The sequence below is a fragment of the Vibrio clamense genome (assembly GCF_050337905.1).
Classification (GTDB): domain Bacteria; phylum Pseudomonadota; class Gammaproteobacteria; order Enterobacterales; family Vibrionaceae; genus Vibrio; species Vibrio cortegadensis.
On the sequence record NZ_JAKJTJ010000020.1, the window covers coordinates 403,699 to 461,369 of the forward strand.

The window sequence follows — 57,671 nt, forward strand, 5'->3', positions numbered from 1 at the left end:
AAATGACGATCTACAACTGGCAAATAAACTCAAAGATGAATTCTTAGCAACCACTTCACATGAATTACGAACACCATTGCACGGAATGGTGGGCATTGCCGAAGCTCTCATTTCAGGTGCGAATGGTCCGATCCCTGCCCATCAGAAATATCAGCTCGACATTATCATTAACAGTGGTCAGCGACTTGCGACATTAGTCGACGACCTACTGGACTACCATAAAATGCGCTACGGCAGCTTGGACATTCAAAAGTCAGCCGTCGATATTTCTAGTGCGACCCGTTTGGTGTTGGAACTGTCCAATCACTTACTCGGCAATAAACCCATTCGCATCATTAACCAAATCACCACCAACGTTGCTTTCGTTTCTGCGGACCCTCAGCGATTGGAACAAATCCTATATAACTTAATTGGTAATGCCATTAAATATACCTCTGAAGGCAAGATTGTTATCTCTGCCAACATTGTCGATGACTCAGTTCGAGTGCAAGTGGTCGATACAGGCCAAGGCATTCCTGCAGAACATTTAGAGCATATTTTTGAACCCTTAATTCAAGCAGGTCAAGATGCTGGACGCTATCGTCAAGGAGCCGGTTTAGGGCTATCCATCACTCGTCAACTCATTGAGTTAATGGGTGGGGCTCTGTATGTGAGTAGCCAACCTATGGTAGGGACCACATTTAGTTTCACTCTGCCCATCGCGAATGAAGAAGAGATTGCCTCATCTTATAACATGACATCGCTCAACCACTTTAAGGCTCCCGATGCCTTTGATGTCATAGAGGGTGAAAGTACCGCACTGCCTGAAAATAGCGATGGACCTCTGCTTATTGTCGCCGACGATGAGCCTGTTAACTTACATGTCCTCGATAGTTTCTTACGCCTTGAAGGCTATCGTGTTCGCACCGCTAATGATGGGCCAGAAACTATTGAACTGATTAAACAGGAGAAGCCTGAGTTATTACTATTAGATGTCATGATGCCAGGAATGAGTGGCTACCAGGTGTGCGAAAAATTAAGAGAAGAGTACGATCATGCCGAGCTTCCTATTTTAATGTTAACCGCCCTAAACCAAACGGAGGACCGCATTCGAGGCTTCCAAGCTGGTGCTAATGATTATTTGTCTAAACCTTTCAACAAACAGGAGCTTGCTGCTCGAATTATTGCCCATTTAACGGCCAGCAAAGCCGAGCTCCGCCGAATTGAAAATGATCAATTACAGTTAGAGTTAAAACACCGCGCAATGGTCGAAGCGAACTTACTAGAAACTCAAGGCCGCTTGCTTGAACAACTAGAATCAGCTCCAGAAGCTATTATCTGCATTCGAGATGACATGCGTATTCGCTTTGCCAATGACGCGGCATCGAAGCTATTTAGACGCTCTCAAGAACAACTTAAACGCTCAATGGCCGATGAAATCATTGCTCCAAAATACCTTAATGTGACGCAAGAGCATTATTGTGGAGACGTCGATATCTACGTTGAAGACATTCGACAGCATATCTCTACTGATATTCTTAAATTAGCAAAAGGCTCCGGTTTGCATGCCATGTATATATTTAACATTGGGGGCGGTGTTAATGCGGCACGTATCAATAACCTAGAGACAGCAGTAGAAGCACTATCAAGTTACGCTTTTGAAGGCGATAAAAATAAACTTCAGCAACTTAAAGAGCTTGGCGGTGAATTTACTCGCCTTGCGGATAAAGCTGTGGGTGAAGGAATGAACAAGCAAGATTTAATGCGTGAAATCTTAGTGGATGCAATGACCAACGCACTCGACTACTGGGAGAGAGTCACCGATCAGTCTAAATTTGCATTCGCCGAACAGAGTGGTCTATGGCGCGTCTATTTAGACAGAAGCACTCTACAAACCCGCACCTTGGACAAATACCTACGAGTCGAAACCCTGCCGAAAACGCCTCGCTGGCGAACGGTATTAAGCTCAATTGAGTTTATATTAGAACATTGCAAAGAGCAGAGCCCAGAACGAGCTCATATTGAAGTGCTACGCGATAAACTACAAAAGCTGTTAACGAGTTAACTCGCTCTATTTAGGAATAAAGCCTGCATTAAACATGCAGGTTTTTTTTATCTTTAACACTCGACAATGACCTACCCTCCCATTTTTACTCTTATGAAAGTTGGTTGTTTCTCTTCATAAAAAAAGAACCATAAGCCACAATAATTCCGACCAAATTGATACAAAAATCACCGATAGTTTCCATAGAACATCATCAGTTATCTCACTTTGCGAACTTAATCACAACAGAACGGCAGATTTAAATTCACGCGATAAATTAACGTAGAACCACTGCGTGACCGAGATCTACGTTAATTAACCCAAAGGTTAAAACATTACATTTAAAACCCTAAAAGGTAAGTAACCACTAACTTTATAAGTGTTCAAAAATGGATTTGCGAGTCAGATCAACCGCGAAAAATCGCTTCATTATTAAACAAACAATGAATTTTTAACGTTTATGACGGAGTTGATTGCTGATTTGACGTTTTTAACGGGAATGGTATTTGATTATTCACTCGATAAAGTGTCTTCTAGTTACGTCTTAGACCTACAGGCCAATCTTTTTCAAACATGCTCCTTTATAACAGGAGGTAAAAAAGAGGTAGGTCTTGGAGAGTGTTAATCAATTGATGACATTCCAATCCATTAGTGAAATGAAAGCAAATAGTAAGGAACAGCTATGCTTGCCAATATTAAAAAAACAGCACTTGCAACAGCCATTATTGCGACAGCTACTACAGGTTTCGCCTCAGTAGCGACAGCCGCTGAACGCAGTGAACTGACTATCCACCCGAAGGAATTTACGACTTTCGTACGTAACTTTAACCCGTACCTAGGTGCAACTAACCTTCATACAACAACAGACTTCTTATATGAGCCTCTTGTTGTGTTTAACGAAATGCACGGTAATACTCCGGTATTCCGTTTGGCAGAAAACTTCAAAATGTCTGACGACCTAATGAGCGTCGTTTTTGATATCCGTAAAGGCGTAAAATGGTCTGACGGTGAAGCATTTACTGCAAACGATGTTATCTTCTCTTTCAACTTAGTAAAAGAGAAACCAGAGCTAGACCAAAGCGGCATCAACTCTTGGGTTTCTAGTGTAGAAAAACTCAATGACTACCAAGTTCGTTTCCGCCTAAAAGAAGCGAACTCAAACGTTCCTTACGAAATTGCTAAAGTACCAGTAGTTCCTAAACACGTATGGAAAGACATCAAAGATCCAGCAAGTTTCACCAATGAAAACCCTGTTGGTTCAGGTCCATTTACAGAAATTGACACTTTCACAGCTCAACTATACATCCAGTGTGCTAACCCGAACTACTGGGATGCAGACAACCTAGATGTTGATTGTCTACGTGTTCCACAAATTGCCAATAACGACCAATTCTTAGGAAAAGTAGTCAACTCTGAAATGGACTGGACTTCATCGTTCGTTCCAGACATTGACCGTACTTACGCAGCAGCAAGTCCTAAGCACCACTACTGGTACCCGCCTTCAGGCACTCAAGCATTTGTGGTTAACTTCAAAAACCCAGATGCAGCGAAAAATGAAGCACTGAACAACGTTGATTTCCGTCGTGCATTCTCTATGGCACTTGATCGTCAAACTATCATCGACATCGCATTCTACGGTGGCGGTACCGTAAATGACTTCGCATCTGGCCTAGGCTACGCATTCGAAGCATGGTCTGATGAAAAGACTCACAACAAATACAAAGGCTTTAACACATACAACGCTGAAGGCGCTAAGCAACTTCTTGCTAAAGCTGGCTTCAAAGATGTAAACAAAGATGGTTTTGTTGATACTCCAACAGGTAAATCTTTCGAGCTGATGATTCAGTCGCCAAATGGCTGGACTGATTTTAACAACACAGTTCAACTAGCAGTAGAGCAACTGAATGAAATCGGCATCAAAGCGAAAGCTCGTACGCCTGATTTCTCAGTATACAACCAAGCGATGCTTGAAGGTACGTACGACGTAGCATACACAAACTACTTCCACGGTGCGGATCCTTACACTTACTGGAACAGTGCATACAACTCAGCACTTCAGTCTGGTGATGGTATGCCTCGTTTCGCGATGCACTACTACACAAACAGCAAGCTAGATGGCCTGTTAAACAGCTTCTACAAAACAGCGGATAAAAATGAGCAGCTAGATATTGCTCATGGCATTCAGAAAATCATCGCTTCTGACCAAGTAACGATTCCTGTGATGTCTGGTGCTTACATGTACCAATACAACACAACTCGCTTTACCGGTTGGTGGAATGAAGAAAATCCTAAGGGCCGTCCAAACATTTGGGCTGGTATCCCAGAGCGTCTACTTCACGTACTGGACCTAAAACCAGTGAAATAAGTAATCGTTCAATCCTTGCGGTGTGCTTCCGTACACCGCTTATAAATCCCCACACTCTCAATTGAAAGTATGACGCTCGTCGTCAGGGGATTTTTCGTTCCAAATTTCGCTAGGGACGACCTGAAACCAAGAGCAGGGATAAAATACTTGGGTGAGTAAGGTGTAAGTTATGGGTTATTTTTTAAGACGTTTGTCATTTTATTTTATCGCGCTGTTAGTCGCAGCTACTTTGAATTTTATTATTCCACGAGCAATGCCTGGTGACCCAGTTACCATGATGTTTGCGAACGCTTCTGTTCAAGTAACACCTGAACGTATTGAAGCAATGAAACAACTATTAGGCTTCGTTGATGGTCCTATTTGGATGCAATACTTTGCCTATATGAAAAACATTCTCAGCTGGGAGCTTGGTACTTCAATCCAATTCTATCCGCTGTCAGTAAATACCTTATTAGGTGGTGCATTTGGCTGGTCTCTATTCCTAGCGGGTACAGCTGTAATCTTATCGTTCTCTTTAGGTTCTGTACTGGGTATTTTTGCTGCATGGCGTCGTGGTAGCCGGTACGACACATTTATCACACCAGGTACGCTCATTGTTCAAGCCGTTCCACAAGTAGTTATAGCCATGCTAGCCATGTTCACTTTTGCCATCGGTTTAAAGTGGTTCCCTACAGGCTACGCCTACACAGCAGGAACCATTCCTGATTGGACAAGCTGGGCATTCATTAAAGACGTTGCTTACCATGCATTTCTACCTCTAGTTTGTGCCTCTATCGTTCAAGTGGGTGGCTTTCTCGTCAACATGCGTAACAACATGATTAACCTACTTGCTGAAGACTATATCACCATGGCAAAAGGTAAAGGTCTTAGTGAGAACCGCGTGGTATTTAACTACGCAGCTCGTAACGCAATGCTTCCAAGTGTTACCGCTCTCTCTATGTCTCTAGGTATGGCCATCGGTGGGCAGTTAATCATTGAAATTATCTTTAACTACCCAGGGTTAGGCAGCGTACTTTTCAATGCCATCACCGCTCGTGATTACCAAGTACTACAAGGTCAATTACTTATTATGACGTTGTTTATGCTGTTCTTTAACCTACTAGCAGACATGCTTTACGTTGTCTTAGACCCTCGTCTACGTAAGGGAGGTAAATAATCATGAAAGGCATTATTAAATTAATTGGGGGCAACCCTATGGCCCTGATTGGAGTATCCATTTTAAGTGTATTCCTATTCATCGCACTGGCAGCACCGTTGATCACTAAACACGCACCAGACAAGCGAACAGGTAACCCTCATGAGTACCCAAGCTTTGTCGTAAAGTCTGCTCAATCTAACCCTGATGGATGGGTTGCTGAAAACTTAGCCGACGATCGCCGCACACTGATCATGTCTAAGAAAGCGGATCATGTCATGGGAACCTCTCGAATGGGTCGTGATATTTGGTCTCAAGTGGTATACGGAGCACGCGTCTCTCTTGCTGTTGGTTTTGGTGCTGGTTTAACCGTGTGTTTCCTAGCAACCATTATCGGTGTATCAGCGGGTTACTTCGGAGGCAAAGTCGATGATGTATTAACCGCGGCAATGAACATCATGCTGGTTATCCCTCAATATCCACTTCTCTTTGTGGTTGCAGCATTCATTGGGGAGGCAGGGCCATTAACCATAGCATTGATTATCGGTTGTACCTCCTGGGCATGGGGCGCACGTGTGGTTCGCTCGCAAACTTTAGCTTTACGTGAAAAAGAGTTTGTTAAAGCGGCCGAAGTATTAGGTGAATCCTCTTTCCGCATCATCTTTGTTGAAATTTTACCAAACCTAATTTCAATTGTTGGTGCGAGCTTCATCGGCTCCGTGATGTACGCCATCATGATGGAAGCGACCATCTCATTCCTTGGTTTGGGTGATCCAAACACGATTAGCTGGGGCATCATGCTTTACAACGTACAAACTTCATCATCAATGCTTATCGGCGCTTGGTGGGAACTCATTGCTCCATGTGTTGCGATTACTTTACTGGTCACAGGCTTAGCTCTACTTAACTTTGCTGTTGATGAAATCGCAAACCCACAACTGCGTTCACACAAAGGTATGAAGCGTTGGAAAAAGCTTGCTAAGCAAGACAAATCTGAACGAGCACCTGTTTTACCACCACAAAATGCACTTTGGAGCGGAGATAAATAATCATGTCTGAACCACTAATTTCAATCCGCAATTTATGCGTCGATTACATCACAGACGCGGGCGATGTCCGCGCATGTAACAACGTGAGTTTTGACCTAGCTCCTGGTGAAGTATTTGGTCTTGCTGGTGAGTCTGGCTGTGGTAAATCCACTGTCGCGTTTTCGCTAATGCGCTTACATAAGCCGCCTGCATTCATTACTGGTGGGGAAGTGATATTCAATGGCGAAAACATCCTAGAGTACAGTGACGAACGCATGCAATCATTCCGTTGGAGTGAGATGTCAATGGTGTTCCAAAGCGCAATGAATGCTTTGAACCCTGTACTACCAATGGAAGAGCAATTTTGCGATGTGATCATGCGTCATACCAATATGACTCGTGAACAAGCGGTTAAACGCGCTCAAGGACTACTTGAAATTGTTGATATTCACCCTAGCCGTCTCACGGATTATCCTCACCAATTCTCAGGTGGCATGCGTCAGCGATTGGTGATAGCTATCGCTCTCGCACTTAACCCAAAAATGATCATCATGGATGAGCCAACAACCGCTCTTGATGTGGTTGTTCAACGTGAAATTCTACAAAAAATTTATGCGCTAAAAGAAGAATTCGGATTCTCAATTCTATTTATTACTCATGACCTCTCTTTGATGGTCGAGTTCTCAGATCGAATTGGCATTATGTACTCTGGAGAACTCATTGAAGTTGCCCCTTCAAAAGAGATTCTAGAAAGCCCTTACCACCCTTACACCAAAGGGCTGGGGAGTTCTTTCCCTCCACTTACTGGACCTAAAACTAAACTAGCCGGCATTCCTGGTAATCCACTGAACTTACTAGAAATCCCACAGGGTTGTCGTTTTCAATCTCGCTGTAATCGCGTTCATGAAGCGTGCACAAAAGTGCCGACAACATTACGTCAAATTGAGCATGGCCGTTTATCCAACTGCCACCTTTACGGTGACTCAATTGCTCAGACAAAAGTTTAAATTCAATCCTCTTGCAGTAGCAAAATAGCGATTGGCAGTAATAAAAGAATTTCTGGAGACAATTATGAGTAACGATTTTGGTCAACTGCTCGTGGAAGGCAAAAACGTCATTAAAGACTTCCCTATTAGTAGTAATGCCCTTCAACAACCAATGATGCGAGCGATCAACGATGTATCGTTCAAGATGTATAAAAGCCGTGGTTTGGCCGTTGTGGGAGAATCTGGTTCAGGTAAATCGACCACTGCAAAGATGATTGCGAAAATGTACGCACCATCTGGCGGCAACATCGAATATAAAGGCCGTGACATTCAAGAGATCACTAGCCGAAAAGATTTAATGCACTACCGCGAAGGGGTTCAAATGGTATGGCAAGACCCATTTGGCTCATTGAACCCTACGCACAATATTTTTCACCACATTGCGCGACCACTGTTGATCCATAAAAAGATCACCCCAGGTAACAAAAAAGAGCTAGAAGAGCGTGTATATGATCTTCTAGAGCAAGTTGGCTTGATCCCACCGAAAGAGACGGCGGAAAAATACCCGCACCAACTTTCAGGAGGCCAACGTCAGCGTGTCAATTTAGCCCGAAATATTGCCGTCGGGGCGGAAGTGGTACTCGCTGATGAACCAACCTCAATGCTTGATGTTTCGATTCGTGCGGGTGTGTTGAACTTAATGGAAGAGATGAAGTTCGAGAAACAGATGTCTCTACTTTATATCACTCACGATATCGCCACGGCTCGTTATATCGCGGAAGACCTTTCGGTCATGTATGTCGGCCATATGGTTGAATGGGGTGATACTGATGAAGTCATTGCTAATCCTCAACATCCCTATACCCAACTGCTTGTTTCTGCGGTACCAGATCCTAAAAAATCTATCCATACCAAGTTAAAAGGGAATAAAGGCGAGATCCCACTATGGACACCAAACTCCATCGGTTGTCCTTTTGCTGGACGCTGTGCTCATGCAATGGATAAGTGCAGAGAGCAGTTACCGAGTGTTACTCAATTAGGTCCGAATCACTTTACTCGCTGTTACTTACACGAAAGTTAATCGCAAACATTGATTCACAGATGATCAATCAGGAGCGGCTCTTGAACTGCCTCAGGAGTTGCTCCAACCAAAAATAAAATGAATGTCATACACAAACAATAACAAAAATAATAATGTACGGAGTTTTTCATGCTGCTACTGACTAACCATATTGGCTATGAAGCAAATGGTCCTAAACAGGCTATTTTGCTTACTAAAAAGGGGCGCTTATCTAATGATATCGCTTTATTGGTTTGTGCTGATAATCATACAACGGTAGCGAGTTACCATTTAATTCAACATGGCCAAGTCGCAGAATGGCACCAAGGTCAGTTCTATCACTTAGATTTCTCAATTCATACTCGCCCTGGTCGTTACTATTTAAAATTTGATCACATCCGTTCTGAAGTATTTGAAATTGGGACTAGCGTTCTTATGCAGCGTACTTTTTCTGATTTATTACACTACTTTAAGTCTCAACACTGTGGTGGCACCTTTGATCAACAAGATCATAATGCCCCACTTTATAACTCGAATGAAACCGTTGATGTGCACGGTGGTTGGTACGACGCTTCCGGCGATGTGAGTAAATATTTAAGCCATCTGTCATACGCGAACTACTTAAACCCGCAGCAAATTCCAATGGTGGTTTGGAACATGCTAAAGGGAAATACACTTTTATCGAAACACTCAGAGTTTGCTGCATTTTCGCGCACCCGCCTTAAGGAAGAGGCTCTGTTTGGTGCTGATTTTCTTGTTCGTATGCAGCACTCTGATGGTTTCTTTTTCACTACTGTTTTTGATAAGTGGAGCAAAGACATTTCCCAACGAGAAATCTGTTCATACACCACTCAAGCCGGTCATAAAAACAGTGCCTACCAAGCAGGTTTTAGACAAGGTGGCGGAGTCTCCATTGCCGCTCTCGCCGCTGCGTCTTCTTTAGATATTCATGGTGAATATACTCAACAAACTTACCAAGAAACCGCCGAAAAAGGCTACTGGCACCTAAAAGAGTTCAACACTCGCTACATAGACGATGGCGTCGAAAACATTATTGATGAGTACTGTGCCCTACTCGCTAGTGTCGAGCTTTTCCGAGCAACTAATGATAGTAAATACCTTGTCGAATCCAGAGATTGGGCTCAGCGGTTAAGCCAACGTCAACAGTCAGATGAAAATAATCAACACTTCTGGTCTGCCAACAATGATGGTTCTCGACCTTATTTTCATGCCGCAGAGGCTGGTTTACCGGTTATCGCCCTATGCGAATACTTAACAATCGAAACTCAAGTGATGTTCAGCCAACCAATCAAAAAAGTGATTCAAAACGCTTGTCATTTTGAAATAAACATCACGAGCAAAGTGACCAATCCTTTTGGTTACCCTCGCCAATATGTTAAATCAGTAAACAGTGCCAAACGAGATGCTTTTTTTGTGGCTCACGACAATGAATCTGGTTACTGGTGGCAAGGTGAGAATGCTCGCTTAGGTTCACTTGCATCTATGGCTTACCTCGCTCAAGAGCATTTGGATTGCCATGATCTAAAAACACAATTAACGCAATTTGCTCAAAACGCATTGAATTGGATTGTCGGCCTTAACCCTTACGATATGTCGATGCTGGATGGTCATGGAAAAAATAACCCTGACTACCTCCCTCAATTGGGCTTCTTTAATGCTAAGGGTGGTATTTGTAACGGCATAACTGCTGGTTTTGATAACGAAGAAGACATTGCTTTTAATCCTCTCGGTCAAAAAGACGACATGCTACAGAACTGGCGCTGGGGCGAACAATGGATCCCTCATGGCGCTTGGTACCTACTGGCAATTATGACGCAATTTAATCACACCTCATCTTCACAATCAGAGGAACTCTCATAATGAGCTTTTACTATGTTGGTATTGATGGCGGTGGTACTTCATGTCGCGCGCGAATCCGTAACTCTGTGGGAAGTTTAATTGGCGAAGCTAAAAGTGGCAGTGCCAATATTTTACTCGGCGTTGATGTGGCCATGGCTTCGATTCTTCAAGCAATCAAAGAAGCAGCCCTGCAAGGTGGGTTATCCGAATCCAACTTTTCACAAATGCATGTTGGGCTTGCCCTTGCGGGTGCCGAACAAAAATCAGCATGGAAAGCGTTCATGGAACAGCACCACCCTTTTGCCAGCGTCACACTCAATACTGACGCTTATGGTGCTTGTATTGGTGCGCATAACGGTGACAACGGCGCCATCATGATTGCAGGGACTGGTTCATGTGGCATCTATCTACAAGATGGACAGCAGCATGTTGTTGGCGGGCGCGAATTCCCAATTTCAGATCAAGGAGGTGGCGCGGTCATGGGCCTCCACCTTATCCAACAGGTGTTACTCGCTGAAGATGGCATTCGTGAAAAGACACCACTATCCGAACATGTGATGGCGCACTTCAATAATAGTATTGATTACATTGTAGCTTGGTCAAAACAAGCGATTCCTCGAGATTATGGACAGTTTTCTCCTGCGATTTTTGAATTTGCCCTTCAAGCAGATCCACTCGCACTAGAGATGTTGCAACAAACGGCAACAGACATAGAGATGTTTTTAATGGCATTAAATAGACGCGGTGCTACGCGTATCTGTTTAATGGGAAGTATTGCTGAACGGATTGTGAAATGGCTTTCTCCTCCGGTTCAGCAATGGATCGTTGAGCCTCAATTCGATGCGATTGAAGGTGCAATTATGTTCGCGGGAAAACCCGAACATAACTTGTATTGATAAGCGATGAGATCTTAGGAGTAAGTATGGATTATCGTATTGATTTAGCGGTTCTTTCAGAACAGAAACAGAACTGCCGATTTGGATTAACACTACACAATTTAAGCGATCAAGATCTAACAGATTGGTCTCTGCATTTTGCTTTTGACCGATTTATTCAAGTTGATAGTTTGTCGCAAGGTGTACTAGAGCAAATCGGTTGTTACTGTTCAGTCACGCCCGATGTCGCGACTCTCAAAGCTAACCACCATTTCTATTGTGAATTTAGTGTACAAACCGCCCCATTCCGCTTTCTGACTGATGGGTTCAATGACGCTTTTATTCAAATCAATCGTTCAAATAGCCACAACACTGAGAATAAAGAGCTGCTTCCTGTAGTGATCACCCCTATCGTTCTCGCTTCACCTTATCGGGAACGGGAAGATATTCCTCAAGTAGAAGCCAACAAAGTCGCGCTGATCCCACAGCCCAATAAATCCAACTTTTTTGATGGATATTACCGACTCTCAAGTGATAGCCAGATAACCCTAAAAGCATCGCATGCCGATCATGCTGCAACTTGGTTACAGGAAGAGCTAGAGCACTTGTTCGAGTATCACTTCAAAGCGATTGGTAAAGGCGATGTTTTATTTAGAAGTAATCCAACTTTAGACGAAGGTCAGTACGTACTGAATGTTGATCGTCAAGGCATTCGATTAGAGTCAGGCACTCCGCTTGGATTCACACATGCTTGCGCAACACTATTACAACTCATAACTCGTGATAGCGACGGCCAAGGGCTCTCTGTACCTTACTGCAAAATATCTGACTCACCACGCTTTCGTTACCGTGGCATGATGCTCGACTGCGCGCGACATTTTCATCCAGTTGATCAAGTAAAACGCTTAATCAACCACCTTGCTCATTACAAATTCAACACCTTCCATTGGCACCTAACGGATGACGAAGGATGGCGAATCGAAATTAAAGCATTCCCACAATTAACTGAGATTGGAGCATGGCGCGGAGTAAATGAAAGAATCGAACCGCAATATACAAACCTAGCAACTCGGTATGGTGGGTTCTACACGCAACAAGAGATCAAAGATGTCATCGCCTATGCTGAGATGCGCGGAATCACTGTCATTCCAGAAATAGATATTCCCGGTCACTGTCGCGCGGCGATTAAATCATTACCTGAATTATTAGTCGATACAGACGACACCACCGCTTATCGCAGCATTCAGCACTATTCAGACAATGTGCTTAACCCTGCACTTGAAGGCACATATCAATTTTTAGATGCCGTTATTGAAGAAGTAGCGCAATTATTCCCAGCGACTTTCATTCATATGGGAGCCGATGAAGTACCTAATGGCGTTTGGACTCAGAGTCAAAAATGCCAAGACTTAATGCAAGAGCATGGCTATCAAGATACCAAAGAGTTACAAGGGCATCTCTTCCGCTATGCCGAGAAAAAACTCAAAGCTTTAGGCAAACGCATGGTCGGATGGGAAGAAGCTCAGCATGGCAACAAAGTCAGTAAAGACACGGTTATCTACTCATGGTTGAGTGAAGAAGCGGCAGTAAATTGCGCGAGACAAGGCTTTGATGTCGTATTGCAACCCGCGCAATACACCTATCTCGACATGACACAAGACTATGCACCAGAAGAACCAGGTGTGGATTGGGCCTGCGTGATCCCGCTCCTTCAAGCTTACCACTATGAGCCTCTCGCTGAGATTCCAGAGTCGGACCCGATAAGGAAACGGATTTTAGGTATTCAATGCGCTTTATGGTCTGAAATCATCAATAACCAGTCTCGCATGGACTACATGGTTTTCCCCCGTTTAACGGCAATGGCAGAAGCGTGCTGGACAGAAAAACCAAACCGAGATTGGCACTGTTATCTCTCTCGATTAAAAGGACATTTGCCTTTGCTCTCAAAGCAAGGTGTGAACTTCCGCTCCCCTTGGAAAAACTAACGACGTCTAGAAAAAGATTCTAGAACGATACTAATTGTGAATTTTTAGCTGCCCATTACCCATTGCAGCTTGTTAAAAAGGAAAAGATCATGAAATACGGCTATTTCGATAATGAAAATCGTGAATACGTCATTACACGACCTGACGTACCTGCACCTTGGACAAATTATTTAGGGACCGAGAAATTTTGTACCGTTATTTCACACAATGCTGGGGGGTATTCGTTCTATAACTCCCCTGAACACAATCGCGTCACTAAGTTTCGTCCAAACGCATCATTTGATCGTCCAGGACACTATGTTTACCTCCGCGATGATGAAACTGGCGATTACTGGTCAATTTCATGGCAACCCGTTGCAAAAAGCTTAGATGAAGCAAGTTATGAAGTTCGTCATGGTTTGTCATATTCAAAGTTCAAATGTGATTACAACGGTATTCAAGCAACTAAAACACTATTTGTACCAAAAGGTGAAGATGCGGAAGTTTGGGATGTGGTCTTAAAAAATACCAGCGATAAGCCGCGTACCATCAGTGCATTTTCATTTGTGGAGTTCTCATTTAGCCACATTCAATCAGACAATCAAAATCACCAGATGTCACTCTACTCTGCTGGCACTGAATATAAAGATGGAGTGATTGAATACGATCTTTACTACAACACCAATGATTTTGAAGGCTTCTACTATTTAGCCTCTACATTCTCTCCAGATAGCTACGATGGCCAGCGTGATAACTTCTTAGGCGCTTACCGTGATGAAGCGAACCCCATTGCAGTTGAACAAGGTAAGTGCTCAAACAGCGCACAAACTTGTTACAACCACTGTGGTTCACTGCATAAACAGTTCGTAATTCAACCCGGAGAAGAGATTCGCTTTGCTTACATTCTAGGTTTAGGCAAAGGGAATGGCGCAAAACTTCGTAAAAAGTATCAAGATCCAGCCAATATCGATGCGGCATTTGCTGGCATTAAAGATCACTGGGAGCAACGTTGTAATAAATTCCAAGTGAAATCACCAAATGAAGGCTTGGATACCATGATCAACACATGGACGCTTTATCAAGCGGAAACCTGTGTTGTTTGGTCGCGCTTTGCCTCTTTTATCGAGGTTGGAGGACGTACTGGCCTTGGTTATCGTGACACGGCTCAAGACGCAATCTCTGTTCCCCACTCAAACCCAAGCATGACACGTAAGCGTTTAGTTGATCTATTAAGAGGCCAAGTAAAAGCGGGTTACGGTTTACACCTATTTGATCCTGATTGGTTTGATCCTGAGAAAGCTGACGTGGAGCCATCGAAATCACCAACGGTTGTCCCGACGCCAAGCGATGAAGATAAGATCCATGGTATTGACGATACCTGTTCTGATGATCACCTATGGATCGTTCCAACCATCTGTAAATACGTGATGGAAACAGGCGAAGAGAGTTTCTTTGATGAAGAGATCCCATACGCTGATGGTGGCATCGCAACAGTCTATGATCATATGAAAGCGGCGCTAGACTTCTCGGCACAATACGTCGGTAATACAGGTATCTGTAAAGGTTTGCGTGCCGACTGGAATGACTGTCTGAACCTAGGTGGCGGTGAGTCATCGATGGTCTCTTTCCTTCACTACTGGGCACTACAAGAATTTATCGACCTAGCAAAATATCTTGGCCGTAATGGCGATGTAGATGCATACACCACAATGGCAGAGGGCGTACGCCAAGCTTGTGAAACCCACTTATGGGATGATGAAGGGGGTTGGTATATACGCGGTCTAACCAAAGATGGCGACAAAATTGGCACCGCACAGCAGACCGAAGGCCGTATCCATCTAGAGTCGAACACTCTGGCAGTACTGTCTGGTGCCGTATCTCAAGAGCGCGGTGAAATCGCAATGAACTCTGTCGATGAACACCTCTACTCAGAATATGGCCTGCACCTTAACTCACCTTCATTCTCCACCCCCAACGATGATATTGGTTTTGTTACCCGTGTTTATCAAGGTGTAAAAGAGAACGGCGCGATTTTCTCCCACCCTAATCCGTGGGCATGGGTTGCTGAAGCCAAGCTTGGTCGCGGAGATCAAGCGATGAAGTTCTATGACGCTCTAAACCCATATAATCAAAACGACATGATTGAAACTCGCTACGCTGAACCATACTCATACGTACAGTTCATCATGGGACGTGATCATCAAGATCACGGGCGAGCAAACCACCCATGGCTAACCGGAACTTCAGGTTGGGCTTACTTCGCCGTGACCAACTTTATGCTTGGTGTTCGCCTTGGTTTTGATGGCCTTGTGATTGACCCGTGTGTGCCAAATGCATGGCCTGGTTTTGAAGTTCGCCGTGAATGGCGCGATGCGGTTTATAACATCGAAGTACAAAATCCAGACTCAGTGAGCAAAGGCGTAAAAACCATCACGCTAAATGGCGAGGTGGTCGAAGGTGCAATTCCAGCACAGCCACAAGGGAGCGTTAACCACGTTGTCGTAATACTAGGCTAATTTTTAGGGGGAGAATCATCCCCCTACTTTTAATTTTTGCTCGTTAGAGCGTGAGAGAGATAGGATGTCTACTATGATCAAGTTTGGTACAGGTGGCTGGCGCGCCTTTATTGGTGAAGAGTTTACGAAAGACAATGTTCGTCTTGTTGCTCAATCTGTTGCCAATATCATGTTAAATGAACAAGTGGCAGATAAAGGGTTTATTATCGGCTATGACCGCCGATTTTTATCGGATAAAGCCGCAAGTTGGTTTGCTGAGGTACTCGCCGCAAATGGCATTAAAGTCAGCTTCATTAATCGATTTGTCCCAACGCCAATCGTAATGTTTAAAGCGAAAGAGATGGGCTGTGCCTACTCAGCTTGTATTACGGCTTCACATAATCCTGCCGATTACAACGGTATAAAAATCTTCATTGAAGGTGGGCGCGATGCTGACGAAATTATTACTCAAAAAATTGAAGACCAGATAGCTAATTTAGAATTGAGTGATGTGGAATCCGTCGATTTTGAACAAGCTATCAACGATAAGGCCATTGAAATCATCAACCCGATGAATGAATTTGTTGACTCAATCATCGACTTTATCGATATCGAATCAATCAAAAAAGCGAACCTTAGAGTATTGATTGACCCAATGTTTGGAGTTGCGAAAAATGCATTACAAACCGTTCTGATCAATGGCCGCTGTGATGTCGATGTGATTAACGATGGCAAAAACCCTGACTTTGGAGGCTTGATGCCTTCGCCTAATGCATCAACCCTTTATCGCCTGAAACACCTAGTAGCAGCGGAAGGTTATGACATTGGTATCGGTACCGATGGCGATGCCGACCGTTTAGGTATCATTGATGAAAAAGGTCACTTTATTCACCCTAATGAAGTCCTGATGCTGCTGTATTACTACTTGCTTGAGTACAAAGGGTGGAAAGGGTCTGTGGTCAGAAATATCGCCACAACTCACTTACTTGATAAAATTGCCGCAGATCATGATGAAAAATGCTTTGAGGTTCCAGTGGGCTTTAAGCACATCAGTTCACAAATGGAAGCCGATGACTCACTTCTTGGTGGCGAGAGTTCTGGTGGTTTAACGATTCGAGGTCACATTAAAGGCAAAGATGGCGTCTTTGCATCAAGCTTGCTTGTCGAAATGATCAGCTCTACCGGGAAAAAATTATCGGAACTGCTTGATGAGATCTACAGCAAGTACGGCTACGCCTACACCGCCGAGGGCGACTGTACGTTCAAACCCGCTCAAAAAGAGGTGCTATATAACAAGATCTATATAGAGAAACAGCTGCCAGATTTTGAGTTCGAAATAGAAAAAGTGAGCTATGAAGATGGCGCAAAAGTTTACTTTAAAAACGGAGGTTGGGTCATTGCTCGCTTCTCTGGAACAGAACCACTGCTAAGAATTTTTTCTGAAATGGCAGATAAAGACACTGCAGAACGTGTTCTTCAACAAGTAAAAGACTTCCTCGCTTTGTAGGAGTTCTCACTTGTACACCTGCTCAATGAGCTCCCTATAGGTGAAGAGCACTTGCCCAGCGTGAATGCGCTGGGTCTTTTTCTATCTATGCAATAACATTTCGGCTAATAGTATTTGGCTAATCACGTTTGAGCTAATCATGTTGGAGCCATTATATTCGAACTCATTATATTTAAAATAATCGCATTTGAAGAACTAGCCTTTTAGCTAAAAAGCTAAAACGCCATTCATATCCACATGCACAGAGACCGCTTGCCCTATCACTAATGCCTCAGTTGAACTTGCGAGTAACCGATTACCATTTGCTTCAATAACATAACGGCAATGATCACCCATGAAGTGCTGTTCTAACACAAAGACAGAACTCTCTTCCGTCGCTGTAATTTGGATATGTTGCGGACGAAGTAACAACTCACATTCAGCATTAATTGCGACCTCTGTTTTGATTTGAGCTTCGACGACACCCAGTGCCGTTTGAAACTCGGTCAAAGAGATTCGTGTTGCAGACACATAGCTTCCGCCACCAAGAAAATCTGCCACAAACTTACTTGAAGGTTGATAGTACAACTCCGAAGCCGTGCCGTACTGCTCAATGACACCATGATTCATCACCGCCATTTTATCAGCAAAAGCGAACGCTTCCTCTCTAGAGTGAGTCACAAAAATTGCGGTGACACCCTGCTTTTTAAAAATCTTACGGATCTGACTAATTAGCTCATGACGGACTTGAGTATCAATATTGGAAAACGGTTCATCAAGCAACAATAGATCGGGTTTGTAAGCTAACGAACGAGCAATCGCCACACGCTGTTGCTGTCCACCAGACAACTGATGTGGGTATCGATCACCGTAACCGTCGAGGTGAACTAAACTCAACATCTCTTCGATCTTTTCGCGTCGAGACTCAGATGAGAGATCTCGCAAGCCAAACGCAATATTATCAGCCACCGTCAAATGAGGGAAAAGCGCATAGTCTTGAAAGATCATACCGATATTACGCTGCTCCGGAGGCAGCCAGTTTTCACCATCATCAATCGTCAAACAGTTTAAACTCATCACGCCACTACTTAGTGGAAGCAAGCCTGCAATCGCTTTTAGTAAGGTCGTTTTGCCACAGCCACTCGCCCCTAAAAGACAAACAATTTCACCATGCTCAACATCCAAAGATAACGACTCTAATATTGTTTGAGAGTCATATTTACAGGTTAAGTTTTGAATCGATAATGCACAGCTCATTAGTGAGTTTTCTCCAAAGAACGGTTAACAATAACAAGAGGAATTAACCCCACTAAGACTAATAATACCGCAGGCAAAGCAGCAAGCTCTAAGTGCTCGTCTGATGCGTAGTTGTACACATAGGTGGCCAACGTTTCAAAGTTAAAAGGACGCAATAACAGAGCAGCATTAAGCTCTTTCATTGATTCAATAAACACTAATAAACCCGCAATCAATGCTCCACGCTTGATCAGTGGGAAATGCACCCGACGTAACATTTGGTTGGCGTTACATCCCATTGTTCTTGATGCCATATCAAGTGAGGGGGATACTTTATTTAGGCTACTTTCAATACTGCCGATTGCCACCGCTGAAAAGCGCACAACAAGAGCAAAAATCAAAGCGAACATTGAACCAGAAAAAATAAGCCCAGGTCGTCCCCACTCCATGTATTTAGCGAAATCATTGATTGAGTGATCCATCACCAACACGGTTACCATAACCCCTATCGCCAGCACTGTTCCAGGGACAGCATAGCCCAGAGAAGAGAAACGCATAAATCCGAGACTAATACGGTTTGGACTTAGGCGATGGTAAAAATTCACAACCAATGCGACTAACACACCAAAAAACGCAGCCGAAAGGGAGACTTGTAAGCTGTTTATCGCGTATTCACGAAACTCCGGCGTCCAGCTTTGAGCAAAATATTTGTACGCATAAATGATCAGTTGCATCAGTGGAAAGATGAAAGCGACGCCAACTAATCCCCAGCACCATACTAGGGCTAGCCACTTCTTCCAACCTTGTAATTCATAACGAAAGTCATCATGGCTGCTAAATTGATTCTGAAACAATTTTTGCTTACGACGGCTATACCGCTCAGCACTTAATAGAATAATGACGATCACTAACATTAAGGCAGAAATTTTAGCCGCAGCAGTTAAATTTGAATACCCAAGCCAAGTATCATATACCGCTGTCGTGAGCGTGCTGACCGCAAAATAACTCACCGTACCAAAATCCCCTAAGGTTTCCATTGCGACTAACGAAAGGGCAACAGCTATAGATGGGCGAACGAGAGGTAATGAAATTCGACGAAAGCTTTCCCAAGGAGAGCATTTAAGCAACCTTGCTGACTGCAACAAAGAGATGCTTTGCTCCATAAAAGCGGCACGGCATAGTAGGTAGACGTAAGGATATAACACTAACGAAAGGACAACTGTTGCCCCAGCCAATGTTCGAATATCAGGGAACCAGTACTCTCCGGGGCCCCAACCTGTAATGTCCCGCAACCAGACTTGTATTGGACCGGCAAAATCAAACCAATCCGTAAAGATATAGCCAATAATATAACCCGGCATCGCCAGCGGCAGTACAAGTGCCCACTGCAACCATTTTTCGCTTGGGATACGGCACATCGCCATGATCCAAGCACTTGGAATACCAAAAATGAGAGAAAGGAACATCACCCCCACAACGAGCATGACGGTATTATAAGTATAGGTGGGCATCACTGTGGACATCAGATGAGAAAACACATCGTCAGTTTCACCAACAGCGGTATAGAAGATCGCTAAGATCGGCAAAACCAGTAATAGAGCAAGGCTCCCACTACTGGTTTTCCATAAAGAGTTTTTTTCTTTCATTGCCTAATTACATCAAGGCTATGAGACATATTTACCATGGCAAATACATCTCATACTCCTTTAAAAATAAGGGTACTGTTATACCCTTAGTTTCAATTAAAGGTCAAATTTCACTTCATCTAGAAGTTTAATCGCGTCTGCATGGTGTGATGCGATATCATCTAAAGATAGCTTATCGGCATTGAAATCACCCCATGAAGCTACAAGTTCAGAACGCTTAACGCCCACTTTTACAGGGTACTCATAGTTCACTTCTGCATACATCTGCTGAGCTACATCACCCGTTAGGAATTCCATTAGCTTAACTGCGTTGTCTTTGTTTGGTGCAAATTTAGCAAGAGCCATACCGCTGATATTAACGTGTGTGCCTTGAGCAGCTTGGCCTGGGAAGTTAATATAAACTGAATCTGCCCATGCTTTTTGATCTTTATCGTTAACCATCTTACCTAGGTAGTAGCTATTACCTAAAGAAACGTCACATAGACCTTCTTTAATCGCTTTTACTTGTGCGCGGTCGTTTCCTTGAGGCTTACGAGCTAAGTTTGCTTTCACACCCTCAAGCCATGCTTTTGTTTCAGCTTCACCTTTATGAGCAATCATTGATGAAACTAAAGAGACATTGTATGGGTGCTTACCACTACGTGTACAAATCTTGCCTTTGAATTCAGGATTAACTAGATCTGAGTAGTTAAATTCTTGACCTAATTTACCAACACGGTCACGTGATGAGTAAACATTACGTGTACGCAGTGTCAGAGCAAACCATTCATTTTCTTTATCTTGATATTGCGCAGGAACGTTCGCTTCGATAATTTTGCTTTCTACTGCTTGAACAAGGTTCTTGTTCGTCAATTCAGCAAGACGGCTGATATCCGTAGTTAATACAACGTCCGCTGGGCTGTATTCACCTTCTTGAGCTAACTTTTCTGCTAGGCCCTTTTTAGCAAACTTCACATTTACCTTGATGCCCGTTTCTTTAGTGAATTCTTTAAACATAGGCTCAACTAAGAAAGGTTGACGGTAAGAGTAGACGTTTACTTCTTCAGCAGCCATTGCAGTTGATGTTAATACGCTACAAGCGAGCGCTGAAAGAGTTAGCAGTTTTTTCATCATCGAGTTCCTTGAGTTTCGTAATGATAACGTTTATCAGTCGCGTTATTATATTCATCTTTATTTAGAATACAATGATCTGTGACAAAAAAACCTGCCAACTAATGACAGGTTTGTTATTAACTACGAAACAATAGCTGAAATTGTGATCTCTATTTCACAGTCACAAACTCAGGATAAGCCCCTACTCCACAATCGTGCATATCCATTCCTTCTTGCTCTTCGTCTTCTGTCACACGAATTCCCATTGTGGCTTTCAACACGGCCCATACTGCTAAACTCGCACCAAATACCCATGCAAAGATAACTGCAGCACCTAACAATTGAGCACCGAATGACGCATCAGCATTGCTAAACGGAACTACCATCAAGCCAAAGAAACCACATACGCCATGCACTGAAATCGCGCCAACCGGATCATCAACTTTCACTTTATCAAGAGCGATAATACTAAATACTACTAATGCACCCGCGCCAACACCAATCGCAACCGCATAGAGTGGCGACGGTGAAAGAGGATCTGCTGTGATTGCCACTAGACCTGCTAACGCCCCATTCAATACCATTGTTAAGTCTGCTTTACCCCAAGTGGTTTTACATACTAGTAGTGCTGCAATCGCGCCAGCAGCCGCTGCTGCGTTCGTGTTTAAGAAGATTTGCCCCACAGCTGTCGCATTCTCGAAATCTGAAACCATCAATTGAGAGCCGCCATTAAAACCGAACCAACCGAACCAAAGAATAAAGGTACCTAACGTTGCAAGTGGCATGTTTGAACCTGGAATCGGGTAAATTTCACCGTTCTTACCATATTTACCTTTACGAGCACCCAGTAGTAAAACGCCCGCTAACGCCGCAGCAGCACCAGCCATGTGTACGATACCTGAACCTGCGAAGTCACTGAAACCAGCCTCAGATAAGAAACCACCACCCCAAGTCCAGTAACCTTCCATTGGGTAGATAAACGCTGTCAGTACCACAGAGAAGATGAGGAATGACCAAAGCTTCATACGTTCAGCAACGGCACCCGATACCACAGACATAGCGGTTGCCACGAATACAACCTGGAAGAAGAAATCAGACTCTAGAGAGTGGTCTGCTCCTTCGCCTTGCGTGCCAATTAGAGTACCAAAGGAGGGTAACCAGCCGCCTTCACCGTTATCTACATACATAATGTTGTAACCAACGACTAAGAAAGTGGTACAAGCAATCGCGTACAAACAAATGTTCTTAGTTAAAATTTCTGTGGTGTTCTTTGAACGAACTAGGCCAGCTTCTAACATCGCGAAGCCTGCTGCCATCCACATGACTAACGCACCTGAAATGAGGAAGAAAAAAGTGTCTAGTGCGTAACGTAGTTCCGTTACTGTTGTTGTAAGTTCCATATTAAGTCTCCAATCCTTGTCTTTCTTTAAAGTGCTTCAGCATCCATTTCACCAGTACGAATTCGCACGGCTTGGCTTAGGTCATACACAAAAATCTTACCATCACCGATTTTTCCTGTATGAGCAGCCTTGGTAATCGCTTCAACCACTCGATCCACATTCTCTGCTTGAGTGGCGATTTCTAATTTAACCTTTGGCAAAAAGTCCACTTGATATTCAGCGCCACGATAAAGCTCTGTATGACCCTTTTGACGACCAAAGCCTTTTACTTCAGAAACCGTCATTCCTTCGATTCCAGCCTCCGCCAACGCTTCACGCACATCATCTAACTTGAATGGTTTCACTATCGCATTAATCAATTTCATATCGTTCCCTCGAAAATTATTCTTTTGACACTTTCTAATAATCAAGTTGCATGCCAAATCAATAACTCATTGATAAATAACAATTAGGTGCATTTTCATCGATATATAAAAAAAGAGCCGCACCAGTTCGGTGCAGCTCTTTCCCAAATATAATGCGCAATCCGCTATAGCTCCAAAGCAGTGCAAAACTTAATTTATCTTAGACATAACCAATAAAATCTTTCCAACGTTCAATCAATAACTCAAAATCTTCTAGGCCACAACTTGCGGTACTTTCACAGTTATAATAATCATATTCGCTATGCTGCTCTTCCAACTCAGCATCATGATCTAAACTATTTTCTTGAACGGTTACTTCATCTTCACAAATGACGAGGCTAATTTCTGTCCCTAATAATTTTTGTTCTTTCGACGTTCGCAGTTGAGCCTCATCAAGTAACGCACAGACTTGATCAATCTTCTGTCTATTGGTTCCAATCTCTTCTTGCAACCAACGACCAATAATCTCATGCCCCATGCTGCACTTTACGTAGTACTCACCCATTAAAGTGTTTCTTGTAAATTCGAATTCCATAAAGGCTCCACGCGGTAATCACAGACAGGGTAAAAAATGAGGCGAGAGTATATAGTGAAGTCACCAAGAGATCGAGTCACTCATCACCTAACATACAGACATAAAAAAACGCCTACCGAAGTAGACGCCCTATCATTTGGGTTCCTCTAAATAGTTGGAGTGGCAGCTAGGCGACAAGTACGTTCATCCCTATGAGCATAGAAGCTCTATGTGATTAGGGTGAACGTACGCAGTCAACAACGCTGCAGCTACAAATATAACGAGGAGCTAGGCTGGTTCTTGGAAAATAACAGTGTCTGCTTTTTCCGTGTACTGACCCATTTTATGGAAATTCAGATAACGGTATGTATCCGCAGCGGTCTCATTAATCTTCTCAGCGTACTCCAGGTACTCTTCTTTAGTTGGAATTCGACCTAGAATCGCACCAACAGCAGAAAGCTCAGCAGAAGCGAGATAAACGTTCGCCCCCGTACCCAAACGGTTCGGGAAGTTACGAGTAGACGTCGACATAACCGTAGAAGCATCAGCAACACGTGCTTGGTTACCCATACATAAAGAACAACCCGGAGTTTCAATACGCACCCCAGCACGACCGAAGATGCCGTAATAGCCCTCTTCTGTCAGTTGGTCTTTATCCATCTTAGTTGGCGGAGCCACCCATAGGCGAGTGTTTAGAGAACCATTGAACTCTTCAAGCATCTTACCTGCCGCACGGAAGTGGCCGATGTTGGTCATACAAGAACCGATGAACACTTCTTGAATCTCAGTACCTTGAACGTCAGAAAGAAGACGAGCATCATCTGGATCATTTGGTGCACATAGGATTGGTTGATCGATATCAGCAAGATCAATCTCAATAACATGAGCGTATTCAGCATCAGAATCAGCAGAGAGCAACTCAGGGTTCGCTAACCACTCTTCCATTGCCGTAATACGACGCTCAATCGTACGAACATCACCGTAACCTTCAGCAATCATCCACTTAAGCATAACGATATTCGAGTTCAAGTACTCATCGATAGACTCTTGAGACAGCTTCACTGTACAACCTGCAGCCGAACGCTCAGCAGATGCATCAGAAAGCTCAAATGCTTGCTCAACAGATAGGTGCTCAACACCTTCAATTTCTAGTACACGACCAGAGAATTCATTGATCTTACCTGCTTTCTCTACCGTTAGTAGACCTTGCTTAATACCGTAAAGAGGAATGGCATGTACTAGGTCACGTAGCGTGATACCCGGCTGCATTTCGCCTTTAAAACGAACCAAGATAGATTCAGGCATATCAAGAGGCATTACACCCGTTGCCGCAGCAAATGCTACTAAGCCTGAGCCCGCAGGGAATGAAATACCTAGAGGGAAACGAGTATGCGAGTCACCCCCAGTACCAACAGTATCAGGAAGAAGCATACGGTTTAGCCACGAGTGGATAACGCCATCACCAGGACGCAGTGAAACACCCGCACGGTTCATAATGAAATCAGGCAGCGTATGGTGAGTGTTTACATCGACTGGTTTCGGGTATGCAGATGTGTGACAGAAAGACTGCATAACAAGGTCTGCTGAGAAGCCAAGACAAGCAAGGTCTTTAAGCTCATCACGAGTCATAGGGCCTGTTGTATCTTGCGAGCCTACGGTTGTCATTTTAGGTTCACAGTACTGGCCAGCACGTACACCTTCAACGCCACATGCTTTACCAACCATCTTCTGAGCTAGCGTGTAACCTTTATCTGATGCGGATGGGTCGATTGGTTTAGCAAAAAGATCGGTTTCTTCTAGACCTAGAGCATCACGTGCGCGGCCCGTTAAGCCACGACCAATGATAAGCGGAATACGACCACCAGCACGCACTTCATCAAGAAGTACCTTGCTTAGTTCGAAGTTTGAAATCACAGAACTGTTTTTGTGAACAACACCTTCGTACGGGTAGATATCAATCACATCACCCATGTTCATGTCTTGTACGTTCAGTTCAATTGGAAGTGCACCTGAGTCTTCCATTGTGTTGTAGAAGATTGGGGCAATTTTACCACCAAGACAAACACCGCCAGTACGCTTGTTTGGTACGAATGGGATATCTTCACCCATAAACCAAAGTACTGAGTTCGTTGCCGATTTACGTGAAGAACCTGTACCAACAACATCACCAACATAAGCCAGTGGAATGCCATCTTTTTGCATTTCTTCAATTTGAGTAATAGGACCAACGCTACCCTGTTCGTCAGGATTAATGCCTTCACGTTCCATCTTCAGCATCGCTTTTGCGTGCACTGGAATATCAGGGCGTGACCATGCATCAGGCGCAGGCGATAGGTCATCGGTGTTGGTTTCACCAGTGACTTTAAATACTTTAACCGTGATTTTTTCTGCGACTTTCTCTTTTGACGTAAACCATTCAGCATCAGCCCAAGATTGGAGTACTTGCTGCGCTGAAGCATTGCCTGCTTTCGCTTTCTCTTCTACGTCGTAGAACGCGTCAAACATCAGTAGAGTGTGGGACAGTGCTTTAACAGCGATTGGAGCAAGTTCGGCATCGTCTAGTAGAGAGACTAGAGATTCGATGTTGTAACCGCCTTGCATAGTGCCAAGCAGTTCTGCCGCTTTTGCTTTACTTACTAGTGGAGAAACGACTTCACCTTTAGTGATGGCCGTAAGGAAACCAGCTTTAACATAAGCAGCTTCATCTACACCCGGTGGAATACGGTTTTCTAGTAGGTCAAGAAGGAACGCTTCTTCACCTTGTGGCGGATTCTTTACCAGTTCAATTAATGCGGCTACTTGCTCAGCATCTAGTGGTCTCGGAACGACTCCTTCAGCAGCACGCTCTGCGACGTGTTTACGATAGGCTTCAAGCACGACTTTTTCCTCTCATTGCGGTTCCTCCCTCATTATTTACTCTTTTTATTAAAGAAAAAGGGAGTGAACATCCTTGGAAACTTGGCTCTCCTTTGCCATTGTCCATCACTCTAATCACATTGATGTACAACACCAGAGAGACCAAACGGTGGTGGGGAGAATAGCAAATTTAACGATAAATTAAAATCTTATCATTTTGACCAACATAGCAACTTAAGACTAAAGTTTTATAATTTCGGCCTATTAAGTCGTCAAATTTGCACTTCTGGTAATGGTTATTTAGACGGCGTTCCGATGATCAGATACACCGAGTCGAAATCCTCTTCTGTGCGTCCATAAGCAAACATCACAGGCCCAATAGGTGAATCGATGCCAGCAAAAATAGACGCGGCGTTATACATAGGAGCTTCATTTAGCTTCAGTGAATTATCCGTCCAAACGCCTCCTCTTTCGATCGACGCCCCTAAGTAGACTGGGGATTCAAACAGACCGAAGTCATTGTCAAACCAGCGGTAACGATACACTAGGCTTGCAAAAGCTTTGTTCTGTCCGATGAGGCTATTTCTTGAGATACCCGATAAATTTAAGAAACCGCCTAACTCCCGAGGATCGATCGGTACTAGTGAGTTTTTACTTTCTACGACACCATATTCCGCTTTTGCGACCAAAGTATGTCGTTCATAGCTTCTTGCGGCTTGCAATTCAGCCGATATTTCATAAACCGTATCGGTGATATCTTCTGAAGAGTCGTCAACGTAACCATTGGTATCATCATGTGAAATCAAGTATTCAAGATCAATATATAGCCCTTTTGTTGGTAAACTATAGTGATCTAATGTGTCCAATCGATAACTGACAAACCCACCCATTCGGGTAAACGTGAAATCGCCAAGAGAGGGTAATGTCGAATATTCCGCCGAGCCATCGGTATAGCGAGCACCGATGGTAAACTCTTGCCATAACGCAGCTTGATATCCTAGCTCAAATTCTCCAACCACCTCTTGAAAGGTGACAGGCAAATAATCACGAGAACCTTCTAAAGTCATGTCATCAAAACCGTCCAAAGGGATATTTCGGTTTTGATTGCTATATATCAGTTTGGTAGACGTAAAAAGCTTTTGCCCAGAAAGAATCGGTGAAAAAAATTCGGCTTCAATTCGTTTGTCTGTCCCCATCTCTAGGTTGGTTCGTAGCTCTGCACCATGAGAGTTAATATCGGTAAAGTTACTGGAAAGTCCGATGGAATACTGGCTTTTAGTTGCGAAATCATCCTCAAGGAAAAATCTGAAATTGACGTAATTTGGGCCCCAGGACTTTTCATCAACATCAAAGATAACTTGATTCACACCATCGACTTGATCGTAACGGTAAGTGATCAATTCAAATCGGTCTAATGCATAAAGATCTTGAACACTTTTCTCTATCTCACCCGTTTTCAGAATCCGTCCTGGCTTTAAATCTAAACGGTTAGCGAGAAGCTTGTCACTGTAGTGAGTCTCATTGTTCACCACTATCTCATCGACAACGGTTTCATCACCAAATTGCAACGTCTTTCTGCGATCTTGTATATGATCGATATAAATTTGATAGTTTCGATTTGAAAGCGATAACGCCGCTAATTTATCTTTCACTTTGAGAGTTTCTAAATAACCCTTTTGGTAAGCGTCCGGCATTTTATCAAATTCAGTGGTCTCCATATCCCCAACATCTGGTTGGATATAAAAATCATCATCAGTCAACGTTTCAGCTTGCTTGTGAGTGCTACGACGAACTAGATAATTGGAAAGCTGATCCGCAGCGGTTAAAAACGTCGTAAAATCATCTTCCCCTTTATAATCCGTACTAATATCAACCGCGATAACAATATCTGCCCCCATTGCACGAGCAACGTCGACAGGCATATTGTTGGTGACGCCACCATCGACAAGCATCTGTCCATTGACTTCATACGGAGGCAGCGCACCAGGAACCGACATACTAGACATCATGGCATCGACCAAATAACCGTCTTTCATGATCACTTGTTGTAGTTCTATGATATCGGTAGAGACAGAACGATAAGGGATCACAAGATCATCAAATGAGTCAAACGGCGGCAAGTTACCTGTCGTTTCCCTCAAAATGCGTAACATATTTTGCCCTTGCACTACCCCTTTTGGTGCTCGAACTTCTCCCCAACGTAATCCTATGTCGGTTGTGAGTTGATATCTATCTTCATACTCTTTATCTCGTACACGACGTTGGCTACGGTCCACACGGTCTCGATATCCGGAGTTCCAATTGATTGTATAGACAAAGCTTTCAATTTCATCTGCATTCATTCCCATCGCGTACAAGCCGCCTACATAGGCTCCCATGCTGGTTCCTGCAATGTAATCAACCGGGATTTGCATCTCTTCAAGTGCTTTTAATACACCAATATGAGCCGCTCCCTTCGCACCACCGCCAGCTAATACAACAGCAACCTTAGGGCGCGATGCTTCCTTTTCAGAAACGTCTAATGCCCATGCACTAGAGCCAGGCAGTAAACTGCTCAATATTAGTAGGAATCCTAAATTGTAGTGACGCGCCATTCCAAAATCCTTATATAAAAGTACGTTTTTACTTACCTATGCGAAAAAGCTTTAATGCAAAATAGCTCTTATGAAAAATAGCCTTTATGCCAAAGGGCGCTAATACGAAGAACTTCCCCAAATAAACCTTAACCTACCACTGGAATAATTTTTTAAGCCATTGTTGTGGTCGATTTTCACACCCTTGTTTTAATTGACCTTCACTGTCCCAAACAGGCAGCTTAAAATCACTACCACAATCAAGCTCTAAACCGCCAGATGACGTCGGAGAGAAGCCTAAAGTAGCGATACCCTTCGGCCAAGGCAACCGTAGTTTTTCAGGAATGCGGTGTTGCAGGTAATCAGCGTATACACGCAATGCACCGCTAGAGCCCGTTAGTGTGGTTGGTTTATTGTCATCACGCCCTAACCAGATAGTCGTGACTTCACGCCCATCAACGCCAACAAACCAACTGTCTCGGCTGTCGTTACTCGTTCCTGTTTTTCCAGCCAGCGCCGCCCACGCGAATTGATTCTGAAGGAAGCGCCCCGTCCCCTGTGACACACCTTTTTTCATCGCGTAAGTCGTCAGCCAAGCGGCTTGCTGATCAACCGCTTGCGATACTCTTGGAAGTGTTTGATACAACACATCGCCATCTAAATTAACCACAGAACGCAATGCAGAAAGTGGTGCTTTCTTACCTGAATTGGTCAGCGTTTGGTACATCTGCGCCACTTGGTAAGGCGTCAATGAAAATGAACCTAAAAACATCGATGGAACGGGGCGAATTTCGCTGTTATCCACCCCCAATTTGACTAATGTTTTTGATACCTCTTTTATCCCCAACTGCATGCCTAACCTTACCGTTGGTACATTCAGAGATTTTGCTAATGCTTGATAGAGTGGCACTTCACCACGGAACTTACGATCGAAGTTACGCGGGGACCAAACGCTCCCTTTACTGCCTTTCAAGCTAAGAGGAGAATCCATTAACGTCGAAGCCAGTGAATACTTATCAGGCTGTTCAAGCGCGGTTAAGTATATGGCTGGTTTTACAAGTGAACCGATTGGACGGCTGGCATTTAAAGCTCGGTTAAAGCCATCATATCCCGTACGTTTTCCGCCGACCATGGCGCGGATCTCGCCGGAATGGCGATCTACCGCAATCGCAGCGGCCTCTAACTCTTTGCCCGCTCTTTTAGCGAGTTCAGGTACTTTTCGACCAATTGCCTGCTCTAATTTCACTTGAGATACAGGATCAAGTGACGTGAACACACGTAACCCTGAATCCGAATGGAACCGTGTTCCCAAAGATTCATTTAACTCTATTTTCAATTGTTGGAAATAGGCGGGCTGGCGGCTAGCAATACGTGGATTGTCTTGAATATCAAGCGGCCTGCGAGCGGCTTCTTCATACTGACTGGCCGTGAGAGTATCTTGCTCCATCATAAGGCGAAGCACTAAGTCGCGACGTTTCTTCGCCCGTTCTGGGTAGCGGACAGGGTTGTAATAGGAAGGACCTTTCACCATCCCAACCAGTAAAGCTAATTGATCGATACGCAACTCTTGAATCGGTTGTCCGAAATAGAGCCTCGAAGCCAGCCCAAAACCATGAATTGCTTCACCGCCACTTTGACCTAAATAGACTTCATTCAAGTACGCTTCTAAGATACGGTCTTTGCTATAACGGTAATCCAAAATCAATGCGATATACGCTTCCCGTACTTTTCGCCACAAGGTTTTTTCTCGTGATAGAAATAAGTTTTTGGCAAGTTGTTGAGTTAATGTACTTCCCCCTTGAACCGTACGACCCGCTTTAATGTTCGCCACCAGAGCACGGGCAATAGCAACAGGCGAAACCCCTTCATGCTGATAAAAATAGCGATCTTCTGTCACGAGCAATGCATCAACCATTACTTCGGGGAACTGCTCACGGCGTAAGAACAGTCGTTGTTCGTCTTTGCCTTTTTCTAGCATCCCAAGCATCTTCGGCTCAATGCGCAAGTAGCCCATGTCCTGATCTTGTTCTAACGATTCAATGCGCGTAAGGCTCGTCTTATCAAAATGTAACATGACGTGACGATCCGGCTCCGGCCCATCTGTAAATTCGAATGGCCTACGAATCACCTCTATTTTGGTGGACGAAGAGGAGTAATCACCTGGATGACGAGGTTGACGAACCTTACGATAATTGAGCACATCCAACTCATTTTGAACTTGCTTAAGCGCCACCTCTTGACCCGGAGCCAAGTTCAACACTCTCGCGTAAACCACCGTAGGCAAATCAAATAGCTGACCTTCAAATCTCTGCTTCACAACAGAATCAAGATACACGCCAATAAAGATCAATAATGCGATGACCGCAATACCGCTTTTCCAACTCACGCCCCACAAAATTCGTAACCAGCTACTTTTCTCTTTCGCTGCCTTTTTACGCTTGGTTGTGGTTCGCTTTTTCGGTTTTGCAGCCGCTTTTTTTGTCGTCGTGGCTTTTTTTCCACCAGCTGGTTTCTTTTTCGTGGTCTCTTTTTTTTCTGCTGAGCGCTTATTGACCAACGGCTTATCTACTGCTGACTTTTTTAGAGAGTTCATTAACATTATTTATTCAACTGTCGTTTGGTTTTAGTCGTTGCCACATGGTTTGCCGGATCATCAGGCCAAGGATACTTCGGGTAGCGCCCCTTCATCTCTTTTTGAACCTCTTTGTAGCTTCCACTCCAAAACCCTGCGAGATCTTGTGTCACTTGCAATGGCCTTTGTGCAGGCGATAGTAACTCTAGTACGATTTTTTTTCTGCCTTGAGCAATCATTGGTGAATCATGCTCACCAAAAACTTCCTGAATTCGCACTGAAATGATGGGTTCATTTCCCGTTTGGTAACGAATTACTTTTCGATTTCCCGTTGGCATTTGATAATGAGTCGGCAGCCACTCATCTATCGATTGATTCAAAGGCCAGCCTAAGCGTGCTAATAATGCGGGCACTAACGACATCTTATTCAGCTGTTTGATCGAAGTAATAGCGCTCATGTAAGGCGCTAGCCATAATTCAAGATCGGATAATAAACTCTCATCATCCATCGCGGGCCAATCCTGTTCTGGTAGCCACTCAATAGCACAACGAATACGTTTTAATAACGCGATGCTGTTTTCATCCCAGTTCAAACACTCCAACCCTTTTCTGCGGACATAATTGAGCAGAGCTTCGCTCATTTTACTTTGATCGGGCTGACTCATCTCTTTGCGTCGAACGACTAACTTTCCTAAAGTCGTTCGTTGTTCAGCCATTAAGCGACCACGTTTTTCATCCCAATCTACAACTTCGTGAGACACAAACAAAAATGGGAAATGCGCTTCAAGGGCAATGATGTCGACTTCTGCCGCAAGAAAAATCTGACTCGCCTCTTGAGCTGAGCGCATCAGATCAATCGCGATAAGATAATCAACATCCGCTAGCGACTGAGATTCATCCATCGCACCACCATGCCCATTGGATAATATAAAACGGCCTGATTGTGCGGAGCGTCGCTGACCTATTCGATCAGGAAAAGCTAAGCTTAAAATGATGCCGACTTGCCGTTCATCGACTTTTTTCACATCAAAGATCACATTAAGCTTTCTAGCTAAAACACTCACACGCTGAGTGATAACCTTCATGTTTGAATGGTTGGATTGCTTAAAACGATGAAGGGAATACTGCAAGTTTGCCACGTTACGCTCAGGCTCTTCTAATAGCGCAGCCACTAAAATCGCGCAGTGCAGCATATCACTCTGATGTTGGCTGACATGCACCAACATACTGGAAATTCGAGGATCTAACCCTAGCTCATGAGCGCGCTTACCAAATGTCGTTAACTGAGCATTCTCCCCTAATATATTTAACGAAGAGAGCAGCGTGGTCGCCTGTTTTAGAGCGGTTACGGGTGGCTTATCTAACCACGATAACTCATCTACATTCACGGTTCCCCACTGCGCGAGCTCTAGAACGAGTGAAGAGAGATCCGCGTGTAATATTTCCGGCTCTGGCACATAAGGTTGCTGAGCCAATTGGGTTTCACTATACAAACGCAAGCAAACCCCCTCTTCTAACCGTCCCGCGCGCCCTGCTCGTTGTTCTGCGGAAGATTGAGCGATTTTAACTTGCTCTAATTTGGTGATCCCCGTTTTGAGATCAAACTTGGCCACTCGCTCTAAACCAGAATCGACGACAAGACGGATACCTTCAATGGTAAGAGAGGTTTCCGCAATATTGGTTGCAAGCACCACTTTACGGCGGCCATTCTCACTTGCTGCAATCGCACGTTGCTGTTGGGTGAAATTCAATTGGCCATACAAAGGACAAATATCCACGCCCGGAAGCAAACTGGTTAGCGATACTTCTAACTGCTTAATCGCACCGACTCCGGGAAGAAAAGCGAGTAAGGAGCCCTCTTCTGTCGTCATCAAATGTTCAATTCTTTTCGCCATCGCAGGCACAAGATACTCATTAACCCCAAGCGCAGAATAGCGATACTCGACAGGAAAAGAGCGTCCTTGAGATTCCACATAGCGAGCTTCGGGTAGCAGACATTGCAAAGCCTGTTGATCTAACGTTGCAGACATCACTACAATTTTAAGATCATCACGTAACGCTTCTTGGATCTCTAAACTTAATGCCAGCGCAGTATCAGCATGAATGCTGCGCTCATGGAATTCGTCAAAAATCAGTAAACTCACACCCGACAGTTCCGGATCGCTCTGGATCATTCGGGTCATAATGCCTTCGGTTACAATCTCTAGCTTTGTCTGTGAGCTCACTTTGCTTTCACCACGAACTCGATAGCCCACCGACTGCCCAACCGTTTCACCTAACTGCTTTGATAAATACTGAGCAATATTACGAGCCGCTAAACGCCTTGGTTCCAGCATGATGATCTTACCGGCAAGCCCGCCAGTGTTAAGCAATTGGAGAGGGAAATGTGTCGACTTTCCTGCACCGGGAGCCGCTTTTAAGATCAGTTGATGATGACTTTGGACGCCGGCAAGTAACTCGGGCATCACAGCTTCAATAGGCAGTTGTGACAATGGTTAACCCTTATGATTTAATGAGACCATCATTGTACATAAAAACAGTATAAGAATGCACTTTAACCCACGATTAGAAAGCGCCACGCTAATAAAAAGATACAAACGTTTCCTTGCGGATATAAAACTCGACGATGGAAGCGAACGAACCATCCATTGTGCCAATACTGGAGCAATGACCGGTTGCGCGACGCCTGGAGATAAGGTTTGGTATTCCACCTCTGATAACCCAAAACGAAAATACCCCAATAGCTGGGAACTTTCTGAAACCTCTCAGGGGCATTTCATCTGTATCAATACGGCAAGAGCCAATCAACTCGCGGTTGAAGCCATCAATAACAATGTCATTTCGGAATTATTAGGGTACAACGAACTGAAAACAGAGGTGAAATATGGCAATGAAAACAGCAGAATTGATATATTGCTAACAGCAGAAAATAAACCAAAGTGCTATATAGAAGTGAAAAGCGTCACTCTGCTCGATGAGACTCATAACGGTGACACGATTGGGCAAGGCTATTTTCCCGACACAGTAACGACTCGTGGGCAGAAACATTTACGTGAACTCACAGAAATGGTCAATACTGGAAGTAAAGCCGTACTTTTATTCACTGTTTTACATTCAGGGATTGAAAAAGTCTCTGCGGCACACCATATAGACGCCAAATATTCACAATTACTCATTGAAGCAAGAAATGCCGGAGTGGAAGTTCTCTGTTACAAAGCGGAACTGAACGATTCTGAGATAAAGCTAGTTTCTGCTATTGAATTTATCAATAAGCAGTAAAAGTGATGTTATCTTCACAATGAAGATAAATTTATAACTCAGGATTTGCCACCACAACTGCTTTCTGCTATAGATACCCGCCTCAAATTAACTGCTAAGCAGTTGACTAGGTGTAAGTAGGAGATGCTGCATGCCAGAATCAAAGAAAAAAGCGCTAGGCATCCTAGCCATTGCAGGTGTTGAACCGTATAAAGAAATACCAGGTGAAGAGTACATGTCACCTGAACAAACGCTTCATTTTACTAAAATTTTAGAAGCGTGGCGCAACCAGCTCAGGGAAGAAGTTGATCGTACTGTTCACCATATGCAGGATGAAGCAGCAAACTTCCCCGATCCCGTTGACCGTGCTTCTCAAGAAGAAGAGTTCAGCTTAGAATTACGTAACCGCGATCGTGAACGTCGTCTAATCAAGAAGATTGAAAAGACGCTGGTTAAGATCGAAGATGAAGACTTCGGTTTCTGTGATTCATGTGGTATCGAGATTGGTGTACGCCGTCTTGAAGCTCGCCCAACAGCTGATCTATGTATCGACTGTAAAACGCTTGCAGAAATTAAAGAAAAACAGATGCAGGGCTAATCGCCTTAACTTTGTTTTAAAAGGGAGCTTAGGCTCCCTTTTTTGATTAACCAATGCCAACTTGATCGCTATGACCAACAATACATCATCACCTATCAACACCTCGCCTTATATTGGAAGATTTGCCCCTTCGCCTTCAGGACCTCTGCATTTTGGATCCTTAATTGCGGCGCTGGGAAGCTATTTCCAAGCAAAGTCTATGGGTGGGCAATGGTTAGTCAGAATGGAAGATTTAGATCCACCACGAGAAATGGTGGGCGCATCTAAATTAATCTTATCTGCACTGGAAGCTTATCACCTCTATTGGGATGGTGATGTGGTTTACCAAAGTAAAAGGCATGATCTTTACCAAGATCAAATCGATAAATGGCTAAGCAGCAAACAAGCCTATTATTGCCAATGCTCACGTAAGCAGATTAAACAGAGCGGCGGATTCTATAACGGTACTTGCCGAGATAAACAGCTTACCTCTACAGACAATTGTTCGATACGCTTAAAAATGGCACACCCTGTTGAGCGCTTCTTAGACCAGCGTCATGCAGAGATAACCATCCCTAAAGCGCTAGCGGAAGAAGACTTCATCATTAAACGTCGTGATGGCCTCTACGCGTATAATCTAGCGGTTGTACTCGATGACATTGACCAAGGTATCACGCAAGTCGTTCGTGGCGCAGATCTGATAGAGCCGACTGGTCGTCAAATTAGTCTGTACCGAACCTTAGGTCATGAACCGGTAAGCTATCTTCATTTACCTCTTGCGATGGATGGAAATGGGAATAAGCTATCGAAACAAAATCATGCCACCGCAATAGATGTGCGAAATCCGAAAGCAACATTACTGAATGCCATGTCATTTTTAGGGTTTGAAATAAACCAAGAAATGCACAGCGCAAGCATCGATGAAATTATTCGTTGGGGCTGCCAAAATTGGCACTTAAAGCAACTACCTTCGCAGATCGAGATCACACCAAGATTCTCAAATGGCGTCAGCTAGGCTATGATTAGCCGCAAATAATGAGCATAACGCCATTTAGAACAGAATAAAGGCAAAGTTGGCGATACCAACTTTTTCGATAAGTTAATGAATAAAAACGACATTACTATTCGCAACGAACGCGAAAACGGAGATTTAGCCCTGAATATTATCACTCGCCAAGAGCACAATATTTCACGTAAGCAGATCAGCGATAATGCTCTAAAAGTTCTCTATCGACTAAACGGTGCCGGTTTTGATGCATTTTTAGTTGGCGGAGGTGTACGCGATCTTTTACTGGCAGAACAGCCTAAAGATTTCGACATCGCGACCAATGCGACCCCAGAACAGATCAAGCACCTCTTTAGAAATTGCCGTCTTATTGGACGTCGCTTTAGACTTGCGCACATCATGTTTGGTCGCGATATCATTGAAGTTGCAACCTTCCGTGGGCATCATCAAGAACCAAGTAAAAATGTTTCAGCTCAGTCGACTGAAGGCATGTTATTACGTGATAACGTATACGGCAGTGTCGATGAAGATGCCGAGCGCCGTGACTTCACCATCAATGCGATGTACTACAACATTGCTGACTACAGCATCCATGATTATGCTGACGGTATTGAAGACCTTGAAGACAAGCTGATTCGCCTGATTGGTCATCCAGAAACTCGTTACCGTGAAGATCCAGTACGCATGCTGCGCGCTATTCGCTTTGCGGCAAAACTCGATTTTGATATCGAAGAAGATACTGGCGCTCCTATCGAGGAACTCGCTCATCTTCTGCAAGATATTCCTTCAGCTCGCCTATTTGAAGAGTCATTAAAGCTACTTCAATCAGGATACGGTTTAGAGACGTACCACTTAATGCGTGAGTACAACCTATTCCAACAGATGTTCCCATCGATTGCCGAAGAGTTCACTGAAGATTACTCATCACCGACAGAGATGATGCTTGATCTGGTGCTTGATTCGACTGATCTTAGAATTGAAGATGGTAAGCGTATTAACCCAGCATTCATGTTTGCCGCTATTTTGTGGTACCCAATGAACAAACTGGCAGAAAAGCTAGTCGCAGAGCAAGGTATGGCCCATTACGATGCCGTAATGGAAGCAAGCAACCTGATACTTGATAAGCAAGTGCGCTCAATAGCCATTCCTCGTCGTCATACCGCTACCATTCGCGAGATTTGGCAGCTTCAATTGCGTCTGCCTCGTCGCAATGGCAAACGCGCTTCTCGCCTTATGGAGCTGAATAAGTTCCGTGCTGGCTATGATTTCTTAGAAATGCGTGGTGAAGTTGAACAAGGCGAAACTGAGAAGCTAGCAAAATGGTGGGACACCTACCAAAAAGCGGGCCGTAATATGCGTCAAGCGATGGCAAACGAAGTCGATGGAGCACCGAATCGCTCAGGCCAAACTCGTCGTCGTAAGAATTACCGCAATAAAAAAGCGAAATCAGCAGAATGATCACAACGTACATTGCTGTAGGCAGCAACCTTACCGATCCGGTATCTCAAGCAAACCGTGCGATTGATGCGCTAAGGTTACTGCCTAAATCTGAGTTAATGAAAGCCTCTATGCTATACAGTAGCACACCCATGGGGCCGCAAGACCAACCAGATTACATCAATGCTGTTGTTGAAATTCAAACCGAATTAACGCCACTTGAACTGCTCGACTGCACACAAGCGATTGAGCTAGAACAAGGGCGTGTCCGTAAAGATGAGCGCTGGGGTCCAAGAACCTTAGATCTCGATATTATCTTATACGGCAATGAGGTGATCGATTCCGAGCGTCTAGTCGTTCCGCATTATGGAATGAAAGAGCGTGAATTCGTGCTCTACCCGCTTGCTGAAATCGCACCAAGTTTACAACTCCCTGATGGCGAGCGACTTGCCGATCTATTAACAGTCGTTGACCAAAATGGACTCAGTATTTGGCATTCATAACGGAAGGTTATAGCACTCCGTTTACAGCCAAACACTGATAAGGATAATCAATGAAAAAAATCACCATTAATGATCTAATCAAATGCAAGCAAGAAGGCCGCAAGTTTGCGACATCAACAGCCTATGATGCAAGCTTTGCTCAGCTGTTTGAAAGCCAAGAGATGCCAGTATTATTGGTTGGCGACTCTTTAGGAATGGTACTGCAAGGTAAGAATGATACTTTGCCAGTGACGGTTGAAAATATTGCTTACCATACTAAAATGGTTCGAGCTGGTAGCCCTAACTGTCTATTAATGTCAGACATGCCATTCATGAGCTACGCGACACCTGAACAAGCTTGCGAGAACGCAGCAACCTTGATGAGAGCTGGCGCTAACATGGTTAAGATTGAAGGTGGTCGATGGTTAGTTGAAACCGTAGAGAAACTAACAGAACGCGCTGTCCCTGTTTGTGCTCACCTCGGTTTAACGCCTCAATCAGTCAATATTTTTGGTGGCTACAAAATTCAAGGTCGTGACCAAGAACAAGCAGATAAAATGGTCTCTGATGCCTTAGCTCTGCAGAATGCTGGAGCCCAAATCGTATTACTAGAATGCGTTCCTGCATCCCTTGCTGAACGCATTACCAAAGCGTGTAATGTACCTGTTATCGGCATTGGTGCTGGCAACGTCACCGATGGTCAGATTTTGGTAATGCACGATATGTTCGGAATTTCAGCGAACTATATGCCAAAATTCTCTAAAGATTTCTTGGCTGAAACTGGAGACATGCGTAAAGCTGTCGCGAAGTACATTGCTGATGTGCAACAAGGGACTTTCCCTGATGACGCACACACCATCGCTTAGGAAAGACTATGCAAACTTTTGCTGAAATAACCGCTTTACGCGAACAGATCAAACAGTTGAAGCGTGATGGACGAACCATTGCTTTTGTTCCAACTATGGGCAACTTGCATGAAGGGCATCTTACCTTAGTGCGCAAAGCTCGTGAACATGCCGATATCGTCATCGTAAGTATTTTTGTGAATCCTATGCAGTTCGAACGTGCAGACGATTTAACAAACTACCCACGCACGTTAGAGGACGATTTAAGCAAACTGAACGGCGAAGCGGTCGATCTCGTCTTTACTCCGACGCCAGAGATCATGTACCCAGGCGGTTTGGATAAACAGACCTCTGTTGAAGTGCCTGGCTTATCACAAATGCTGGAAGGTGTTTCTCGTCCGGGTCATTTCCGTGGTGTTTCCACCATAGTGACGAAGCTATTCAACATCGTTCAACCCGATGTCGCTTGCTTTGGCGAAAAAGATTACCAACAGCTTGCTGTGATACGTCAAATGACGATTGACCTTGCGTTAGATATCAAAATTATTGGTGTACCAACAGTCCGTGAAATGGACGGCTTAGCGCTTAGTTCACGTAATGGTTTACTGACCATTGATCAGCGCCAGCGAGCTCCTGTGTTAGCGAGAACCATGCGCTGGATAAGCAGTGCTATCCGTGGTGGCCGTGATGATTACGCTTCTGTGATTGAAGATGCGAGCGATCAACTACGTGCCGCAGGCTTACAACCAGATGAAATCTTCATTCGTGATGCGAGCACTCTACAAGCGGTATCAGCGGAAAGCAGCCAAGCGGTAATTTTAATGTCCGCATTCTTAGGTCAAGCTCGTTTAATTGATAACCAAGTTTTGGATCTAGCGGCGGAAGTGAAAGAGCCGGAAACCACAGAAGAAAAAGCAGAGTAGTCGTTTATTATTAACTGTTCACCTAATAAAAAGGCGCAATCACGAATGATTGCGCCTTTTTAATTTAAAGCTACTGGCTAAGATATTACTTTTCTTAATTACGTAAGCTTAACTGCGTAAACCAATGCCTTTTGTCACTAAGTAGTGAGCCACTGCATAAAGAGCCACAATAAACACACCCAGAACCGTAAAAGACGTCACAATACCTACATCTGAAACACCCAAGAAGCCATATCTGAATGCATTAACCATGTAGACTATCGGGTTCAATTTAGACACGCCTTGCCAGAATTCAGGCAGCAGACTGATTGAGTAGAAAACCCCACCCAAGTATGTCAACGGTGTCAGAATAAAGGTTGGAATAATCGAGATATCATCAAACGTTCGTGCAAATACCGCATTAATTAATCCACCAAGCGCAAACACAATCGACGTTAAGAAGACCGTCGCAATGATCACACCCCAGTGATCAACTTGTAGATCGACAAAAAACAGTGATACGAATGTTACGATCGTACCGACAAGCAAGCCACGTACAACTCCACCCATCACGAAACCTGCGATAATGACATAGTTTGGAACCGGGGCCACCAGTAGTTCTTCGATGTTTTTTTGGAACTTAGCACTAAAAAATGAGGAGGCGACATTCGAATACGAGTTGGTGATCACCGACATCATGATCAAACCAGGGACGATGTATTCCATATAGCTAAAGCCATTCATTTCACCGATTCGAGCACCAATCAGGTTACCGAAAATGATGAAGTAGAGTGTCATAGTGATTGCTGGCGGAACCAAAGTTTGCACCCAAATACGAGTGAATCGGTTCACCTCTTTCGTTAATAAGCTACAAAAAGCTGTCCAATATAAGCTGTACATATTATTGCCCCCCCTCACGAACAATACTCACAAATAACTCCTCTAAACGGTTCGCTTTATTACGCATCGAGAGCACTTTTACGCCCTGTTCACTTAGTTGAGCAAAAATAGCGTTTAAGCCTAAATTCTTATCAATTTCGATTTCTAAAGAGCCATTAACCATCACCTGGCTATTTACTCCATCGAGCTTAGGTTCTGGAGTTCCTTCTTCTAAATCCAAAATGAAGGTCTCAACACTCAGTTTGCCAAGCAGTGATTTCATGCTGGTATTCTCAATCAGCTCACCACGATTAATGATGCCAATATTGCGACATAGCATCTCCGCTTCTTCCAAGTAGTGAGTAGTAAGGATAATCGTAATGCCCAACTTCTCATTAATACCTTGAAGGAACTCCCACATAGAGCGGCGCAGTTCAATATCAACACCCGCGGTTGGTTCATCAAGAATCAGCAACTGTGGCTCATGCATTAGAGCGCGAGCGATCATCAGACGACGCTTCATACCACCCGATAGGTTACGAGCACGTTCGCCGCGCTTTTCCCACAAATCTAACTGAGATAGGTACTTTTTAGCTCGTTCTTTCGCCAATGCTTTTGGTACACCGTAATAACCCGCTTGCTGTAGAACGATCTGTTCTACCGTTTCAAATGGATTAAAGTTGAACTCTTGTGGCACCAACCCTAAGTTCTGTTTTGCCAACTCAAGATCAGTATCAATGTTGTATCCGAATACCTTAACCTTACCTGATGTCTTGTTAACAAGAGACGAGATAATGCCAATAGTCGTCGATTTACCCGCACCATTGGGGCCTAACAAGGCGTAAAAATCACCTTTTTTAACACTTAAGCTGACGCCTTTTAAAGCTTCGAAGCCGCCAGCGTAAGTCTTGCGTAACTGTTCTATTTCTAATGCGTACATTGCTTTTACCCTTCAAGCTAAGCAGGTAATTGATTATGGCCGACAGTCTATCGTCGAATGACGATTAAAGCAATGAAACCTCACCGACTCTTATTAATTAATGAAACTTATCAATTGATGCCATGATCAATTCACCACAAAAAAGCCGTTGAATTTTACCTCTTCAACGGCTTACAACCCCTACTACGCTCTGTCGAATCTCTAATAATCAGTTCTCATCAACACCGACATATTCGAGTGCTGCATTCAACGCTTCATACCTGAACTTGAAACTATTATGTTCTGGCACTAAATCCAAAACATGAAACTTCTCTAATTGCTCTAACGTGCTTTCATTAGGGCAAAGTAAATAGACCTCACAGTTCGTATCCAACGCATCTTTTATGGCATTTTCTAACGCAAGACCCACCGTTACGTCGATCATTGGCACATCGCTTAAATCTAAAATCATCGCGTCATAGTCATCAATACTATTGTGTTGGCGTGAAATCGCTTTCGAAACGCTGAAAATCATTGGGCCAGAGAGGTAAAAGAACAACACCTTTCCATTCGCTTGATCAAGCAAAGATCTCTCGCTGTCAGTTAACGGGACATCATTGTCATCAGCATCACTGATGGCCTTTACTTTTCTCGCCTGTTCACGGCTTAATCGCTCAATAATGATGATGTTAGAAATGAAAACGCCCAAACCAACCGCCGCGATTAAATCGACAAATACCGTAAGAAGCATTACGCCATACATAATCGCCATGCCTTGTAGGCTGACTTTATGAGCGCGCTGGATGAAACTCCAATCCAATATATTGAAGCCAACGTATACTGCAATTCCCGCCAAAACTGCCATTGGAATCGGTTCAGTGAGTGAGCCTGCCACTAATACAACTAAGGCTAAGACTAAAGCTCGGATCACCCCAGATAGAGGCGAACGCGCCCCCACTTGGATATTCGTCACCGTTCCCATCGTAGCTCCTGCTCCAGGTAATGCACCAAACAAACCAGACAACATATTGGCTAAACCTTGGCCTCTCAGTTCCTTATCTGAATCATGATCCTTACGAGTTAGAGAGTCTCCAATAACAGCCGTTAGCAGCGTATCAATACAACCTAGAGTCCCCAATACCAACGCATCAATAACCATCGCAGTGAACATTTCAGCGTTTACCGTTGGAATAACAAGAGATGGTAAACCCGCTGGAATTTCACCGATTCGACGAATACTGTCAGTATCAAAAATGATGACCGACAATAAGGTGACCACAATCAGCGCCACAAGCTGAGCGGGCATATATTTACGATATTTATCCGGCAATAAGAACAGAATAAGCAGAGTCAAAATGCCCAAGAATAACTCTCCAAACTGAATGTTGGAGAGTGTTTCAGGCAAGGCATTCAATGTTCCCATTACGCCACCGGATGGGGCTGGGTGCCCTAACAGTGGGGAGAGTTGGAGGATGATCAGTATTACACCAATTCCCGACATAAAGCCGGAAATGACACTATATGGCATCAAAGTTATATATTTTCCTAACTTTAAAGTACCTATTAAAATTTGAAAAGCGCCAGCCATCATCACCACAGTAAATGTCATCGCCATACCGGTTTCAGGATAGCGAGCCATCATACTGGTCATGACCGCCGTCATGATCACCGTCATTGGACCTGTTGGTTCGGAGATTAAGCTTGATGAGCCACCAAAAAGTGCAGCGAATAACCCCACCATAATCGCGCCCCACAACCCGGCCTCGGCTCCTGCCCCAGAAGCAACACCAAACGCTAATGCCAAAGGAAGTGAAATGATGGCAGTCGTGACACCACCGAACATGTCTCCCTTAAAATTCATATCTTTAAAACGACTTCCAAACAAAATATGGCTCCTGCCAATAGAAAACGGGGATGAATATAAGCTTAACAAATCTCACATCGATAATTGAGCACTCTCATTATCTCCGTCATCATGAGTTATAACTGAAAGTTAGGATCAGCGCTAAGTTAATGATTTTTGCCTCTAGAACACGTCAGATGAGTACGTTTTAACTGATTTTTTACACGACCGAATTTGTAACATTGTGTATAGTGATGAAAGATCATTAAGGGAAGTAAGATGCCAGAAATTAAACAACTTTTTGAAAATAACTCAAAATGGTCAGAGTCGATCAGATCCAACCAGCCAGAGTATTTTGCAAAACTAGAGGACGGCCAAAATCCAGGATTTCTTTGGATAGGTTGCTCAGATAGTCGAGTTCCAGCAGAACGTTTAACAGGGCTTCATTCTGGGGAACTTTTTGTCCACCGAAACGTAGCGAACCAAGTAATTCATACCGATTTGAATTGTCTTTCTGTCGTGCAGTATGCGGTTGATGTTCTTAAAGTGAATCACATCATTGTGTGCGGTCACTATGGTTGTGGCGGAGTAAATGCGGCCATTGATAACCCTCAACTTGGTTTAATCAACAACTGGTTGCTTCATATCCGAGACCTGTATTTAAAGCACCGTAGTTTTCTTGCTGAAATGCCTCGAGAACGTTGGGCAGATAAGCTATGCGAAATTAATGTTGCAGAGCAAGTGTATAACTTGGGTAACTCGACTGTACTTCAAAATGCGTGGGAGCAGGGTCAAGATATTCAAGTCCATGGCGTAGTCTATGGTATCGGAGATGGCAAGTTAGAAGATATTGGTATGCGCTGCTCCAGTAGGGAAAGCCTAGAAACCTCGTACCATGCTGCGATTAAGAAAATACTCAGCTCAAAAGAGCTACTAACCAGTATTGATGATTAAAACTCATAAAATTAAAAATGCCCGCTAACTTAAGCGGGCATTTTATTATATCAACGTCTGAAAATTCTATTCCTGAGGTACAACTTTGCCGATGTACGGTAGGTGACGATATTTCTGTGCGTAATCGATTCCCACACCAACGACAAACTCATCTGGGATTTCAAAACCGATCCATTTAACATCCACATGCACTTCACGACGCGATGGTTTATCGAGCAAAGTACAGATCTGAATCGATTTAGGTTCACGCAGTGATAAAATTTCGCAAACCTTGTTTAACGTGTTACCCGTATCGATGATGTCTTCCACCAGCAAAACATCTTTGCCTTTAATATCATCATCTAGATCTTTCAAGATACGCACATCACGCGAACTCGACATTGTATTGCCGTAGCTAGATGCGGTCATGAAATCCACTTGGTGTGTTATGTCAATGGCACGAGCTAAATCAGCCATGAAGACAAATGAACCACGTAGCAGACCAACCATGACTAAATCTTCGCTGCCTTGATAGTGTTCAGTAATTTGCTGACCTAATACACGCACTCGCTCCTGAACTTCTTGTTCTGGAATCATAACTTCAACTGTATGTTTCATACCAATCTCGATTTGTAGGGTGTTAACTACATCGATTTTATAGCAAAAATCATGTAGCTCCATAAACTCGCGCTTATCTTAACACTGCTACGCCTCATAGTTAAATGTTTAACCTTGCTGCGATGATTAGAATAAATTTCATACGCAAACCATTGCTTTTTCTCATTACTGATATAATTGTCTACTAATTCGCCATTAGTTATTGACCTACTTCATATGCACCATTACACTCATACCGCTTTAAGCAATAAATATAATAATCAATTAGAAACAACTCACGGCAAGGAAAATAAAATGGACTCAATAGCTAAGAGACCAAGAACAAGGCTTTCTCCTCAACGACGCAAACATCAGCTGATGGAAATTGCGTTAGAAGTATTCGCTCGTCGTGGCATAGGACGTGGTGGTCATGCAGATATTGCAGAAATCGCCCAAGTCTCTGTTGCCACTGTATTTAACTACTTCCCGACTAGAGAAGATTTAGTCGATGAAGTGTTAAACCATGTGGTTCGTCAATTCTCGAACTTCCTATCTGACACCATCGATCTCGATCTACACGCAAAAGAAAACTTGCATAACATCACCTCTGAAATGGTGAGTTTAGTGATCAATGATTGCTACTGGCTGAAAGTGTGGTTTGAATGGAGCGCATCAACACGTGACGAAGTATGGCCTCTGTTTGTTACAACGAATAGAACCAGCCAACTGCTCGTTCAAAATATGTTTGCTAAAGCGATAGAGCGTGGCGAAGTCTGTGATCAACATGAGCCAGAGCATTTGGCTAATTTGTTCCACGGCGTATGCTACTCGCTATTTGTGCAAGCGAATCGAAACCCAGACCTAGAGAGCATACAAGCCTTGCTTACGAGCTATCTAGACATGCTATGTATTTACAAGCGTGAAAATCACTAATTTATTCACGTTACCAGCGGATAAAACCGCCGTGTAATCCAGAATAAATAAATGGAAAGGCTGATATTTATATCGGCCTTTTTTAATCCATGGTCTTTTGTACTTTGTACTTCATAGCTTCATAGCTTCATAGCTTCATAGCTTCATAGCTTCATAGCTTCATTACGACAAATATCACGCTGATAAATTTTAGACACAAAAAAACCGCTGACTTATCAGCGGTTTTTATTCTTTTAAAAGCTCTTATCTCGAAGTGATTTAGCGAATAATGCTAATGTACAACTTACTTCTTCTTAACTGCTTTTTTGTTTGGTAGGTCAGTGATTGAACCTTCAAATACTTCCGCAGCTAGACCCACCGACTCATGTAGAGTTGGGTGAGCGTGGATAGTAAGTGCGATGTCTTCTGCATCACAACCCATCTCGATAGCAAGACCGATTTCACCAAGAAGTTCACCACCGTTAGTACCGACGATAGCACCACCGATGACACGGTGAGTCTCTTTATCAAAAATAAGCTTAGTCATACCATCAGCGCAGTCAGATGCAATCGCACGGCCTGATGCAGCCCAAGGGAAAGAGGCAACTTCATAGTTAAGGCCTTCTTCTTTCGCTTCTTTCTCTGTCTTACCTACCCAAGCGACTTCTGGCTCAGTGTACGCAATTGATGGGATTACTTTAGGGTCGAAGTAGTGCTTCTTGCCTGAAATAACTTCAGCAGCAACGTGGCCTTCATGCACACCTTTATGAGCAAGCATTGGTTGACCAACCACATCACCGATAGCATGGATGTGATCTACGTTTGTACGCATTTGCTTATCTACGTTAATGAAACCACGTTCATCAACTTCGATACCCGCTTTTTCAGCATCGATAAGTTTGCCATTTGGTACACGGCCGATAGCAACAAGAACGGCATCGTAACGCTCAGCTTCTGCTGGTGCTTTTTTGCCTTCCATCGAAACGTAAATACCATCTTCTTTCGCTTCAACTGCTGTTACTTTAGTTTGTAACATCAGCTTAAATTTGTTCTTAATACGCTTAGTGTAAACTTTAACGATGTCTTTATCCGCAGCAGGGATAACTTGATCGAACATCTCTACAACTTCAACTTTAGAACCTAGAGAGTGATATACCGTACCCATTTCAAGACCGATGATACCACCGCCCATGATAAGTAGCTTTTCAGGTACTTCTTTCAGTTCAAGTGCATCCGTAGAGTCCCAAATGCGTGGGTCTTCATGAGGAATAAACGGTAGCTTGATTGGGCGAGAACCCGCTGCAATGATAGCGTTGTCAAAGTTAACCGTTGTTGGCTCGCCTTCGCCTTCAACAAGAATGCTGTTAGGACCTGTGAATTTACCGAAACCATTAACAACTGTAACATCACGCATCTTAGCCATACCGCCAAGACCGCCAGTCAGTTGAGTTACTACTTTATCTTTCCAAATACGGATCTTGTTAATATCAGTTTGAGGCTCACCAAATACAACACCGTGATCAGCCATCGCTTTTGCTTCTTCGATAACTTTAGATACATGAAGCAATGCTTTTGATGGGATACAACCCACATTCAAACATACACCACCAAGCGTGTTGTAGCGTTCAACTAATACCGTTTCTAGACCTAAATCTGCACAACGGAATGCCGCTGAATAACCAGCAGGACCTGAACCAAGTACAACAACTTGGGCTTTAATTTCTTTGCTCATTGTGACCTCTTGTAGTCATTATCCCTAACAGGCTGAATGGGTAAACCTAAAATAGAATGTCGCTTTCAAACGGTACATATTTTACAGAGATGTTAACAGTGTGAAAGCAAGATTAGGTTAGCCTGTGAGCTAGACAACAATTCATCTCATGAAATTCTGATTTATAGAAAAACGATGATGAATATTGTCTACTAATTCTGTGTGTTAAAAATTAAGGTGACCCGAAAGTCACCTTAATAATTGCTTTCTAAAGTACTAGGCGACGAATGTCTGACAATGCACTATTTAAGAAAGTAATGAATCGCGCACCTTCTGCGCCATCGATCACTCGGTGATCGTACGACAGAGAAAGAGGAAGCTGTAAGCGAGGTTCAAAATCTTTACCATTCCATACTGGTTTGATTTCAGATTTAGATACACCAAGGATACCCACTTCTGGCGCATTTACGATTGGTGTAAATGCTGTGCCACCAATACCGCCAAGGCTTGAGATTGTGAAACAACCGCCTTGCATATCAGCAGCAGTAAGCTTACCTGCACGTGCTTTCTTCGAAATAGCCATTAGCTCTTCAGATAGCTCGTAAATACCTTTTTTGTTCACATCTTTAAAGACTGGAACAACTAGGCCATTAGGCGTATCAACCGCAATACCTACGTTTACGTATTTCTTAAGGATGATACTTTCACCATCTTCAGAAATAGAAGAGTTAAACGCTGGGAATGCTTCTAATGCTTTAGCAACAGCTTTCATGATGAACACAAGTGGCGTGATCTTCATGCCTGTATCTTTCTTCGCTTCGATTGCATTCTGTTCTTTACGGAATGCTTCTAGCTCAGTGATATCAGCGTTGTCCCACTGTGTAACGTGAGGGATCATTACCCAGTTACGGTGTAGGTTAGCACCTGAGATCTTCTTGATCTTAGAAAGCTTTTTAACTTCAGTTTCGCCGAACTTGCTGAAATCCACTTTTGGCCAAGGCAGAAGACCAAGTGCAGAGCCGTCACCGCCTTTCGCTGAAGCCGCAGCACCAGATTCAAGACGCTTCAGCGCTTCCTTCACAAAGCTCTGTACATCTTCTTTCAAGATACGGCTCTTACGGCCAGTACCTTTAACTTTAGTTAGGTTAACGCCAAATTCACGCGCTAAACGACGAACGACTGGTGAAGCATGTGCGTAATCATTGTTCTCTTGGAAATCACCCGCAGTTGGTGCTTCAACTTTAGCAGCAGGAGCCGCTGGTGCTGAAGGCGCTTGAGCTGCTGGAGCCGCCGCTTGAGGAGCAACAGGTGCAGCCCCTTCAACAACAAACGTCATGATTAAAGAGCCAGTTGACACTGTATCGCCCGCTGCAATCTTGATCTCTTTCACTGTACCCGCGAATGGTGCAGGAACTTCCATTGAAGCTTTGTCGCCTTCAACAGTAATTAGAGATTGCTCTTCTTCTACTGTATCGCCAACTGCTACCATGATTTCAGTAACTTCTACTTCGTCACCACCGATATCAGGAACGTTCACTTCTTTTTCAGCAGATGCTGCTGGAGCCGCTGCAACTGGTGCCGCCGCAGGAGCTGGTGCTGAGCCAGCCACTTCGCCTGTTTCTACAGAGAAAATCATTACTAGAGAGCCAGTAGATACTGAATCACCAGAAGCGATCTTGATTTCTTTAACGATACCAGCGAATGGTGCAGGAACTTCCATTGAAGCCTTATCACCTTCAACAGTAAGAAGAGATTGCTCTTCTTCTACTGCGTCGCCGACAGCAACCATGATTTCAGTTACTTCAACTTCATCGCCGCCAATGTCAGGAACGTGAACTTCTTTAAGCTCAGCAACTGATGCAGCAGGCGCAGCTACAGGAGCTGCTTCAACTGCTGGAGCAGCCGGTGCTGCTGCACCTTCCGCTTCGCCACTTTCTTCAACGAACAGCATAATTAGAGAACCAGTAGAAACAGAATCGCCTTCTGCAACTTTGATCTCTTTAACAATACCTGCTTGAGACGCTGGAACTTCCATAGAAGCTTTATCGCCTTCAACCGTGATCAGAGACTGCTCTTCTTCAACCTTGTCGCCAACGTTTACAAGAATCTCAGTTACTTCAACCTCGTCAGCACCGATGTCTGGTACATTAATTTCGATTGTCATTGTATTTACCTACCTTAATGCCAGTCTTATGCGTATTGCGGGTTAATTTTGTCTGCGTCGATGCCGAATTTAGCAATTGCTTCAGCAACTACTGATTTCTCGATATCACCACGTTTAGCCAGTTCAGTTAGTGCTGCAACTACAACGTAGCCTGCATTTACTTCAAAGTGACGACGTAGGTTTTCACGGCTATCTGAACGACCGAAACCATCTGTACCAAGTACTTTGTAAGACTCAGTTGGCATGTACGCACGTACTTGCTCAGCGTAGTTCTTCATGTAATCCGTTACTGCGATTGCAGGCTCGTTACCAAGAACCGTTGTGATGTACGGTACTTTCTCTTCAGCTTCAGGGTGAAGCATGTTGTCACGCTCAACCGCTTGACCGTCACGAGTCAGTTCGTTGAAAGACGTTACAGAGAATACGTCAGATGCTACGCCATACTCTTCGCTCAGGATCTTAGCCGCTTTACGCGCTTCGTTCATGATAGTACCAGAGCTCATTAGCTGAACTTTAGACTTCGAACCAGCGTAAGACTCAAGCTTGTAGATACCTTTACGAATGCCTTCTTCAGCGCCTTCTGGCATTGCTGGCATTGCGTAGTTCTCGTTCATTACGGTTAGGTAGTAGTAGACGTTCTCTTGGTTCTCACCGTACATGCGACGGATACCGTCTTGCATGATTACCGCTAGCTCGTAAGCAAACGTTGGGTCGTAAGAGATACAGTTAGGAACTGTGTTCGCCATGATGTGCGAGTGACCATCTTCATGCTGTAGACCTTCGCCGTTTAGCGTTGTACGGCCTGCAGTAGCACCCAGTAGGAAACCACGAGCTTGTTGGTCACCAGCTAGCCATGCCATGTCACCAATACGTTGGAAACCGAACATTGAGTAGTAGATGTAGAACGGGATCATTGGTAGATCGTTTGTGCTATATGACGTTGCAGCAGCAACCCATGAAGCCATAGAACCTAGCTCATTGATACCTTCTTGAAGAACTTGACCAGACGTTGCTTCTTTGTAGTAAGAAACGATGCCTTTATCTTCAGGCGTGTAGTCTTGACCGTGCGGGTTGTAGATACCAACCTGACGGAATAGACCTTCCATACCAAAGGTACGAGCTTCATCACAGATGATAGGAACGATGTTCTTACCAATGTTCTTATCTTTAAGAAGGATGTTTAGCGTACGTACATAAGCCATTGTGGTTGAGATATCACGCTTTTGCTCACCAAGTAGAGGGGCAAATGCATCAAGCTCAGGCACTTTAAATTCTTGAGTAAACTTAGGTAGACGCTTAGGCGTGTAACCGTGCAGTGCATTACGACGCGCATGCATGTACTCATATTCAGCAGAACCTTCTTCCAGTTTCAGGTAAGGAAGCTCTTTGATTTTCTCATCAGAAAGAATGTCTTCTAGACCTAAACGATCACGTAGGTGTTGAACATGAGTCATGTCCATTTTCTTAACACCGTGTGCAATGTTTTTGCCTTCAGCTGCATCACCCATGCCGTAACCTTTAACTGTCTTAGCTAGGATTACAGTTGGCTTACCACCTGTTTCTTTTGCATTGTTGAATGCAGCGAACAGTTTAGAAGAATCATGACCACCACGCTTAAGCGCGAAGATTTCATCATCAGTCATGTCTGCAACGAGTGCAGCTGTTTCTGGGTACTTACCAAAGAAGTGCTCACGTACATAAGCGCCATCTTTAGATTTAAATGTTTGGTAGTCACCGTCGATAGTTTCATTCATTAACTGAAGAAGCTTACCAGATGTGTCTTTAGCTAGTAGAGAATCCCAGTTGCTGCCCCAGATTACTTTAACAACGTTCCAACCTGCGCCTTTAAATAGGCCTTCAAGTTCTTGGATGATGCTACCGTTACCCATTACAGGGCCATCTAAACGCTGTAGGTTACAGTTGATTAGGAAACATAGGTTATCCAGTTTTTCACGAGCAGCGAAAGAGATCGCACCACGTGATTCTGGCTCATCCATTTCGCCATCACCTAGGAAAGCGTAAACACGTTGAGCGCCAGTCTCTTTCATGCCACGACCTTCAAGATACTTAAGGAAGCGAGCTTGATAGATAGCAGAGATAGGGCCAAGACCCATAGATACCGTTGGGAACTGCCAGAATTCAGGCATTAGTTTAGGGTGCGGGTAAGAAGGGATACCTTTACCATCCACTTCTTGACGGAAGTTATCTAACTGCTCTTCAGTCAGACGACCTTCAACGAATGCACGAGAGTAGATACCTGGAGAGATGTGACCTTGGTAATAAACTAGATCGCCGCCATCGGTCTCATTTGGAGCACGGAAGAAGTGGTTAAAACAAACTTCATAGAACGCCGCAGCTGATTGGTAAGACGCCATGTGGCCGCCCAAATCCAAATCTTTTTTCGAAGCACGCAATACGATCATGATGGCATTCCAACGAATGATCGAACGAATACGACGCTCAAGAGTCACATCACCTGGGTAAGCTGGCTCTTGTGTTGCTGGAATGGTGTTGATGTAGTTAGTGTTAATACCTGTTGGCATATCAACACCATCTAAACGTGCTTTATCTAGAACTTGCTCTAGTAAATATTGTGCACGTTCTACGCCTTCTTCGCGTACTACTGACTCAAGCGCTTCTAGCCAATCTTGAGTTTCCAGTGCATCAACGTCATGCTTCATGTCAGACATGGCGGTCTATCCTTTTTGTTAGTTGGATTCTACTAAACACGCAGTGATTCGCTTAATTACGAATCACCACCCTGTTGAATTCGACGTAAAGATCGTTCGCGTCGCGACTCCTCTTTTGTCAAATCCAACAATGTTTCTTCAATGTAAGCTAAATGGGAGTGTGACATTTCTCGCGCCTTCTCAGGCTGTCCAGAAACGATCGCATCAACAATATTAGCCCTGTGTATACTCACTCTATCCACCACGTCTTTGCGGCGATGTAATAGCTTTAAATTTTGTAAAACGTTTTGCTCAAGCAAAGGTGCAAGGCTTCGAACAATATGCAGCAAAACCACATTATGGGCCGCTTCAGTCAGCGCCACTAAAAATGCCATTACCGCAGCAGATTCTTGTTCTACATCAGCTTTATCTTGCGCTGCATGTATTTGTTCCTGGCACGCTTGAATGCGAGCAAAATCTTCATCAGTACCACGCAAGGCTGCAAAATAAGCGGATATTCCTTCCATCGCATGACGTGATTCCAACACATCAAGTTGAGTTTCAGAATGATTCGACAATAAATCAAGTAAAGGATCAGAAAAGCTTTTCCAGATACCTTCACTAACAAATGTTCCACCACCTTGACGGCGTATTAACAGTCGTTTGGCTTCTAAGCGCTGTATCGCTTCACGGATCGAAGGACGAGACACGTCGAACTGTTTAGCCAGCTCGCGCTCTGGTGGCAGTTGCTGCCCTGGAGCCAGTGTTCCTTCCACTATCAGCCTTTCTAGTTCCTGCTCAATAACATCAGAAAGTTTAGGCTGACGAATCCTTTGATAAGCCATATTTATTGTTCTTCTACTCTATGCAGTCAATTGGTAATACCAATTTCAAGTTGGGCAAGAAATTAACATAATTAAAACGACACTGTCCAGTTGAAAATTGACCTAAATCATAGAACACAGCACGGATTAACCGCAATTTAACAAATTAACTTTAAAACAATAAAGGAATTGGTCTTACCATTTACAGAAAAGATACGAGTGGGGAGGTAACGTGCTAGGTGGTATTCGTCTTATTAGATTAATTTGTGATGAAATATGAATAAAAAGGAGGGGGAATTTTCCTCATTGGTACAATTATGAGTTTTTTATCAATTAACAAATACTCATAAAGAGGTAAAAATACCTCGAAAGTTTTAAATAAAATGAAAATCTAGAAAAAGTGCGCGGCTTCTCAAAAAACAGCTAAATTCGCGCAAGTTCACAATCTAAAGAGAAAAGATAAATTCCAACATTTATCTTACATATTTTCAAACTGCTTGTAGGCTTTTTCGAAACCGTCGCCAATCAAAACATAAACCGGGATCCGTTTTCCTTAAAGGCGCAATGTATTGATGTCCGGTAATTCGGGGAAGAGTAATGCTTGGATAAGACATCATCAGAGTCTCGGATAACAGTTGCAACGCTTGATATTGATTATCGGTATAAGCCTCGTAATCAGTACCTTCAAGCTCAATGCCAATCGAATAATCATTGCATCCTGTCCGTCCTGAAAAGCTGGATTGTCCAGCGTGCCATGCTCGAGCAGTAAAAGGCACAAATTGCACGATTTCACCGTCTCTGCGAATGATACAATGAGCAGACACCTGCATGTTATGAATCACAGCGAAGAAAGGATGTTCGTTTGCATCAAGTTTACCCATAAAAAACTGTTCGATATAAGGCCCACCAAACTCCCCTGGTGGTAAACTGATATTGTGAACCACCAGCAGAGAAATATCTGACGGATCAGGGCGTTCATTATAAAAAGGAGATGGCACATGACGAGCCGATTGATACCAACCATTTTCATCAATCATCACTGTTATTCCTTGGCTACTTTTCTGGGATCGCTTAGATTTTACATTTCAGACAATGAAAAGCGAGATTAATGGCTGAATTTCATCCTCAGCAAGAGTATCATTCTCATTCCTATTCGACTCCCATATTAGATTTGCGATGAAAAACACACATAACAGCCAAGAACGACTTGACTACTTAAAGCAGCAACTTCCTCTAGAAATCACTCGCTCTGTCGTCGATACCATCAGAGAGGACCTTGGTGGAACCTTAGATCCAGCCGCTGATATTACCGCAAGTTTAATCCCTGAAGATGCACAAAACGTAGCGACCATTATTACTCGTGAGCACGGTGTATTCTGTGGTAAAGCTTGGGCTGATGAAGTGTTTAAGCAACTTGGTGGTCAAGTCACGATTGAGTGGCATGTTCAAGATGGCGATAAAGTTGAACCAAACCAAACACTCTGCACCTTATCAGGCCCGTCACGTGCGCTATTAACTGGCGAGCGTAATGCAATGAACTTTATTCAAACGCTCTCTGGCTGTGCAACAACGGTGGCTGAGTATGCGAAACAAATTGAAGGTACGGGTTGCCGCTTGCTTGACACTCGCAAGACGATTCCCGGCCTTCGCAGTGCACTAAAATATGCTGTAGCCTGTGGTGGCGGTTTTAATCACCGTATTGGGGTGTTTGACGCTTACCTGATCAAAGAGAATCACATTATCGCCTGTGGTGGCATTGAAAAAGCGGTGGCGACAGCGAAACAACTAAACCCTGGCAAACCTGTTGAGATCGAAACAGAAAGCCTTGAAGAATTGAAACACGCCATTGAAGCGGGCGCTGATATTATCATGTTGGATAATTTCACTACCGATATGATGCGTGAAGCCGTAAAACTCAACGCTGGCCGTGCCGCTTTAGAAAACTCAGGCAATGTAACACTTGAAACCATCCGTGAGTTTGCAGAAACCGGCGTAGATTATATTTCGGTAGGGGCATTAACGAAGCATTTAAAAGCGATGGATCTATCCATGCGTTTTCAGTCGTAAAGCAAATTAACACTATGATATAAAACAAAAAAGGTCGTTAATTCGACCTTTTTTGTATTGATAACATAGTAAACAATATGCCTTTCTATTAACTCACTCTCACAATTTTGCATCTTTAATGAAATCATTAAGTGAATTTCATTATCTCACTCGCGCCCCCTCTCTCACCGCATATTCAATTCGCCATCAAGCTCCTATTCTCTGGTTCATCAAATATTAGTGATTTTCACCAATATAGACTGAAATTTGGAGAACAAGATGAAACACAGTAACAAGAAAATACAGAAAGGTTTTACCCTAATTGAATTGATGATTGTAGTGGCGATTATTGGGGTGTTGTCAGCGGTAGCAATTCCTGCATACAAGAGCTATGTAACCAAAAGTGAATTGGCATCAGGAGCAACAACAGTTCGCAATTTACTTACAAATATTGATATGTACCAACAAGAAAACGGCACATACGTAGGTATGACCCTCGCAGATGTAGGTGCATCTCAAACAATGAGCGGCCTTGGAGATCTTGATCTTAAAGCTTTAACTGTTAGCTCAGCTCAAGCTACATTTACATTCGATAACTCATCGGTTGATACTGCTGAAATAAAATATAGTAAATCATCAACTGGTTGGGTATGTTTAATTACACCAAATAGTGCAACTGCAGTAACAACGGACACCAAACCAAAAGGTTGCTCATAATTGTTCACCAACCTCCCCGCTATTCTACGTCAGGCTAACCTGCTTAGCCTGACGCAAGAACAAGCACTGGTTGAACATATGAATGCTTCTGGCCTTTCGGTACCGGAGGCATTGTTTGATCTTGGCCTTTTTTCGGCCAACACCCTAACCGAGCACCTAAGCGCTATCTTTGGTTTACCTGAAACCAACCTTGACCATTATGACTACCATGACCTGTGCCAAAAACTGGGGTTGCGTGAACTGATTACCCGCCATCAAGCGCTGCCTATTTCTAGTCATGACCATGTGCTCACCATTGCCGTTTCTGACCCTACTCACTTATTAATCGAAGATGATTTTCGTTTTGCGACTGGTCACCAAGTTGAGTTAGTGCTCGCGAACTTTAAAACACTGCAAGGGGCGATTCGACGCTTGTATGGACATTCGATCCAAGGCGCTCAACAAACACAGAAAGAGATCAGCCAAGAAGAGCTAGCTAACTTAATTGAGGTCAGTGAAGATGAGATCGAAAATATTGAAGATCTTAGCCAAGATGACTCCCCTGTTAGCCGTTTTATCAATCAAGTGTTATTAGATGCCGTCCGTAAGAAAGCCTCCGATATTCACTTTGAACCTTACGAAGACAACTATCGCATTCGTCTGCGTTGCGATGGCATTTTGGTTGAAACTCAACAACCCGCCAGTCATTTAAGCCGGAGGCTTTCAGCACGATTAAAAATTCTCGCCAAACTCGATATTTCAGAACGACGCTTGCCTCAAGATGGGCGGATCAAGCTCAGGTTGAATCAAGATAACGCCCTCGATCTCCGCGTCTCTAGCTTGCCAACCTTATGGGGTGAAAAGATCGTATTACGGCTGCTCGATAGCAGTGCGGCCAATCTCGATATCGACACGCTTGGCTATAATTCAGAACAAAAACAACTCTACCTTAACGCCCTAAAAAAGCCGCAAGGCATGATTTTAATGACCGGCCCAACAGGAAGTGGAAAAACAGTATCGCTCTATACTGGACTCAGAATTCTAAATACCAGTGAAGTGAACATTTCGACGGCGGAAGATCCTGTAGAGATCAATTTATCGGGGATCAACCAAGTTCAAGTCAAACCGAAAATTGGCTTTGGTTTTGCTGAAGCTCTGCGATCTTTTCTCCGTCAAGATCCCGATGTGGTCATGGTTGGGGAGATCCGTGATTTAGAAACCGCCGAAATAGCGGTGAAAGCAGCGCAAACTGGCCACTTGGTGCTTTCCACGCTTCACACCAACTCTGCCGCAGAGACCGTAGTACGGCTTACTAATATGGGCATTGAAGCATTCAATCTCGCCTCATCTTTAAGTTTAATCATTGCTCAGCGTCTGGCTCGAAGGCTGTGCGAGCATTGC

42 protein-coding genes (2 of these 42 only partly in view) are annotated in these 57,671 nt (G+C 43.8%); 23 read left to right on the plus strand and 19 right to left on the minus strand.

All coding sequences use genetic code 11. From position 1 onward, the window contains the following. From L4C39_RS06940 to L4C39_RS06990, 11 genes are all read left to right on the plus strand, one after another. Positions 1 to 2,044: the 3' portion of a response regulator gene (locus tag L4C39_RS06940; RefSeq protein WP_261888879.1), read on the plus strand. It extends 1,346 nt beyond the left edge of the window; only the last 2,044 of its 3,390 coding nucleotides appear in the window; the start codon falls outside the window, past its left edge; it ends in the stop codon at positions 2,042 to 2,044. A 661-nt stretch (positions 2,045 to 2,705) separates the two neighbouring features. Continuing rightward, positions 2,706 to 4,388 (plus strand): ABC transporter substrate-binding protein, encoded by a 1,683-nt coding sequence (locus L4C39_RS06945; RefSeq protein ID WP_113799208.1) that lies wholly within the window; start codon positions 2,706 to 2,708, stop codon positions 4,386 to 4,388. 169 nt (positions 4,389 to 4,557) lie between these two features. Further along, positions 4,558 to 5,544, plus strand: a complete 987-nt coding sequence (locus L4C39_RS06950) for an ABC transporter permease (protein WP_113799210.1) — start codon at positions 4,558 to 4,560, stop codon at positions 5,542 to 5,544. A 2-nt stretch (positions 5,545 to 5,546) separates the two neighbouring features. Further along, complete coding sequence (locus L4C39_RS06955) at positions 5,547 to 6,572, plus strand: ABC transporter permease (protein ID WP_113799212.1); 1,026 nt, start codon at positions 5,547 to 5,549, stop codon at positions 6,570 to 6,572. Positions 6,573 to 6,574: 2 nt separating this feature from the next. Then, positions 6,575 to 7,558 carry an ABC transporter ATP-binding protein gene (locus tag L4C39_RS06960; protein ID WP_113799214.1) on the plus strand — a complete coding sequence of 328 codons (984 nt, stop codon included), beginning with the start codon at positions 6,575 to 6,577 and terminating at the stop codon, positions 7,556 to 7,558. Positions 7,559 to 7,622: 64 nt separating this feature from the next. Next, on the plus strand, positions 7,623 to 8,618 hold the full coding sequence (locus L4C39_RS06965; RefSeq protein WP_017054132.1) for an ABC transporter ATP-binding protein: 996 nt from the start codon (positions 7,623 to 7,625) through the stop codon (positions 8,616 to 8,618). A 129-nt stretch (positions 8,619 to 8,747) separates the two neighbouring features. After that, complete coding sequence (locus L4C39_RS06970) at positions 8,748 to 10,478, plus strand: glycoside hydrolase family 9 protein (RefSeq protein WP_429745131.1); 1,731 nt, start codon at positions 8,748 to 8,750, stop codon at positions 10,476 to 10,478. After that, the gene (locus tag L4C39_RS06975) at positions 10,478 to 11,353 is read left to right on the plus strand and encodes a glucosamine kinase nucleotide-binding domain-containing protein (RefSeq protein WP_429745133.1); all 876 of its coding nucleotides are present in this window, start codon (positions 10,478 to 10,480) and stop codon (positions 11,351 to 11,353) included. Before L4C39_RS06970 ends, L4C39_RS06975 begins: the two co-directional genes overlap by 1 nt. Positions 11,354 to 11,379: 26 nt before the next feature. Continuing rightward, positions 11,380 to 13,317, plus strand: coding sequence for a beta-N-acetylhexosaminidase (locus L4C39_RS06980; RefSeq protein ID WP_017054135.1), 1,938 nt, complete (start codon positions 11,380 to 11,382; stop codon positions 13,315 to 13,317). Between the two features lie 89 nt (positions 13,318 to 13,406). After that, positions 13,407 to 15,812, plus strand: coding sequence for a glycoside hydrolase family 94 protein (locus L4C39_RS06985; protein ID WP_429745136.1), 2,406 nt, complete (start codon positions 13,407 to 13,409; stop codon positions 15,810 to 15,812). Positions 15,813 to 15,885: 73 nt separating this feature from the next. Next, the gene (locus tag L4C39_RS06990) at positions 15,886 to 17,298 is read left to right on the plus strand and encodes a phosphoglucomutase/phosphomannomutase family protein (RefSeq protein ID WP_429745254.1); all 1,413 of its coding nucleotides are present in this window, start codon (positions 15,886 to 15,888) and stop codon (positions 17,296 to 17,298) included. A 207-nt stretch (positions 17,299 to 17,505) separates the two neighbouring features. Here L4C39_RS06990 and L4C39_RS06995 read toward each other — a convergent pair whose 3' ends face one another. The 10 genes from L4C39_RS06995 to hrpB form a co-directional block, all read right to left on the minus strand. Beyond that, on the minus strand, positions 17,506 to 18,534 hold the full coding sequence (locus L4C39_RS06995; protein WP_113799227.1) for an ABC transporter ATP-binding protein: 1,029 nt from the start codon (positions 18,532 to 18,534) through the stop codon (positions 17,506 to 17,508). After that, positions 18,534 to 20,159 carry an ABC transporter permease gene (locus tag L4C39_RS07000; protein WP_017054139.1) on the minus strand — a complete coding sequence of 542 codons (1,626 nt, stop codon included), beginning with the start codon at positions 20,157 to 20,159 and terminating at the stop codon, positions 18,534 to 18,536. Before L4C39_RS07000 ends, L4C39_RS06995 begins: the two co-directional genes overlap by 1 nt. A gap of 96 nt (positions 20,160 to 20,255) precedes the next feature. After that, positions 20,256 to 21,269 carry a Fe(3+) ABC transporter substrate-binding protein gene (locus tag L4C39_RS07005; protein ID WP_136995561.1) on the minus strand — a complete coding sequence of 338 codons (1,014 nt, stop codon included), beginning with the start codon at positions 21,267 to 21,269 and terminating at the stop codon, positions 20,256 to 20,258. Between the two features lie 152 nt (positions 21,270 to 21,421). Continuing rightward, positions 21,422 to 22,651, minus strand: coding sequence for an ammonium transporter (locus L4C39_RS07010; RefSeq protein ID WP_113799233.1), 1,230 nt, complete (start codon positions 22,649 to 22,651; stop codon positions 21,422 to 21,424). A 26-nt stretch (positions 22,652 to 22,677) separates the two neighbouring features. Beyond that, complete coding sequence (locus tag L4C39_RS07015; RefSeq protein ID WP_017054142.1) at positions 22,678 to 23,016, minus strand: P-II family nitrogen regulator; 339 nt, start codon at positions 23,014 to 23,016, stop codon at positions 22,678 to 22,680. 199 nt (positions 23,017 to 23,215) lie between these two features. Further along, on the minus strand, positions 23,216 to 23,590 hold the full coding sequence (locus L4C39_RS07020) for a YacL family protein (RefSeq protein WP_113799235.1): 375 nt from the start codon (positions 23,588 to 23,590) through the stop codon (positions 23,216 to 23,218). A gap of 267 nt (positions 23,591 to 23,857) precedes the next feature. Then, a complete protein-coding gene (gene acnB, locus L4C39_RS07025; protein WP_429745140.1) occupies positions 23,858 to 26,446 on the minus strand; it encodes a bifunctional aconitate hydratase 2/2-methylisocitrate dehydratase in 2,589 nt (862 codons plus the stop codon). Positions 26,447 to 26,721: 275 nt separating this feature from the next. Next, the gene (locus tag L4C39_RS07030; protein WP_429745142.1) at positions 26,722 to 29,019 is read right to left on the minus strand and encodes a patatin-like phospholipase family protein; all 2,298 of its coding nucleotides are present in this window, start codon (positions 29,017 to 29,019) and stop codon (positions 26,722 to 26,724) included. 133 nt (positions 29,020 to 29,152) lie between these two features. Further along, positions 29,153 to 31,591 carry a penicillin-binding protein 1B gene (gene mrcB / locus L4C39_RS07035; RefSeq protein WP_429745144.1) on the minus strand — a complete coding sequence of 813 codons (2,439 nt, stop codon included), beginning with the start codon at positions 31,589 to 31,591 and terminating at the stop codon, positions 29,153 to 29,155. Between the two features lie 5 nt (positions 31,592 to 31,596). Then, positions 31,597 to 34,062, minus strand: coding sequence for an ATP-dependent helicase HrpB (hrpB, locus tag L4C39_RS07040; protein WP_429745146.1), 2,466 nt, complete (start codon positions 34,060 to 34,062; stop codon positions 31,597 to 31,599). Between the two features lie 55 nt (positions 34,063 to 34,117). Between hrpB and sfsA the strand changes: the two genes are divergently transcribed. The 7 genes from sfsA (at position 34,118) to panC (ending at position 40,098) form a co-directional block, all read left to right on the plus strand. Then, the gene (gene sfsA / locus L4C39_RS07045; RefSeq protein ID WP_113799241.1) at positions 34,118 to 34,849 is read left to right on the plus strand and encodes a DNA/RNA nuclease SfsA; all 732 of its coding nucleotides are present in this window, start codon (positions 34,118 to 34,120) and stop codon (positions 34,847 to 34,849) included. Between the two features lie 130 nt (positions 34,850 to 34,979). Continuing rightward, entirely contained in the window at positions 34,980 to 35,426 is a 447-nt protein-coding gene (gene dksA / locus L4C39_RS07050; RefSeq protein ID WP_017054149.1) for an RNA polymerase-binding protein DksA, read from the plus strand. Positions 35,427 to 35,496: 70 nt separating this feature from the next. Next, on the plus strand, positions 35,497 to 36,420 hold the full coding sequence (gluQRS, locus tag L4C39_RS07055) for a tRNA glutamyl-Q(34) synthetase GluQRS (protein ID WP_050988754.1): 924 nt from the start codon (positions 35,497 to 35,499) through the stop codon (positions 36,418 to 36,420). Positions 36,421 to 36,507: 87 nt separating this feature from the next. Continuing rightward, positions 36,508 to 37,869: a polynucleotide adenylyltransferase PcnB gene (pcnB, locus tag L4C39_RS07060; RefSeq protein WP_113799243.1), complete on the plus strand. Its 1,362-nt coding sequence runs from the start codon at positions 36,508 to 36,510 to the stop codon at positions 37,867 to 37,869. Then, the gene (gene folK / locus L4C39_RS07065; protein WP_429745149.1) at positions 37,866 to 38,351 is read left to right on the plus strand and encodes a 2-amino-4-hydroxy-6-hydroxymethyldihydropteridine diphosphokinase; all 486 of its coding nucleotides are present in this window, start codon (positions 37,866 to 37,868) and stop codon (positions 38,349 to 38,351) included. The genes pcnB and folK overlap by 4 nt, the downstream gene beginning before the upstream one ends. A gap of 50 nt (positions 38,352 to 38,401) precedes the next feature. Further along, a complete protein-coding gene (panB, locus tag L4C39_RS07070; RefSeq protein ID WP_429745151.1) occupies positions 38,402 to 39,196 on the plus strand; it encodes a 3-methyl-2-oxobutanoate hydroxymethyltransferase in 795 nt (264 codons plus the stop codon). Positions 39,197 to 39,204: 8 nt separating this feature from the next. Beyond that, complete coding sequence (gene panC / locus L4C39_RS07075; protein ID WP_017054154.1) at positions 39,205 to 40,098, plus strand: pantoate--beta-alanine ligase; 894 nt, start codon at positions 39,205 to 39,207, stop codon at positions 40,096 to 40,098. Positions 40,099 to 40,206: 108 nt separating this feature from the next. Here the strand turns inward: panC and L4C39_RS07080 are convergent, their stop codons facing one another. The 3 genes from L4C39_RS07080 to L4C39_RS07090 all read right to left on the minus strand — a co-directional run bounded on the left by L4C39_RS07080 (position 40,207) and on the right by L4C39_RS07090 (position 43,736). After that, complete coding sequence (locus tag L4C39_RS07080) at positions 40,207 to 40,977, minus strand: ABC transporter permease (RefSeq protein ID WP_113799247.1); 771 nt, start codon at positions 40,975 to 40,977, stop codon at positions 40,207 to 40,209. 1 nt (position 40,978) lies between these two features. Beyond that, a complete protein-coding gene (locus L4C39_RS07085) occupies positions 40,979 to 41,896 on the minus strand; it encodes an ABC transporter ATP-binding protein (protein ID WP_113799249.1) in 918 nt (305 codons plus the stop codon). A 208-nt stretch (positions 41,897 to 42,104) separates the two neighbouring features. Next, on the minus strand, positions 42,105 to 43,736 hold the full coding sequence (locus tag L4C39_RS07090) for a SulP family inorganic anion transporter (RefSeq protein ID WP_253825279.1): 1,632 nt from the start codon (positions 43,734 to 43,736) through the stop codon (positions 42,105 to 42,107). A 261-nt stretch (positions 43,737 to 43,997) separates the two neighbouring features. On the opposite strand from L4C39_RS07090, the gene can reads away from it, so the two are divergent. Continuing rightward, positions 43,998 to 44,672, plus strand: a complete 675-nt coding sequence (gene can / locus L4C39_RS07095; RefSeq protein WP_113799251.1) for a carbonate dehydratase — start codon at positions 43,998 to 44,000, stop codon at positions 44,670 to 44,672. A gap of 66 nt (positions 44,673 to 44,738) precedes the next feature. Here can and hpt read toward each other — a convergent pair whose 3' ends face one another. Next, complete coding sequence (hpt, locus tag L4C39_RS07100) at positions 44,739 to 45,269, minus strand: hypoxanthine phosphoribosyltransferase (protein WP_113799309.1); 531 nt, start codon at positions 45,267 to 45,269, stop codon at positions 44,739 to 44,741. 294 nt (positions 45,270 to 45,563) lie between these two features. On the opposite strand from hpt, the gene L4C39_RS07105 reads away from it, so the two are divergent. Beyond that, positions 45,564 to 46,181, plus strand: a complete 618-nt coding sequence (locus tag L4C39_RS07105; protein WP_017054160.1) for a LuxR/HapR/OpaR family quorum-sensing transcriptional regulator — start codon at positions 45,564 to 45,566, stop codon at positions 46,179 to 46,181. A 283-nt stretch (positions 46,182 to 46,464) separates the two neighbouring features. On the opposite strand, the gene lpdA is transcribed toward L4C39_RS07105, so the two are convergent. The 5 genes from lpdA to ampD all read right to left on the minus strand — a co-directional run bounded on the left by lpdA (position 46,465) and on the right by ampD (position 54,565). Beyond that, the gene (gene lpdA, locus L4C39_RS07110) at positions 46,465 to 47,892 is read right to left on the minus strand and encodes a dihydrolipoyl dehydrogenase (RefSeq protein ID WP_017054161.1); all 1,428 of its coding nucleotides are present in this window, start codon (positions 47,890 to 47,892) and stop codon (positions 46,465 to 46,467) included. Positions 47,893 to 48,139: 247 nt separating this feature from the next. Continuing rightward, positions 48,140 to 50,035 carry a pyruvate dehydrogenase complex dihydrolipoyllysine-residue acetyltransferase gene (aceF, locus tag L4C39_RS07115; protein WP_429745155.1) on the minus strand — a complete coding sequence of 632 codons (1,896 nt, stop codon included), beginning with the start codon at positions 50,033 to 50,035 and terminating at the stop codon, positions 48,140 to 48,142. Between the two features lie 26 nt (positions 50,036 to 50,061). Continuing rightward, entirely contained in the window at positions 50,062 to 52,725 is a 2,664-nt protein-coding gene (aceE, locus tag L4C39_RS07120) for a pyruvate dehydrogenase (acetyl-transferring), homodimeric type (RefSeq protein WP_113799255.1), read from the minus strand. A gap of 56 nt (positions 52,726 to 52,781) precedes the next feature. After that, positions 52,782 to 53,549, minus strand: coding sequence for a pyruvate dehydrogenase complex transcriptional repressor PdhR (pdhR, locus tag L4C39_RS07125; RefSeq protein WP_429745158.1), 768 nt, complete (start codon positions 53,547 to 53,549; stop codon positions 52,782 to 52,784). A gap of 467 nt (positions 53,550 to 54,016) precedes the next feature. After that, positions 54,017 to 54,565 carry a 1,6-anhydro-N-acetylmuramyl-L-alanine amidase AmpD gene (ampD, locus tag L4C39_RS07130; protein WP_429745257.1) on the minus strand — a complete coding sequence of 183 codons (549 nt, stop codon included), beginning with the start codon at positions 54,563 to 54,565 and terminating at the stop codon, positions 54,017 to 54,019. Positions 54,566 to 54,704: 139 nt separating this feature from the next. Here ampD and nadC point away from each other — a divergent pair, with 139 nt between their 5' ends. From nadC to pilB, 3 genes are all read left to right on the plus strand, one after another. Then, the gene (gene nadC, locus L4C39_RS07135; protein WP_429745160.1) at positions 54,705 to 55,595 is read left to right on the plus strand and encodes a carboxylating nicotinate-nucleotide diphosphorylase; all 891 of its coding nucleotides are present in this window, start codon (positions 54,705 to 54,707) and stop codon (positions 55,593 to 55,595) included. A 258-nt stretch (positions 55,596 to 55,853) separates the two neighbouring features. Next, positions 55,854 to 56,291: a type IV pilin protein gene (locus tag L4C39_RS07140; RefSeq protein WP_429745162.1), complete on the plus strand. Its 438-nt coding sequence runs from the start codon at positions 55,854 to 55,856 to the stop codon at positions 56,289 to 56,291. Further along, positions 56,292 to 57,671, plus strand: partial view of a type IV-A pilus assembly ATPase PilB gene (gene pilB, locus L4C39_RS07145; RefSeq protein ID WP_429745164.1) — the 5' portion only. The gene runs 300 nt beyond the window's last position; only the first 1,380 of its 1,680 coding nucleotides appear in the window; the start codon lies at positions 56,292 to 56,294; the stop codon falls past the right edge of the window.

Coding starts and splice junctions, on each gene's coding strand:
- L4C39_RS06945 (WP_113799208.1), top strand. CDS start 2,706: ATGCTTGCCAATATTAAAAAAACAGCACTTGCAACAGCCATTATTGCG.
- L4C39_RS06950 (WP_113799210.1), top strand. CDS start 4,558: ATGGGTTATTTTTTAAGACGTTTGTCATTTTATTTTATCGCGCTGTTA.
- L4C39_RS06955 (WP_113799212.1), top strand. CDS start 5,547: ATGAAAGGCATTATTAAATTAATTGGGGGCAACCCTATGGCCCTGATT.
- L4C39_RS06960 (WP_113799214.1), top strand. CDS start 6,575: ATGTCTGAACCACTAATTTCAATCCGCAATTTATGCGTCGATTACATC.
- L4C39_RS06965 (WP_017054132.1), top strand. CDS start 7,623: ATGAGTAACGATTTTGGTCAACTGCTCGTGGAAGGCAAAAACGTCATT.
- L4C39_RS06970 (WP_429745131.1), top strand. CDS start 8,748: ATGCTGCTACTGACTAACCATATTGGCTATGAAGCAAATGGTCCTAAA.
- L4C39_RS06975 (WP_429745133.1), top strand. CDS start 10,478: ATGAGCTTTTACTATGTTGGTATTGATGGCGGTGGTACTTCATGTCGC.
- L4C39_RS06980 (WP_017054135.1), top strand. CDS start 11,380: ATGGATTATCGTATTGATTTAGCGGTTCTTTCAGAACAGAAACAGAAC.
- L4C39_RS06985 (WP_429745136.1), top strand. CDS start 13,407: ATGAAATACGGCTATTTCGATAATGAAAATCGTGAATACGTCATTACA.
- L4C39_RS06990 (WP_429745254.1), top strand. CDS start 15,886: ATGATCAAGTTTGGTACAGGTGGCTGGCGCGCCTTTATTGGTGAAGAG.
- L4C39_RS06995 (WP_113799227.1), bottom strand. CDS start 18,534: ATGAGCTGTGCATTATCGATTCAAAACTTAACCTGTAAATATGACTCT.
- L4C39_RS07000 (WP_017054139.1), bottom strand. CDS start 20,159: ATGAAAGAAAAAAACTCTTTATGGAAAACCAGTAGTGGGAGCCTTGCT.
- L4C39_RS07005 (WP_136995561.1), bottom strand. CDS start 21,269: ATGAAAAAACTGCTAACTCTTTCAGCGCTCGCTTGTAGCGTATTAACA.
- L4C39_RS07010 (WP_113799233.1), bottom strand. CDS start 22,651: ATGGAACTTACAACAACAGTAACGGAACTACGTTACGCACTAGACACT.
- L4C39_RS07015 (WP_017054142.1), bottom strand. CDS start 23,016: ATGAAATTGATTAATGCGATAGTGAAACCATTCAAGTTAGATGATGTG.
- L4C39_RS07020 (WP_113799235.1), bottom strand. CDS start 23,590: ATGGAATTCGAATTTACAAGAAACACTTTAATGGGTGAGTACTACGTA.
- L4C39_RS07030 (WP_429745142.1), bottom strand. CDS start 29,019: ATGGCGCGTCACTACAATTTAGGATTCCTACTAATATTGAGCAGTTTA.
- mrcB (WP_429745144.1), bottom strand. CDS start 31,591: ATGAACTCTCTAAAAAAGTCAGCAGTAGATAAGCCGTTGGTCAATAAG.
- sfsA (WP_113799241.1), top strand. CDS start 34,118: ATGCACTTTAACCCACGATTAGAAAGCGCCACGCTAATAAAAAGATAC.
- dksA (WP_017054149.1), top strand. CDS start 34,980: ATGCCAGAATCAAAGAAAAAAGCGCTAGGCATCCTAGCCATTGCAGGT.
- gluQRS (WP_050988754.1), top strand. CDS start 35,497: ATGACCAACAATACATCATCACCTATCAACACCTCGCCTTATATTGGA.
- pcnB (WP_113799243.1), top strand. CDS start 36,508: ATGAATAAAAACGACATTACTATTCGCAACGAACGCGAAAACGGAGAT.
- folK (WP_429745149.1), top strand. CDS start 37,866: ATGATCACAACGTACATTGCTGTAGGCAGCAACCTTACCGATCCGGTA.
- panB (WP_429745151.1), top strand. CDS start 38,402: ATGAAAAAAATCACCATTAATGATCTAATCAAATGCAAGCAAGAAGGC.
- panC (WP_017054154.1), top strand. CDS start 39,205: ATGCAAACTTTTGCTGAAATAACCGCTTTACGCGAACAGATCAAACAG.
- L4C39_RS07080 (WP_113799247.1), bottom strand. CDS start 40,977: ATGTACAGCTTATATTGGACAGCTTTTTGTAGCTTATTAACGAAAGAG.
- L4C39_RS07085 (WP_113799249.1), bottom strand. CDS start 41,896: ATGTACGCATTAGAAATAGAACAGTTACGCAAGACTTACGCTGGCGGC.
- L4C39_RS07090 (WP_253825279.1), bottom strand. CDS start 43,736: ATGAATTTTAAGGGAGACATGTTCGGTGGTGTCACGACTGCCATCATT.
- can (WP_113799251.1), top strand. CDS start 43,998: ATGCCAGAAATTAAACAACTTTTTGAAAATAACTCAAAATGGTCAGAG.
- hpt (WP_113799309.1), bottom strand. CDS start 45,269: ATGAAACATACAGTTGAAGTTATGATTCCAGAACAAGAAGTTCAGGAG.
- L4C39_RS07105 (WP_017054160.1), top strand. CDS start 45,564: ATGGACTCAATAGCTAAGAGACCAAGAACAAGGCTTTCTCCTCAACGA.
- lpdA (WP_017054161.1), bottom strand. CDS start 47,892: ATGAGCAAAGAAATTAAAGCCCAAGTTGTTGTACTTGGTTCAGGTCCT.
- aceF (WP_429745155.1), bottom strand. CDS start 50,035: ATGACAATCGAAATTAATGTACCAGACATCGGTGCTGACGAGGTTGAA.
- aceE (WP_113799255.1), bottom strand. CDS start 52,725: ATGTCTGACATGAAGCATGACGTTGATGCACTGGAAACTCAAGATTGG.
- pdhR (WP_429745158.1), bottom strand. CDS start 53,549: ATGGCTTATCAAAGGATTCGTCAGCCTAAACTTTCTGATGTTATTGAG.
- ampD (WP_429745257.1), bottom strand. CDS start 54,565: ATGATTGATGAAAATGGTTGGTATCAATCGGCTCGTCATGTGCCATCT.
- nadC (WP_429745160.1), top strand. CDS start 54,705: ATGAAAAACACACATAACAGCCAAGAACGACTTGACTACTTAAAGCAG.
- L4C39_RS07140 (WP_429745162.1), top strand. CDS start 55,854: ATGAAACACAGTAACAAGAAAATACAGAAAGGTTTTACCCTAATTGAA.